We start from the raw sequence: 56523 nt of genomic DNA, 5'->3' as shown, positions 1-56523 counted from the left end.
GGTGCGGAGGGTTCGTCTGGCGGTGCAGCGCCGCGACGGACGCGGCGATGCGTTCGGCCTCGTTGTGGGCGGGGATCAGCGCCACGATGTGGGGCGGCACCGTCCCGGCGTCGTGGGCACGTCGTGCCCGGGTCCTGATGGCCGGCTTGCGCATGCGTGTGCTCCCGAGCAGGTTGGCCGTGCGGGGACTTGAGCGGACTTCAGAAGGCTTGAGGGGGCTTGAGAAGGCTTGAGGGGGCCTTGGGAAGCTTGAGAGGCTGCCGCCCGGCCCGGCCGGAGCGGGCCGGGCCGGGCGGCAGCCGGTCACTCGGCGTGGTCCGTGGACGTCAGGACCGGGGCTGTACGTCGATGGTGTTCTGCGCGGTGGCGAGGATGGGGTCGCCGAGCTGCATGCCGACCTGCGCCGGACCGGGCACCGCGGTGGAGTCGAGGACCATCGCCGGGTACACCGACACCCAGGCTTCGTTGCCGAGGCTGCTCGGTTCCAGGTCGAGGTCGACAGCCGGGCAGGTCAGGGTCCGGTGGTCGGCCGACCTGACGCCGGGAGTACTCACCTCGGTGTTCTCGTCGTACCACCGGGTGAACCTCACCAGGTCCTCGGCGAAGCGCATGCCTTCGGGCGCCGTGAAGACGATCTGCGCCGCGCCGATCTTGTGCTGGCCGGTGTTGCGCACGACGAACGGCGGGAAGAACTGCTCCGTCGTCTCTCCCACGACAGGGTTCTTGTGCACGGGCTTCGGCTGCACCGTGGCGCGCAGGCCGGGGTCGATGCTCCTCGGTGCCCGGTACCGGTAGTAGACGCTGCCGATCTGGAAGGCGTCCTCCGGCTTGGCGGGGTCCCAGCGCAGGCTGCTCGGCGAGCCGTCGGGGTTGGCGGACTGCGGCCAGACCAGGAAGCGGTAGTAGCCCGTCTTGTCGCCGAGCTGAGCCGGTGAGATCACCGCCCTCGTGTTCGCCGACGTGGAAGAGGACGCGCGGCCGCGCTCCAGCTGACCGCCGTTCCCCGTAGAGTCCGGCAAATAGGTGAGGCCCGCCGACCGGGTCGGCGGGCCTCAGCACGTCAACGTGCCGCGCCGTCCTACTTCTTCGCAAGCTCCCGCAAGGCGACGTTCAGCTTCAGGACGTTGACGCGCTCCTCGCCCATGAAGCCGAGGATGCGGCCGTCCACGTGGTCCTCCACGAGCTTTTCGACCTTGTCCGCCGGCAGGCCGTTGGCCTCGGCGACGCGCTTGGCCTGCAGCCGCGCGTACGCCGGCGAGATGTCCGGGTCGAGGCCCGAGGCGGAGGCGGTCAGCGCGTCCACCGGTACGGACGACGGCTCGACGTGGTTGAACGCGGCGACGTCCGCCCGCCGCTGCTTGACGGCGTCGAGCAGGATCTTGCTGTCCGCGGCCAGGTTCGAGGCGCCGGAGACGATCAGCTTGTACTGGGTGTTCTCGGCGTTCGGGCCGGCCGCCGAAGGGCGCGGCTGGAAGAACTTCGGGTCCGGCAGCGGGTTGCCGTCCTTGTCCTTCTTGTCGAGCGTGTAGCTCTGGCCGAGCCGCTCGGAGCCGACGGACCTGCCGTCCACCTTCACCTCGGAGCCGTTGGCCTTGCCGTGGAAGGCGGCCTGGGCGATGCCGGTGACGACCAGCGGGTAGATCACCCCGCAGACCACCGTGAGGACGAGCAGGGCGCGGAGCCCCGCGCCGACCAGGCGGGCCGTGCTGCGTACGGAGTTGTTCATGGTGACGTCACCCGATGCCAGGGATGAGGGAGATGAGCAGGTCGATGATCTTGATGCCGATGAACGGGGAGACCAGGCCGCCCAGTCCGTAGATCAAGAGGTTGCGGCGGAGCATGGCGTCCGCGCTCATCGGGCGGTAGCGCACGCCCTTGAGGGCGAGCGGCACCAGCGCGACGATGATCAGCGCGTTGAAGACGACCGCCGAGAGGATGGCCGACTCGGGCGAGTGCAGGCTCATGATGTTGAGCTTGTCCAGGCCGGGGTAGGCCACCGCGAACATCGCCGGGATGATGGCGAAGTACTTGGCGACGTCGTTGGCGATGGAGAAGGTCGTCAGGGCGCCGCGCGTGATGAGCAGCTGCTTGCCGATCTCGACGATCTCGATGAGCTTGGTGGGGTTGGAGTCCAGGTCCACCATGTTCCCGGCCTCCTTGGCGGCCGAGGTTCCGGTGTTCATGGCCACGCCCACGTCCGCCTGCGCGAGCGCCGGGGCGTCGTTCGTGCCGTCGCCCGTCATCGCCACGAGCTTGCCACCGGCCTGCTCGCGCTTGATGAGCGCCATCTTGTCCTCGGGCGTGGCCTCGGCGAGGAAGTCGTCGACGCCGGCCTCCTCCGCGATGGCCTTGGCCGTCAGCGGGTTGTCACCCGTGATCATGACGGTCTTGATGCCCATGGCGCGCAGCTCGTCGAACCGCTCGCGCATGCCCTCCTTGACGACGTCCTTGAGGTGGATGACACCCAGGACGCGGGCGCCCTCGGCGTCCTCCACGGCGACCAGCAGCGGGGTGCCGCCGGCCTGGGAGATGTCGTCGGTGAGCGTGCGGGCGTCCTCGGCTACGCGGCCGCCCTGCTCCTCGACCCAGGCGAGGACCGAACCGGTCGCGCCCTTGCGGACCTTGCGGCCGTCCACGTCGACGCCGGACATGCGCGTCTGGGCGGTGAAGGGGATCCACTCGGCGCCCACGAGCTCGCCCTCGTGGCGCTCGCGCAGGCCGTACTTCTCCTTGGCGAGGACGACGATCGAGCGGCCCTCAGGCGTCTCGTCGGCCAGGGAGGAGAGCTGGGCGGCGTCGGCGACCTCGGCGGCCGTGGTGCCCTTGACGGGCACGAACTCCGCGGCCTGGCGGTTGCCGTACGTGATGGTGCCGGTCTTGTCGAGCAGCAGCGTCGAGACGTCGCCCGCGGCCTCCACCGCGCGCCCGGACATCGCCAGGACATTGCGCTGCACCAGCCGGTCCATGCCCGCGATGCCGATCGCGGACAGCAGGGCGCCGATGGTGGTCGGGATGAGGCAGACCAGCAGCGCCGCCAGGATGATCATCGACTGCTCGGCGCCCGCGTAGATCGCGAACGGCTGGAGCGTGATGACGGCCAGCAGGAAGACGATCGTCAGCGAGGCGAGCAGGATGTTCAGCGCGATCTCGTTGGGCGTCTTCTGCCGGGCCGCGCCCTCGACCAGGTTGATCATGCGGTCGATGAAGGTCTCGCCGGGCTTCGTCGTGATCTTGATGACGATGCGGTCGGAGAGGACCTTGGTGCCGCCGGTGACCGCCGAACGGTCGCCGCCGGACTCGCGGATGACCGGGGCCGACTCGCCGGTGATGGCCGACTCGTCGACCGAGGCGACGCCCTCGACGACGTCGCCGTCGCCCGGGATGATGTCGCCGGCCTCGCAGACGACCAGGTCGCCCACGCGCAGGTCGGTGCCGGGCACCGACTCCTCGGTGCCGCCGGCAAGCCGCCGGGCCACCGTGTCGGTCTTGGCCTTGCGCAGGGTGTCGGCCTGGGCCTTGCCGCGGCCCTCGGCGACCGCCTCGGCCAGGTTGGCGAAGAGGACGGTCAGCCACAGCCACACCGTGATGGCCCAGCCGAACCAGGAGCCGGGGTCCTTCAGCGCCAGCACGGTGGTGACCACCGAGCCGATCAGGACCACGAACATCACCGGGGCCTTGACCATCACCCGCGGGTCGAGCTTGCGGAAGGCGTCCGGCAGCGACTTCAGCAGCTGCGCCGGGTCGAAGAGGCCGCCGGAGACCCGGCCGGGATCCGGGGAGCCCTGCGGGTGGGCCTCCTCCTCGGACGCGGTACGGACAGGGGTGGTCGTGCTCATGAGAGTCCCTCCGCCATCGGGCCAAGGGCCAGGGCCGGGAAGTAGGTCAAGCCGGTGATGATGAGGATCGCGCCGACGAGCAGGCCCGCGAAGAGTGGCTTCTCCGTGCGCAGGGTGCCGGCGGTCTCGGGGACGGGCGTCTGCTCGGCGAGCGAGCCGGCCAGCGCCAGGACGAAGACCATCGGCAGGAAGCGGCCGAGCAGCATGGCGAGGCCGATCGTGGTGTTGTACCAGGGCGTGTTGGCGTTCAGGCCCGCGAACGCCGAGCCGTTGTTGTTGGCGCCGGAGGTGAACGCGTAGAGGACCTCGGAGAAGCCGTGGGCGCCGCTGCCGTCCACCGAGTTGCCCTTGACGTTCAGGATCGACTCCGGCGGCCCGGACAGCGCCATGGACAGGGCGGTGAAGCCCAGCACCAGGGTCGGGGTGATGAGGATGTAGCACGCGGCGAGCTTGATCTCGCGGGTGCCGATCTTCTTGCCGAGGTACTCGGGCGTCCGGCCGACCATCAGGCCCGCGATGAAGACCGCGATGATCGCCATGACGAGCATGCCGTAGAGGCCGGAGCCGACGCCGCCGGGCGCGATCTCGCCCAGCATCATGCTCAGCAGCGTGATGCCGCCGCCGAGGCCGGTGAAGGAGGAGTGGAAGGAGTCCACCGCGCCGGTCGAGGTGAGCGTCGTGGTGGTGGCGAAGATGGCCGAGGCGCCGACGCCGAAGCGCTGCTCCTTGCCCTCCATCGCGCCGCCCGCCGCCTGGAGCGCGGGGCCGTGGTGCGCGTACTCGGTCCACATCATCAGGGCGGTGAAGCCGAGCCAGATGACGCCCATCGCGGCCAGGATCGCGTAGCCCTGCCTGACGTTGCCGACGAGCTTGCCGAAGGTCCGGGTCAGCGCGAAGGGGATGACGAGGATCAGGAAGATCTCGAAGAGGTTGGAGAAGGCGTTGGGGTTCTCGAACGGGTGGGCGGAGTTGGCGTTGAAGTAGCCGCCGCCGTTGGTGCCGAGCTCCTTGATGACCTCCTGCGAGGCCACGGCGCCGCCGTTGACCTGCTGCGTGCCCCCGGCGAGCCGGCCTATCTCGTGGATGCCGGAGAAGTTCTGGATGGCCCCGCAGGCGACCAGGATGACCGCGCCGGCCACCGAGAGCGGCAGCAGGATGCGGACGGTGCCGCGCACCAGGTCGGCCCAGAAGTTGCCGAGCTCGCCGGTGCGCGACCGCGCGAAGCCGCGGACCAGCGCGACGGCGACGGCGATGCCGACGGCCGCGGAGACGAAGTTCTGCACGGCGAGGCCGAGCGTCTGGACGGCGTGGCCCATGGCCTGCTCGCCCGAGTACGACTGCCAGTTGGTGTTGGCGACGAACGAGGCGGCGGTGTTGAACGCCTGGTCCGGGCTGATCGCGGTGAAGCCCAGCGACAGCGAGCCGGGCAGGATGCCCTGGATCCGCTGGAGCAGGTACAGGAACAGGACGCCGACGGCGGAGAACGCGAGGACGCCGCGCAGGTACGCGGGCCAGCGCATCCCGGCGTCCGGGTCGGCGCCGATGGTGCGGTAGATCAGCTTCTCGGCGCGCAGGTGCTTCCCGGAGCTGTAGACGCGGGCCATGTAGTCGCCGAGCGGGCGGTACGACAGCGCCAGCGCCGCGATGAGCGCGAGGAGCTGGAGGACTCCGGAGAGTACGGGGCTCATATCTGTGCTCAGAACCTCTCCGGGAAGACGAGGGCGAGGATCAGGTAGCCCAGCAGGGCGACGGCCACGACCAGGCCGACGATGTTCTCGGCAGTCACAGCTTCGTCACCCCCTTGGCGACGAGAGCCACCAGCGCGAAGACCGCGAGCGTGGTGACGACGAAGGCCACGTCGGCCATCGTGTGCTCCTAGAGAGGGTTCGGAGAGGAACGGACCCTCACAGGAAACCGTTCGCGGACCCTCCCGGGCGCTCCGTTGACGCCCTCTATACGGCCATTAGCGCCCCCTTGACGGAATCCATATGGATACGCTTTTGACCTGCAAAAACACCGCTGGGCCGCAACCCCGGTCAGGGGGTTGCGGCCCAGCGGAAGGCCGTAATCCAGCCGCCGGCGAGGGTGTTCGCCGGTGGCTGCGCGCGTCCGTCAGCGCACTTCGGTGATCTCCGGACCGCGCTCCAGGCGGTCCACGCCGCCCGCGAAGCGCGAGCGGTCGTCGTCCGGCTGCTGGAGGCCCTCGGCGACCATCTGGGCGTCCTCGGGCAGCTTCAGGACGATCGGGTCGCGGGGAGCCATCGGGGACTCGCCGCGGACGACGACGGTGTCCCGGAAGATCTGCTCCAGCAGGCCGGCGGTCTGCGGCTGCACCGCGCCCTGGCCGGAGATCACGCCGCGCAGGAACCAGCGCGGCCCGTCGCACCCGATGAAGCGGACCATCTGCACGCCCTGCGTGCCGTCCGGCAGCGCCACGGGCACCTGGGCCCGCAGCTCCCAGCCGAGCGGGCCCTGGACCTCGTCCACGACACCGCCCTGCTGGGTGATGCCGGAGGCGATCTCCTCGCGGACCTCGCCCCAGATGCCCTCGCGCTTGGGGGCGGCGAAGCCCTGCAGCTGCACGGCGCTGTCGCGGAGCACGACGGTGGCGGCGACGATCGCGTCACCGGCGACCTCCACGCGCAGCTCCATGCCCTCGACGCCCGGCACGAACAGGCCGCCCAGGTCGACCCGGCCCTCGGCGGGGTCGCGGACCTCGGAGAGGTCCCACGGCCCGTCGGGGCGCGGCTCCGGCTCCAGCCGGACCCGGCTCCCGGCCCCGGAGTCCGACGCGGCCGGCGACTCCTCAGCCAACTCCTCGGAGGTCACGTCGTCGGGACGGGAGTCCTCGACCACGTCCTCACTGCGCTTGCGGCGACGACCGAACACGTCACTGTCCTTCCCGGTCGATGGCGACCGAAGCGAATCCATACCCCACGGCAGCGTGGCCACCGGTGGACCCGAAGCCCCCTTCGGCCCGTGCCGAGCCCGGAAGCTCCGCGACCTCGTGGAAGCGGACCTTCTCTACTTGCTGGACGACCAACTGGGCGATGCGGTCGAACCTCTCGAACCGGACGGTCTCCCGCGGGTCCAGATTGACCACAATCACCTTGATCTCTCCACGGTACCCGGCATCGATGGTCCCCGGGGCATTCACCATGGAGACTCCGCACCGGGCGGCGAGGCCCGAACGCGGGTGCACGAAGGCCGCGTAGCCGTCCGGCAGCGCGATGGAGACGCCCGTCGGCAGCACCATCCGCTCCCCCGGGGCCAGCTCGGCGGCCTCGGTGGTCACGAGGTCGCAGCCGGCGTCACCGGGGTGACCGTAGGAGGGGAGGGGCACCTCGGGGTCCACTCGGCGGATGAGGACGTCCAAGGGTTGACGCGTCACGGGTTCACCTCGAAAGCTCGCGCGACCTTCACCTGGTCGGGGTTGGCCAGCGTGGCCTGGATCTCTGCGGGACGGCCGTGCTCGATGAAGTGGTCGACCTTGACCTCGACGAACATCGCCTCGGCGCGGAGTGCGAGCGGGCCCTCGGGCCCGCCGATCCGGCCGGTGGCCGCGGCGTAGATCTTACGGCCGTGCACGGCCGTCACCTCGGCGCGCAGGTGGAGCACGGTGTCCACGGGCACGGGCAGCAGGAAGTCGGTCTCCAGCCGGCCGGTCACCGCGATCACCCGCAGCATCCAGCCCAGCGAGCCCAGCGTCTCGTCCAGCGCCGTCGCCAGCACCCCGCCGTGGGCGAGGCCGGGGGCGCCCTGGTGCGCCTCCTTGACCCGGAACTCCGCGGAGACGCACACGCCGTCGCCGGCCCGCACCTCGACGTGCAGCCCGTGCGGGACGCCGGGGCCGCAGCCGAAGCAGTACTCGTAGTGCGACCCGATGGTCTCGCCGGGCGCGGGCGCGTCGGGGTGCCGCACGGGGGGCACGGCCCCGTCCGGCGGCGTCAGCGCTGTCGTTCGTCCACTCACAGGGGCTGACCTTACCCGCGCGGGCGGGGCCCGGTCCCGCTCGTGTCAAGCTTGGGCCCATGCAGGCTTACGAAGAACGTCTGACCGCGCCCCGTTCCTGGTGGTTCATCGCGGTTCTGACCGGGGTGGCGATGGCGCTGATCCTGCTTCCCCTGGGGACGGTGCCCATGCTCGGCGGCCTCGTGGGCGGCGGCGCCCTCGCGGCGACGGCGGTCAGTTCGTACGGCTCGGTGCGCATCCGCGTGGTGGGCGGCGCGCTGGTCGCGGGCGACGCCCGGATCCCGGTCGAGGCGCTGGGGACGCCGGAGGTGCTGGACGCGGAGGAGGCCCGCGCCTGGCGCACGTACAAGGCCGACACCCGGGCCTTCATGCTGCTGCGGGGCTACGTGCCCACGGCGCTGCGGATCGAGGTCACCGACCCGTCCGACCCGACGCCCTACGTCTACCTCTCCACGCGTTCCCCCGAGCGGCTGGCCGCCGCGCTGACGGCGGTACGGGCTTCCTGACGGGCCGTACGGGCTCCCTTGACGGGCGGTGGCGGTACGGGCTCGCTGAGGGCTTCCTGGCGGGTCCGGCGGCTCTTCCGGCGGTACGGGAAGGGGCCGGGCTTCGGGCCCGGCCCAGAGGCCGCTACTGGAGCGGAAGGGGGCCCTCAGGGCCCTCGGGGAGCGCCTCCCACGGCACCTGCCGGGCGCGCAGGTCCTTGCGGACCTTGGCCGCGAGCCTTCTGGTGTCGCGGCGGTTCATCACCGCACCCACGGTCGCGCCGATCATGAAGGGCGTGAGGCTGGGCAGATTGCGGAACGTGCGCTTGAGGATCTGCTGACGCAGCTCGCGCCTGAGCTGGCCGCCCAGGGCCGCGTTGAGGGTGGTGGGGGCCGTGACGTCGATCCCGCGCTCGTCGGCCCAGGCGGCCAGATAGGCCAGGGAGCGCTGCCGGAGGTTGCCGGGGGCCCGCAGGCCGTACACCTCGTGGAGCTCGGCGATCAGCTTGAACTCCACGGCGGCGACGCCGGCGATCTCGGCCGCCAGCTCGGCGGGCATCGCGGGCGGCACCGGCAGCATCGCCGCGGCGCCGACTCCGGCGCCCACCGTGGAGGTGCCGTTGGCCGCACCGGCCACCAGCTTGTCGGCGAGCTCCTCCGGGCCGAGGCCCGGGAACTGAGCCCGCAGCGTCGCGAGGTCCCGCACGGGGATGCGCGGGGCGTTCGCGATGATCCGGTCGGCAAGGGCGGAGAGTCCCGCCCGCGCTCCCCGGCCGCCCTTGGCGGCGCCACGGCCGACCGCGGCGGCGAGCGAGGCCGTGCGGCCCCGCTCGACGTGAGTGCCGGCCGTGTCACCAGGGGCCGATGCGTCCTGCCGTGCGGCGTCCCCGCCGGGCCCGGTGGTCAGCTCGGGCTGCCGGGAGCGCCGCTTCCGGAACGGGGTCGAGCCTGCCATCGCAGACCCGGTCCTCAGTCGCAGTCGCGGCAGATCGGCTGGCCGTTCTTCTCGCGCGCCAGCTGGCTGCGGTGGTGCACGAGGAAGCAGCTCATGCAGGTGAACTCGTCGGCCTGCTTGGGCAGGACCCGGACGGCCAGCTCCTCGTTGGAGAGGTCCGCGCCGGGCAGCTCCATGCCCTCCGCGGCCTCGAAGTCGTCCACGTCGACGGTCGACGCCGACTTGTCGTTCCGGCGGGCCTTGAGCTCTTCAAGGCTGTCCGAGTCGACGTCGTCGTCGGTCTTGCGTGGGGTGTCGTAGTCCGTTGCCATGTCGCTCTCCCCCTCTGGGTGTCTGCGGTGTCTCCAGCGCACGTAACGCGTGAGAGGCCGGACTTGTGCCCGACCCGAGGCGGAGATTTTGCCTCACATCAAGGTCTGTTACTCAATCGACACCCAACCGCACACCTGAAGAGGTGATGGGGTTGGATGGCGAACCGGACCGTACACGGTCCGGATGCCGCATGCGGATGCGCCATCACGTGTACTTCCCGTGATCACGACCAGCAGAAACCCCCATTTTTCCGGCGTTCCGGCGAGTCCATCGATCACGGAGAGTGGATGGCCGGAAGTTTGCGTGTGTGAGCGATTCCACACATCCACAGCAAGGGGCGGAACGTGAAAATTCCGCCCAAAGCGAACCTACGGCCGCCCCATTCTCGCAGAAATTTTCAGGTGGGCAGGACCACTCTCATGATCAACCCGCCTCCCTCGCGCGGCACCGCGGTGATCCGCCCGCCGTGCGCGCGGGCCACCGAGCGCACGATCGACAGCCCCAGGCCGACGCCCTTGTCGCTGCCCGTGCGCTCCGTACGGAGCCTGCGGAACGGCTCGAAGATGTTGTCCAGCTCGTACGCGGGAACCACCGGGCCGGTGTTCTCCACCACCAGCACCGCCTGGCCCGGCTGCGCCTCGGTGGTGACCTCGACCCAGCCGTCCGGGGTGTTGTAGCGCACGGCGTTCTGCACGAGGTTCAGCGCGATCCGCTCCAGCAGCACGCCGTTGCCCTGAACCACGGCGGGCTGGCGCGTCCCGCGCAGCTCCACGCCCTTGCCCTGGGCCTCCGAGCGCGTCTGGTCCAGCGCTCTGGAGGCCACCTCGGCGAGGTCCACGGGCTTGCGGTCGACGATCTCGTTGTCGCTGCGGGCGAGCAGCAGCAGGCCCTCCACCAGCTGCTCGCTGCGCTCGTTCGTGGCCAGCAGCGTCTTGCCGAGCTGCTGGAGCTCCGGCGGCGCCCCGGGGTCGGAGAGGGTGACCTCCAGCAGCGTGCGGTTGATCGCGAGTGGCGTGCGCAGCTCGTGCGAGGCGTTGGCCACGAACCGCTGCTGCGCGGTGAAGGCTCTCTCCAGCCGGTCCAGCATCTCGTCGAAGGTGTCGGAGAGCTCCTTCAACTCGTCCTCCGGCCCACCCAGTTCGATGCGCCGGGAGAGGTCGGTGGCGGCCACCCGGCGGGCGGTCCGCGTCATCTTGCCCAGCGGCGAGAGGACCCGGCCGGCCATGGCGTAGCCGAACGCGAAGGCGATCACGGCGAGGCCCAGGAGGGCCAGCAGGGAGCGCTTGAGGAGGCCGTCGAGGGCGACGGCCCGCTGGTGCTCCATGCACATCCGCAGGCCGTTCATGAAGGCGTCGCTGTTGGTCGCGGAGCCCTGGGGCAGGCTCCGGCAGCTGGCACTGGTCTCGACGTTGGCGTTGAGGATCCGGAACGGCAGCTGATTGCCCTGGGTGAGGGCGTCGGCCGCCAGCAGATAGATGATCGTCAGCAGCAGCACGCCCGCCATCAGGAACATCCCGCCGTACAGCAGGGTCAGCCGTATCCGGATGGTGGGGCGCAGCCAGGGGAAGGGGCGCACGACGGGCTGCCGCGGGTCCCAGGTGGGCTTGGGGGGCGCCGCGGGGGGTGCGGGCGCGGGGGAGGTGGACATCAGGGTCAGATCCGGTATCCGGAGCCCGGCACGGTGACGATCACCGGGGGCTCACCGAGCTTGCGGCGCAGGGTCATCACGGTGACCCGGACGACGTTGGTGAAGGGGTCGGTGTTCTCGTCCCAGGCCTTCTCCAGGAGCTGCTCGGCCGAGACGACCGCGCCCTCGCTGCGCATGAGGACCTCCAGGACGGCGAACTCCTTGGGGGCGAGCTGGACCTCCCGGCCGTCGCGGAAGACCTCGCGGCGGTTGGGGTCGAGCTTGATGCCGGCGCGCTCCAGGACGGGCGGGAGGGCCACGGTCGTGCGGCGGCCGAGGGCCCGCACGCGGGCGGTGAGCTCGCTGAAGGCGAAGGGCTTGGGCAGGTAGTCGTCGGCGCCGATCTCCAGGCCCTCCACGCGGTCGCTGACGTCGCCGGAGGCGGTGAGCATCAGGACGCGGGTGGGGATGCCGAGCTCGACGACCTTGCGGCACACGTCGTCGCCGTGGACGAGGGGCAGGTCGCGGTCGAGGACGATCACGTCGTAGTCGTTGACGGCGATGCGCTCCAGGGCGGCGGCACCGTCGTACACGACGTCGACCGCCATGGCCTCCCGGCGCAGTCCGGTGGCGACGGCATCGGCGAGCAGCTGCTCGTCCTCGACGACGAGTACGCGCACGGCGTTGATCCTTCCCTTTGGGCCCGGGCGGGCAGGCTGGAGATACCCCTGTGGGTTCCTCCATCCTGCCTCGAACCTCGGTAAACCGGCTGTAAGGGGCGCCGGGGCCGACTTGCCGGCCGGTCGTTCCGGATCGCCGCCGGGGTGCGGCTCCGAGCGGTTTCCGGTCCGCTCGTGGATTGGTTCCGGACGGGAGGTTTCCCCGCGGACGGGGCTGGGGAAGACGTCTGCACACCCGCGATCACGCCCAGTGGCGGCACGCCACTACGGCACGCCCGCCCGATCCAGGGGCAGGGGCGCGATCGATTCGCCGTCGGCACACCCCCGTGCCATCGACCCACGACGAGGGGGCGCAGCACCATGGACGCGTTCACCGCTGGCATTCTGCAGCGCATAGAGACCACCCGCAGCGACCGGGACCAGGCCCGCAGGCTGGGCGATGAGTACACGGCCGAGGTGGAGCAGTCCGCCCTGGACGATCTCCACCGCCTGGCCGCGGAGCACGGCGTCCAGGTCTCGGCCGCCTGATCCGGACCCGGCGGCGACGCCCCGGCACCCGCGCGGGTGCCGGGGCGTCGTCATGCCCGCGCGAAGGCCGCTGAGGGGCCCTGGGAGCGGCGCTCAGCCCTGCCAGGCCCCCAGCTCCTCCAGCCGGCCTTGCAGCCGCTCGAAGAGGGCGGGCGGGGCCGCCACCGTGAGCTCGGTGGAGGCGGGCTCGCCCGGGCGGCCGCCGGTCAGCGCCCCGGCCTCGCGGGCGATCAGCGCGCCCGCCGCGTAGTCCCAGGGGTTGAGGCCGCGCTCGTAGTAGCCGTCGAGCCGGCCGCAGGCCACGTCGCACAGGTCGATCGCGGCCGACCCGCCGCGCCGGATGTCGCGCACCTGCGGCAGCAGGGAGCGCAGGACCTCCGCCTGGGCGGCGCGGCGCGAGGTGAGATAGCCGAAGCCGGTGCCGATGAGGGCCTGGTCGAGGGCGGGCGCGGGCCGCACGGCCAGCTTCTTCTCGCCCAGGTGGGCGCCCTGGCCGAGCACGGCGTGGTAGGTCTCGCCGCGCATCGGGGCGGCCACGACGCCGACGGCGGCCTCGCCGTCGATCTCGGCGGCTATCGACACGCACCAGGACGGCAGGCCGTAGAGGTAGTTCACGGTGCCGTCGACGGGGTCGATGACCCACCGGACGCCGGTGCTGCCCTCGCTGCTGGCGCCCTCCTCGCCCAGCAGGCCGTCGCCGGGGCGGTGCTCGGCGAGGAAGCCGGTGATCAGCTTCTCGGCGGCGATGTCCATCTCGGTGACGACGTCGATCGGGCTGGTCTTCGTCGCGGCGACTCCCAGGTCCGCCGGGCGGCCGTCGCGGAGCAGCGCCCCGGCGCGGTCGGCGGCCTCGAGGGCCACGGCCAGGAGTTCTGCCTTCAGAGTGTCGCTCACGGTGCTGGTGCTCCTTGGACGGAAGGGTTCAGGCGTACGGGAGGGTCAGGCGTACGGGCTGTCGGCTCCGGCGGCGGCCGGGCGCGGGGCCCTGGCCGGGCAGCAGCCGACGGGGCAGAGGTCGTGCGAGGGGCCGAGGGCCCCCAGGGCGCACCGCGCGGGGTGCTCGCCGCGCTCGGTCGCGGCGCGCTCCAGGACGAGCTCGCGGACGGCGGCGGCGAAGCGGGGGTCGGCGCCGACGGTCGCCGCGCGGGCGACCGGCAGGCCGAGCTCCGCGGCCTTGGCGGCGGCCTCGGTGTCGAGGTCGTACTTGACCTCCATGTGGTCCGAGACGAAGCCGATGGGGACCATGACGACGGCGGGGACGCCGGCGGCGTGGGCGGCCTCCAGGTGGTCGCAGATGTCGGGTTCGAGCCAGGGGATGTGCGGGGCGCCGCTGCGGGACTGGTAGACGAGCTGCCAGGGGTGCTCCCGGCCGGTCTCCTCGCGGACCGCTTCCGCGATCGTGCGGGCCACGTCGAGGTGCTGGGCGACGTAGGCGCCGCCGTCGCCGTGCCCCTCCGCCGGGCCGGAGGAGTCCGCGGCGGCGGTGGGGATGGAGTGGGTGGTGAAGGCGAGGTGGGCGCCTTCACGGACGGCCTCGGGCAGCTCGGAGAGGGCCGCGAGGACGGCGTCGGCCATGGGGCGGACGAAGCCGGGGTGGTTGAAGTAGTGCCGCAGCTTGTCGACGCGGGGCGGGGTGACGCCCTCGGCCTCCAGGGCGGCGAGTGCGTCCGCCAGGTTCTCCCGGTACTGGCGGCAGCCCGAGTACGAGGCGTAGGCGCTGGTGGCGAGGGTGAGGACGCGGCGCCGGCCGTCGGCGGCGATCTCGCGCAGGGTGTCGGTCAGGTACGGCGACCAGTTGCGGTTGCCCCAGTAGACCGGGAGGTCGGTGCCGTGCTCGGCGAACTCCTTGCGCAGGGCGCCGAGCAGTGCCCTGTTCTGGTCGTTGATGGGGCTGACGCCGCCGAAGAGGAAGTAGTGCCGGCCGACCTCCTTGAGGCGCTCGCGGGGGATGCCGCGCCCGCGCGTGACGTTCTCCAGGAAGGGAACGACGTCGTCCGGTCCTTCGGGGCCGCCGAAGGAGAGCAACAGCAGGGCGTCGTAGGGGGCGTGCGCTGGCTGATCCGACATGGGTCCGATCCTGCCACTCGTCACTGACAGGCAGGAAATGGCGGTGCGCCGTGCAAACGTACCCCCGTAAGCTGTATCAGCCACCTACATCCCTTACGGCACCCTCGATCCGTCCCGCCTCCGAACTCCCTGGGAGCCGTCGTTGTCCAGCCCGTACCGCGCGATCTTCGCCGCCCCCGGCAGCAAGGGCTTCTCGGCCGCCGGCCTGATGGGCCGGATGCCGCTGTCCATGTTCGGCATCGGCGTGGTCACGATGGTCTCCCAGATCACCGGCCGCTACGGCCTGGCGGGCGCCCTCTCGGCGACCCTGGCGATCTCGGCGGCCGTGGTCGGGCCGCAGATATCCCGGCTCGTCGACCGGCACGGACAGCGCCGGGTGCTGCGCCCGGCGACGCTGGTGGCCCTGGCCGCCGCCGCGGGGCTGCTGCTGAGCGCGCAGCAGCGCTGGCCGGACTGGACGCTGTTCCTCTTCTCGGCGTGCTGCGGGTGCGTGCCGAACGTGGGCTCCATGGTGCGGGCCCGCTGGGCGGCCCTCTACGGGGGCAGCCCGCAGCTCCACACGGCCTACGCCTTCGAGTCCGTCGTCGACGAGGTGTGCTTCATCGTCGGCCCGATCCTGTCGATCGGGCTCTGCACGCAGTGGTTCCCCGAGGCGGGCCCCCTGCTGGCCACCTGCTTTCTCGCGGTCGGGGTGTTCTGGCTGACCGCGCAGCGCGGCACCGAGCCCGAGCCGCACCCGCAGGCACAGGGGGCGGGCGGCGGGGCGCTGCGCTCGCGCGGCCTCCAGGTCCTGGTGGCGACGTTCACCGCGACGGGCATGATCTTCGGCACCTGCGACGTGGTGACCGTCGCCTTCGCCGACGAGCAGGGGCACAAGAGCATGGCGAGCCTGGTGCTCGCGACGTACGCGCTGGGCTCCTGCGCGGCGGGGGTGGTTTTCGGACTCCTGCCGCTGAAGGGGGAGATGGCCCGCCGCTGGCTCGTGGGCGTGTGTGCGATGGCCGTGAGTATGATCCCCCTCCTACTGGTCGGGAGCCTGCCGTTCCTGGCCGTGGCGCTCTTCGTCTCGGGGCTGTCGATCGCGCCGACCATGGTGACGACGATGGCCCTGGTCGAACGGCACGTACCGCGCGCGCAGCTGACCGAGGGCATGACCTGGACGAGCACGGGGCTCGCGGTCGGCGTGGCGCTGGGGTCGTCGGCCGCCGGCTGGGTGGTGGACGCCCGCGGCGCGGCCGCGGGGTACGCGGTGTCCGCGGTGGCGGGAGCGCTCGCGGCGGCGGTGGCGCTCCTGGGGTACCGCCGGCTCCGTACGCCGGCGCCGGAGCGGCCGGGGGCACCTGTGCCGCAGGCAAGGGGAGGGTCTGACGCGCATGACGGAGACGACCGGAACGACGGCCGGCACGAAGACCGGGACGGGCGCAGCAAGGGCGTCGTCGCCTAGGGCGGCCGGCTCGCCCCCCTGGCGCAACTGGGCGGGGAACGTCACCGCCCGCCCCGCGCGCACGGTGGCCCCGTCGACGGCCGGGGAGGTCGCCGCGGCGGTCGCCCGGGCCGCCTCGGACGGCCTGAAGGTGAAGGCGGCCGGCGCCGGCCACTCGTTCACCGCCGCGGCCGCCACCGACGGCCTGCTGCTGCGCCCCGAGCGCCTCGCGGGCCTGCGCGCGGTCGACCGCGCGGCGGGCACCGTGACGGCGGGCGCCGGCACCACGCTGCGGCAGCTGAACCGGACGCTGTCCGCGCACGGCCTGTCGCTGGCCAACATGGGCGACATCATGGAGCAGACCGTCTCCGGCGCGGTCAGCACCGGCACCCACGGCACCGGCCGCGCCTCGGCCTCACTCTCGGCGCAGGTCCGCGGCCTGGAGCTGGTCACCGCGGACGGTTCGGTGCTCGCCTGCTCCGCGGACGAGCACCCGGAGGTCTTCGCGGCCGCCCGGCTGGGGCTCGGCGCCCTCGGCGTGATCACCGCGCTGACCTTCGCCGTGGAGCCGGAGTTCCTGCTCCGGGCCCGCGAGGAGCCGATGCCGCTCGACCGGGTCACGGCCGAGTTCGACCAGCTGGTCGCCGAGAACGAGCACTTCGAGTTCTACTGGTTCCCGCACACCACCAGCTGTGTCACCAAGCGCAACAACCGCAGCGCGGGCCCCGCCGCCCCGCCCGGCCGAATCGGCGCCTTCGTCGAGGACGAGCTGCTGTCGAACGGGCTCTTCGGCGCCCTGTGCGCCGTGGGCCGCGCCGTCCCCGCCGCCGTGCCGGGCATCGCCCGCGTCGCCGGCCGCGCCCTCTCCGCCCGTACGTACACGGACGTCCCGTACAAGGTCTTCACCAGCCCGCGCCGGGTCCGCTTCCTTGAAATGGAGTACGCGCTGCCGCGAGAGGCCGCCCTGCCGGCGCTGCGCGAGCTGCGGGCGGCGATCGAGCGCTCGCGGCTGCGCGTGGCCTTCCCCGTGGAGGTCCGCACGGCCCCGGCGGACGACATCCCCCTGTCCACGGCCTCCGGCCGGGAGACCGCCTACATAGCCGTGCACATGTACCGGGGCACGCCCTATCAGGCGTACTTCCGGGCCGCCGAGCAGATCATGACGGCGCACGGCGGCCGGCCGCACTGGGGCAAGCTGCACAGCCGCGACGCGGGGCACCTGGCGGCGGCCTACCCGCGCTTCGAGGAGTTCACGGCGGTACGGGACCGGCTGGACCCGCAGCGCGTCTTCGGCAACGACTACTTGCGGCGCGTACTGGGCGAGTGAGGGGGCGGGGGCGCGGCGCCTCTCTCAGGCTCTCCACCGCTGTGCACCGCGCCCCGTAAGGGGCGCGGGGAACTGCGCGATCAGCCACGTACGGCCCGCAGCCGAGGGAGATCCCTCGACTCCGGGCCGTACAAGCCGTGCTTACGAAACGGGAACGGTGCCCGCCGCGCCCGCCGCCGCGTTCTGCCCGCCGGCCGGCGGCGTGGGCGTCCCCTGACCCCCGGTCGTACCGCCGCTGCCGCCCTTGCCGTCCCCGCCCGTGCTGCCGCCGGGCGACGTGGACGGGTTCGGCGAGGGGTCCGGCTTGGTGCTGGGCGTGGAGCCGCCGGAGGACGGGGGCGCCGACGGGTCGGGCGACTGCTTGCCCGTGTCGCCGCCGCCCTGCCGGGACGCGCCCGGGTCCGGGGTGGAGCCGGTGTCCCCGCCGGGGCGGTGCTGCTCGCCGCCGTCGTGGGAGCGGCCGGGGTCGTCCGCGGGCCGCTCGGGCGCCGGGTCCTGCTTCTTCTGCGCGTTCCCGCCGCCGATGATCTGGCCGACCGTGGTCCCGCCGCCACCGTCCGCGCTCGAACCCTTGACCGCCTCGACCGCGGTGAGCGTGCCCATCGCGAGGACGAAGACCGCGCCGGCCGCAAGCGCCGGGCGCTTCCAGCCGCGCATCCGGGTGCCGTGGGTCGTGGCGGGCGTGTAGATGTCGGTGTACGGGTCCGGGTGCGCGTCCGTGCGCGCGTCGCCGTATGCAGAGGAGTGTTCGCCAGCGCGCGCCCCGGAATGCGCGCCCGCGTATGCGCCGCCGGGCCCCGGCGCCTGTCGCACCGTGTGCACCAGCCGTGTCGCCGCGTCGCCGTCCGCCGCGGGCAGCATCTGCGTCGCGTCGGCCTGCGGGAGCGCGCGGGTCGCGTCGTCGTGCGCGGCGCCCCGGCCGGCGGGCCCGGCGCCCCGTGCGGCCGCGGCCGCACGGCTGACCGCACGGCGCGCGTCCTGGACGGGCACCTGGCGCATGGTCGGCTTCGCCGACTGCGCGGTCGCCTCGCGGAGCTGTTCCCCGGTCCGCTTGAACAAGTGCTGGAAGACCGTGCCGCCCGAGGTGGCCACGACGCTCACGACACCGGCGCCGATGACCGTGCCGTACACCCCGAGCTTGCCCGCGAGCAGTGCGGCGATCACCGCCGCGAGGGCGCTGCCGGCGACCTGCGCGAGGCTCAGGTCCAGACGCTTGTTCTTTGCTTTTGCCTCACTTTCGCCTTTGTCGTCCATCTCCTGCCTCTGTGTAGCCCTTGGGTCCGTCTTGCAGGTAGAAGAGACATTCGAGCGTAACGAACAGTTCCGAATCTGGCGATTGTGTGAACCTCGACACCCGTGCAACCGGCTCCGCACTCGATAGGTACGATCAACTCCCTTCTCCCGCGTGAACTTCGATGGCGCGCCATTCCACCCCCAGTGGCCCGAATGGAGTACTGTGGCGAGCCCTGGCCCCGGTGTCCCGTCCGGCTGCCCGGACCCAACGGGCGGGGCCCCAGCGGCTCTCACCCCCGTCAACTCGGCAATGTTGTGGCAGGCTGCACCCGGGCAGGCCACACTCGACTAGCGGAAGCAGCGACGCACGTGACGTCGGCAGGCACCACCCGGGAGGTCCCCATGCCCGAACTGCGTGTCGTGGCCGTCTCCAACGACGGCACACGGCTGGTGCTCAAGGCTGCGGACAGCACGGAGTACACCCTTCCCATCGACGAGCGGCTGCGCGCCGCCGTGCGCAACGACCGTGCTCGCCTGGGGCAGATCGAGATCGAGGTGGAGAGCCATCTCCGCCCCCGCGACATCCAGGCACGGATACGTGCGGGAGCCTCCGCGGAGGAAGTCGCGCAGCTCGCCGGCATCCCCGTGGAGCGGGTGCGGCGGTTCGAGGGCCCGGTCCTGGCCGAGCGCGCGTTCATGGCCGAGCGCGCCCGCAAGACGGCCGTGCGCCGGCCCGGAGAGAACACCGGCCCGCTCCTCGGCGAGGCCGTGGCCGAGCGGCTCATGCTGCGCGGGGCCGAGAAGGACACCGCGCAGTGGGACTCCTGGCGCCGGGACGACGGCACGTGGGAGGTCCTGCTCGTCTACCGGGCGGCAGGTGAGCCCCATGCGGCCAGCTGGTCGTACGACCCGCCGAGGCGGATCGTTCAAGCGATGGACGACGAGGCCCGCGCGCTCATCGGCGAGACCGACGACACGCCCGAGCCGAGCTTCCCGTTCGTGCCCCGGATCGCCCGGCTGCCCCGGGACCGGCCCCTCGACCGGTCGCTGGACCGCCAGCAGGCGTCGTCCGGCCCTCCGGCCCCGCCGGAGCCGGAGGCCGAGTCCGCGGAGGAGCCCGGTAAAGAGCGGGATTCGCTGACGAGCCTGCTCGAAGCGGTGCCCAGTTTCCGCGGTGACATGATCGTGCCCGAAACGGCTTCGGCCGCGGCCGCGCAGGCCGCTGACGAGTCGTCCGAGGTGCCGGAGGCCGTCGAGCCGCCGGCACCGGCCGCGAGTGCGGGGGCCGCGTACGCGGACGTCCTCATGCCGCGGTCCGTGGCCGGTCACCGCGACCGGCTGACCGGCACGACGGACCGTCAGGCCGAGGCGGACGGGGTCCGGCCGGGCCGGCGCGCGGCGGTCCCCAGCTGGGACGAGATCGTCTTCGGCACCCGCCGCAAGAAACAGGAGTAACCCCGACGACAGTGACCCCCCGTCAAGCCCCCGGTCACGCCCGGGGGCGAAGACGGCAGCGCACCTGCACCGCCATGACGCCCCTCCCCGACGGCGGCTCCGGCCCCGCCGGACCGCGCCGCGGGGGTTTCTCGCCGCCGCGGCGGAAGGGACGGAAGGGAAGGCCCGGCACCCCTCCCCCGCCGCAACGGCGCTCAGCGACAACACCGATGCCCGGCAGCGCCGAACTGCGCTACGGGGGATTCTCGCCGCCGCGGCGGAAGAGAAGGCCCGTCACTCTTCCTCCGCCGCCACGGCGCTCAGCCACAACGCTCGTGCCCGGCGGTGCCGTCGTACCTGGCCTGCTCGGCACCGCCGGGCTACGCCGCGGGGTCTTCTCGCCGCCGCGGCGGAAGGAAGAGTCCGGCGCCCCTCCCCCGCCGCAGCGGCGCCCAGCCACCACGCTCCTTTTCGGCGGTGCCTGCCGGCCCCGGACTGGCGGCACCGAACAGGGGCCGGGCTCAGCCCGGGTGGGGGCCCGTAGCGACCGGGCGGGACGGGTCGGAGGACCACTCGCTCCAGGAGCCAGCGTACAGCGCCGCCGGAATCCCCGCCACGGCCAGCGCCAGCACCTCGTGCGCCGCGGAGACCCCCGAGCCGCAGTAGACGCCCACCTCGGTGCCGTCCACGGCCCCCAGCGCCGCGAAACGGGCCGCCAGTTCGGCGGCGGGGCGCAGCCGCCCGTCCTCGGCCACGTTCTCCGTGGTCGGCGCGGAGACCGCGCCCGGGACGTGGCCCGCGACGGCGTCGATCGGCTCGACCTCGCCCCGGTACCGCTCCCCCGCCCGTGCGTCCAGCAGCAGCCCGCGGCGGGCCAGCGCCGCCGCGCCGTCCGCGTCGAGCAGCGGCAGCGCCCCCGGCCGCGGAACGAAGTCGCCCTCGCGCACGGCCGCCGGCTCGTCCGTGACCGGCCCGCCCTGCGCCCGCCAGGCGGCGAGCCCGCCGTCGAGGACCCGTACGGACGGGTGCCCGGCCCACCGCAGCATCCACCACGCCCGCGCGGCCGCCCAGCCCAGGCCCCCGTCGTAGACGACGACGTCGCCGGAGGAGCCGACGCCCGCCCGGCGCATCGCCGCGCCGAAGACGGCGAGGTCCGGCAGCGGGTGCCGGCCGTCCTTGCCCGCGGGCCCGGCGAGCTCGGCCTCAAGGTCGACGTAGACCGCGCCGGGAATGTGCCCCGCCTCGTACTCGGGCCGCCCGGGCGGACCCCCGAGCTGGTAGCGGACGTCCAGCAGGACCGGCGGCTGCCCGCTCGCCGACGCGTTCATGAGTTCGGCTGCGGTGATGATGGCATTCATGGCCCCCATCCTGACGTAGTCCCTGGCGTAGTCGGACGTGCGGTCAACGGGCCTCTGGCGGGGCCGCGCACACCTGATCGATACTGGGCGCCCCCGCCCTCCGCGGCCCGCGCGAGCGCCGGAACGGTACTGCCCCGCGATTGCGGGCATTCTCCTGCGGGAACCCGGGAATCCCGGCGCGGCCGGGGGCGCGTGACGGCCGGTGGTGCAACCATCTGGTCGTGCCCCGTCCCGTACCACCCCCGCGCGCCGCGGCCCGGCGCGGGACGCGCGGCCACCACGATGGTCCGAGGAGAGAGTGACATGACCGAGGTTTGGGGCTCCCCCCGGCCAGGAGCACGTGAGGACCGGCGCGCGCCGGGCACCCCGTGCTGGACGAGTCTCCTGGCGCACGACCTGGAGTCGATCCAGGACTTCTACGGCGGTCTGTTCGGCTGGGCGTTCTACAGCCCCGGGCCGCGCCGGCTGGGGCCCTACGTCCGCGCCACGGTCGACGGCCGCGACGTGGCCGGCCTCGGGGAGCTCGCGCCGGGCGTGCGGTTGCCGACCGCGTGGGCCACGTACCTCGCCAGTGACGACGCGGACGAGGCCGCGGAGTGGATCCGCTGCCTCGGCGGCACGGTCGGGGTGGGGCCGCTGTCCGCGGAGGACGCGGGGCGGCTGGTGCTCGCCAGTGACCCGGCGGGCGCGCCGTTCGGCATCTGGCAGGGCCGGAAGCTGACGGGCACGCAGCTGACGGGCGTTCCGGGCACGCCCGCGTGGCACGAGCTGGTGACCCCCCGGGCGTCCGCCGTCGTCGGCTTCTACCGGGCCCTGTTCGGCTACGACGTCAAGCCGGCGGACGCGGAGACCAGTGACTACCTGACGCTGCAGCTCGGCGACAAGCCCGTCGCGGCGATCCGCGGGGCCGGGGCGGCGCTGCGGAGCCCGCACTGGATGACGTACTTCGAGGTCGCGGACACCGACGCCGCGGCGCTGCGGGTGGCGGAGCTGGGAGGCCGGGTGCTGCGGCCGCCGCACGAGGGGCCGGCCGGCCGGGTGGCCACGGTCGCCGACCGGGAAGGGGCCGTCTTCACTCTGCTGCGGACAGTCCGCTGACCGGGTCGCCGGCGGAGTCGGGGTCCACGGGCAGCACGTCGGGCGAGAGCGCCGCGGCGCGGGCCGCGGCGGCCGTCAGCCTGCGGCGGTGGTGGCGCCGGCACAGCACTTCGTAACCGACCACGGTCTCGGGCTGGTTGACGTCGCCGACGACGACCTGCGCGCCCTCGACGACCATCTGCCCGCCCACCGTGCGGGCGTTGTGCGTGGCACGCGCGCCGCACCAGCACAGCGCCTCGACCTGGAGCACCTCGATGCGGTCGGCGAGTTCGACCAGGCGCCGGGAGCCGGGGAAGAGCTTGGTGCGGAAGTCGGTGGTGATGCCGAAGGCGAAGACGTCGAGTTCGAGGTCGTCGACGATCCGGGCGAGCTGGTCGACCTGGTCGGGGTCGAGGAACTGCGCCTCGTCGGCTATGACGTAGTCGGCGCGGCGGCCCGCGGAGAGGTGGGCGACGATGTGCGCGTAGAAGTCGAACCCCTCCCCCGCCTCGACGGAGTCGGTGACCAGGCCGAGCCGGGAGGAGAGCTTGCCCGCGCCGGCGCGGTCGTTGCGGGTGTAGATCATCCCTTGCAGGCCGCGGGCCGAGCGGTTGTGCTCGATCTGCAGAGCGAGGGTGCTCTTTCCGCAGTCCATCGTTCCGGAGAAGAACACCAGCTCGGGCATGGGGAAGCCAATGCCTTTCATAGATCGGGGCGTTGTGGGGGGCGGCGGGGACGTTGTGTGAGCGTACGTACGGGTCAGGGTCGCACTTCGAGGAGCGGAACGAGCTGCTCCACGGGCGTCATGGAGCCGTGCAGCCCCACCATCGCGGATTCGTTCGGCTCGGTCTCGGTGGCGACGATCGCGATGTCGTCGCGGGCGGCGGCGACCACGTCGCCGATCCGGCCGTACACGCGGTCGTCGACGCCCTCGCCGGGCCGGCCGAACCAGCCCGCCTCGATGGCCTCGTCGCGGCTCGCGATCCACATCTGCTCGCCCAGCACCTCCCGCCACACGGCGAGGACGTCGGCGGCGGCGCCGGGGACCGCGTAGACGTGGCGGGCGCGCGCCTCGCCGCCGAGCAGGGCGACGCCCGCGCGGAGCTCCCAGTCCTCGTCGAAGTCGATGCGCGACTCCGGGTCGAACGGGATGTCGATCATGCCGTGGTCGGCGGTGACGTACAGGGCGGAGCGGGGCGGCAGCTGCTCGGCGAGGCGCTGGGCGAGGCGGTCGACGTACATCAACTGGCCGCGCCACTCGTCGGAGTCGACGCCGAAGCGGTGCCCCTTGCCGTCGACGTCGCTGTAGTACGTGTAGACGAGCGAGCGGTCCGCGGCGGCGAGCCGGTCGGCGGCGAAGTCCATCCGCTCCTCGCCGGAGAGCCGGCCGTGGAACGTGCCGCCGCTCAGCGCGATCTTCGTCAGCGGGGTGTGCTGGAAGTCCGGCGCGGAGACCTGGCAGGTGTGCACGCCGGCCGCGTCCGCCAGCTGGAAGACCGTCGGGTACGGCTGCCAGGCGTGCGGGTCGGTCCAGGGGCGCCAGCGCAGCTGGTTCATCAGCTGCCCCGTGGCCGGGTCGGCCACCGTGTAGCCGGGCAGGCCGTGGGCGCCCGGCGGCAGGCCCGTGCCGACGGAGGCGAGGGAGGTCGCCGTGGTGGACGGGAAGCCCGCGGTCAGCGGCGCGGAACCGGTCGTCAGCGAGTGCAGGAACGGCGCCTCGGCGGGATGGGCGCGCAGCAGCTCCCAGCCGAGGCCGTCGATCAGGAACACGCACACGCGGTCGGCCGGGGGGAGCTCCAGGCCCGTGGAGAACCCCGGGACCCCCATGCCCGCCGCGACGGCGGGCAGCAGGTCGGCCAGCGAGCCCGTGCCGTAGCGGGGCAGCGGGGCCGAGCGGGGGTCGAGAGGGGCGGGCTCGTGCCAGGCGGAGCCCGCGGTCATCGCGTAGGACATCAGCGGTTGGCCGGCGCCGTCGCCGCCGTGGCTTCGGAGAGCGCCTGGGCGAAGGCCAGGGTCTGGCGGACGGTGTCCGGGCCGTCGCCGGCCTCGCTGACGCGCAGGCTCAGGTCGTCGGCCGTGGAGGAGCCGGTGTAGCCGTGGTCGGCGTCGCAGTTGGGGTCGCCGCAGGCCGCGGGCTCCAGGTCGATCCGGGACACCGCGCCCCAGCCGATGTTCAGCACGACCTCGCGGGGCAGGGTGCCCGGCGTGTACGACTCGGGGTTGGCGACGACGCGGCTCAGCACGACCGAGGAGATCCGCTCCAGCTTCACGGACTCCGTGGAGGTGGTGGCGTACGGGGACGGGGACGTGCCGTCGGCGGCCTGCTCGTCGGTGTGGCTGACGATGAAGCGGGTGCCGGTGAGGACGAGGACCGTGACGTGGCGGCGGACCTCGTTGGAGTCGAACGTCGTCTCCTGGTGCACCAGGTACGACACGACCGGCTCCCCGCCCACTGCGGCCTCCACCGCCTCGGCCACGAGGGCCGGGTAGTAGCCGCTGCGCTCGATCGCCGCGCGCAGCCCTTGGGTCGTCGTACCGGTCTTCGCCATAAGCCCATCCTAAGGGGCCCACGGGCCCCAGCCGCCCGATGCGTCCGCGCCACCCCCGCCCGGCCGGCCCCGATGGGACAGGCATCACACGGAGCCCCTCCTTCCGCCCGCGCCCTCCGCCTCCGGCGACGCCGAAGCGACCACCCAGAGGCGGGACGGCACCGCCGGAAGGCACGATCGTGGCTGAGCGCCGCTGCGGCGGGCATGGGTTGCCCGGCAGGGAATCGACAGCCCGCGCCGCACGCCGCCCGGGCACTCTGCCCCCCCCACGACGCAGACCGGCCTGGCAGCGGCGGGACGGCACCGCCGAACAGCACCATCGAGGCTGAGCGCCGCTGCGGCGGGCATGGGTTGCCCGGCAGGACAGCGACAGCCCGCGCCGACTTGCACTCCGCCGCCGCCCAGGCACCCCCGCGACGGCAAGCAACCCACGCCGGCGTGATCGGCATCGTGGCCAGGCACCGCCGCGGCGGACAAGGCTTGCCCGGCAGGGCAGCGGCAGCCCGCGTCGCACGCACACACCGCCGCCGCCGGGCACTCTCGCCCCGCCGCCGCGGCGAGCAACCCGCTCCGGCGTGGTCGGCGGTGCCCGGCGCGGCCCAGGCCGCGCGGCCGGGTGCAACCCGGTGGGCTGTTGCTGTCAGACCACCGGCAGGCTGCGGGGGCCCAGGTCCGTGCGGGCCGGGGCCGGGGAGAGGCGGATCGTGGCGCCGAGGACGTGGACGCCCCGGGGCGCGACGATCACCGGTTCCAGGTCGGCGCCGACGACCTCCGGGTGGTCGTCGACGAGCCGGGAGACCCGTAGCAGCAGCTCCTCCAGCGCCCGCGTGTCCACCGGCGCCGCACCGCGCCAGCCGAAGAGCAGCGGCGCGGTGCGGATCGAGCGGATCTGCTCGGCGGCGTCCCGGTCGGTCACGGGGACGAGCCGGTGCGCGGTGTCGCCGAGCAGCAGCGACGGCGCCCCGGCCAGCCCGAAGGACAGGACCGCGCCCGCCGCCGGATCGATCGCCGCCCGCACCACCGTGTCGACCCCGCGCGGCGCCATGGACTGGACGACGAGCCGGGTCTCCTCGGGCTTGCCGAGGAGCTCGGTCAATTCGGCGTACGCGCGGCGCAGTTCCGCCTCGCCGCCGAGGTCGAGCCGGACGCCCCCGAGGTCGGCGCGGTGGCGCAGGTGCGGGGCCGTGGGCTTGAGGGTGACGGGGAAGCCGAGCCGCCCGGCCGCCCGCACGGCGCTGTCGGGGTCGGGCGCCGGCAGGGCGGGCAGCACGGCGATCCCGTACCGGGCGAGGAGCCGCTGCGTGTCGGGCGCGGAGAGGGTGACCGCGCGGGGCCCCTCGGGCGGCGGCGCGAGGACGGCGCCGTGGGCCTCCAGGAGCACTTCGATGTCCGCGGCGGCGCCCGCCTCGTCGATGTCGTCGTACTCCGGCACCCGCCCCGGCTCGGCCGCGAGCCGCCGCCAGCGTGCGTAGCGCGCGGCCTCGGCGAGGGCCCGTACGGCCCGCTCGGCGGCGGGGTAGGCGGGGATCCGTACGGCCGCGCCCCCGTCGCCCGCGGCGGCCGGCTCCGGCGGCTCGGCGAGGGCTTCCGCGAGCCCGGGGATCTCCAGGTGCACGACGGTGACCGGCTTCGCGGCGGGCGAGGCCGCGACCGCCTCCCGCAGCGCCCCGGCGAGGTCGGCCGCGGAGGCGTCCCCGACCCAGGGGATGGCGGTGACGACGACGGCGTCGCACTCCTCGTCCGCCAGGGCCCCGGCCAGCGCGCGGCGGAAGTCGGCGGGCCGGGCGCCGGTGGTCAGGTCGTACGGCGGCTGAGGCCGCAGCCCGTCCGTGAGGCAGGCGTCGTAGGTGAGCAGGGCGAGGGACTCGGAGTTGCCGAGGATGGCGACGCGCGGGCCGGCGGGCAGCGGCTGGGAGGCGAGGAGGAGCCCGGTGTCGGCGAGCTCGGTGACCGTGTCGACGCGGATGACGCCGGCCTGCCGGAGCAGGTCGGAGACGGTGGCGTCGGGGATCCGGGTGGTGGGCACGGCGTGCCCGGTGGGCGCGGCGCCGCCGTGCCGGGCGCCCTTGACGACGACGACCGGCTTGCGGGCGGCGGTGCGCCGGGCGAGCCGCGTGAACTTGCGGGGGTTGCCGATGGACTCCAGGTACATGAGCACGAGGTCGGTGTCGGGGTCGTCGTGCCAGTACTGCAAGAAGTCGTTGCCGGAGACGTCCGCGCGGTTGCCGGCGGAGACGAAGGTGGAGATGCCGACGAGCCCGGCGGCTCGCCGGTGCAGCCCGGACAGCAGGGCGATGCCGATGGCCCCGGACTGGCTGAAGAGCCCTATGCGCCCGGCGGCGGGCAGCTCGGGCGACAGGGAGGCGTTCAGGCGGACGCCGGCGGCGGTGTTGATGAGCCCGAACGCGTTGGGCCCGATGATGCGCATCCCGTACGAGCGGGCCTGGCGCACCAGCTCGCGCTGCCGGTGGCGCCCGTCGGCGCCGCTCTCGCCGTACCCGGCGGAGAGGACGACGAGCCCCTGGACGCCGTGCTCGCCGCACTCGGCGACGACGGAGGGCACCTGCTCGGCCGGAACGGCGACGACGGCGAGGTCGACGGGCCCGTCGATGCCGAGGACGGAGCGGTGGGCGGGCACGCCCTCCGGTTCGAGCCGGGTGAGGTCCTCGGGGAAGGCGTGGTTGACGGCGTGCACCCGGCCGGTGAAGCCGCCGGCGAGCAGATTGCGCAGGACGGTGCGCCCCATGCCGCCGGGCGCGCGGCCGGTGCCGATGACGGCGACGGAGCCGGGCGCGATCAGCCGCTGGACCGAGCGGGCCTCGGCGCGCTGCTCGCGGGCCCGCTGGACGGCCAGCGAGCGGTCGGTGGGCTCCAGGTCCAGTTGGAGGCGGACGACGCCGTCCTCGAAGCTGCGCTTCTGGGTGTAGCCCGCGTCCGTGAACACCTTGATCATCTTGGTGTTGGCGGGCAGCACCTCCGCGGTGAAGCGCCGGATTCCGCGCTCCCGGGCGACGGCCGCGATGTGCTCCAGGAGGGCGGAGGCGACGCCGCGGCCCTGGTGGGCGTCCTGGACGAGGAAGGCGACCTCGGCCTCGTCGGCCGGTCCGGACGCCGGCATGCCGCGGCCGTCGATGCGGTCGTAGCGGACGGTGGCGATGAACTCGCCGCCGACGGTGGCGGCGAGGCCGACCCGGTCCACGTAGTCGTGATGGGTGAAGCGGTGCACGTCCCGGTCGGAGAGGCGGGGGTAGGGGGCGAAGAAGCGGTAGTACTTCGACTCGTCCGAGACCTGCTCGTAGAAGCTCACGAGCCGCTGCGCGTCGTCCGGCGCGATGGGGCGCAGATGGGCGGTGCCGCCGTCGCGCAGCACGACGTCGGCTTCCCAGTGGGCGGGGTAGGCGTGCTCGTGCCCGGACTGCGCCGGCGTCGTCTGCATGGGGCCAGCGTAAGGCCGGGCGCTGACAGCCGGAGCGCTGCCGCGGAGCACTCCGGGCACCGTGAGACACTGGTCTAGACAACCCCTACGACTTGAAGGGCAACACCATGGCTGAGCGCCGCGTCAACGTCGGCTGGGCCGAGGGCCTGCACGCCCGTCCCGCGTCGATCTTCGTCCGTGCGGCGACCGCCGCCGGCGTCCCCATGACGATCGCCAAGGCCGACGGCACCCCCGTCAACGCCGGCTCGATGCTGGCCGTGCTGGGCCTGGGCGCCCAGGGTGGCGAGGAGATCGTCCTGGCGAGCGACGCCGAGGGTGCCGAGGCTGCTCTGGACCGCCTGGCGAAGCTGGTCGCCGAGGGCCTTGAGGAGCTTCCGGAGACCGTCTGATCCGACGGAATCGCACGCGGCGGGGCCGCGGCGGCCGAGGGAGGCCGCCGCGGCCCCGTTGTCGTTCCTGAGCGCCGTTCCCGAGCGTTCCGAGCGTTGCCCCAAGAGAAATCCATGGCATTCACGCCGCGACAGCAGCGCATTCCATAGGTGCGAGTTCAGCCGGAGAACATTTCCTTCGGTAACTCGCGGGCACTAATGCGCGCTTCAAGAACCGGCGATCACCGTTCTCACACCGGGCGCCGCATTCCCCTTCCGTGCCGCCGGCACTGCGCGCCGCAGCCGGAATTCCCCCGGCACCCGGTCCGCGCGGGCCGCGGCGATCGCCCGGGCCCGCTCGGCGTCGCCGCGGGCGACGGCGTCCACGAGGGCGCCGAGCAGCTCCCACGTGTCGACGGGCCGCACCGGCGGCTCCGCCGCGTACACCCAGGCGATCTTGAGCCGCAGCTGGGTGAGCAGCCCCGCGATGCTGGGGCTTCCGGACGCCTGGGCGAGCGTCTCGTCGAACCAGTCGCCCAGCGGCCGCAGCTCGCCCGTACGGCCGCCCCGGGCCCGCTCCTGGCCCAGCCTGACCAGCCCGCGCAACACCTTCAGGTGCGCCTCCGTGCGGCGCTGCGCGGCGCGCGCGGCGCCCAGCGGCTCCAGCAGGGCGCGCACCTCCAGCAGATCCGCGGCCTCCTGCTCGGTGGGCTCGGCGACGCACGCGCCGGCGTGCCGCCGGGTGGTCACGAACCCTTCCGAGGCGAGGGTGCGCAGCGCCTCGCGCACGGGCACGCGGGAGACGCCGTAGCGGCGCGCGAGGACTTCCTCGGTGAGCCGGCTGCCGGGCGGAAACGTGCCGGAAACAATGTCGTCACGAATCGCCGTGCACACGGCATGCGCGGAAATCCGACGGCTCTCTTGAGCCGCTGTCCCCTCACCGTTCACGTACGGCCCCGCATGGGTGGACCTCCGGATAACCCCCGCGAAACGCGGCCGATTGACGTTTGTTCAGCGACTCTATTGCAGAGGCCCGCGATTTCCGACGGCGCACGGGAAGTCATCGATATGTTTTGGCCAACACGGGGGCGGGCAGCGGGCCGGCGGACGGACTCGGGCCGGGCACGGCGAAGGCCCCGGCCGGTGGGCCGGGGCCTTCGTCAGGCGATGGGGCGCGCGGGGCGCCGCCGGGCGCGGTGCGTCAGAGGGAGACGCCGTGCTCGGCGAGGTACGCGACGGGGTCGATGTCGGTGCCGTAGACGGCGCCCGTGCGGGCCTCGAAGTGCAGGTGCGGGCCGGTGACGTTGCCCGTGGCGCCGGAGAGGCCGATCTGCTGGCCGGCGGTGACGCTCTGGCCGACGGAGACGCCGATGGACGACAGGTGGCCGTACTGCGTGTACGTGCCGTCGTTGTGCTTGATGACGACGTTGTTGCCGTACGCGCCGCCCCAGCCCGCCTCGACGACGGTGCCGGCGCCCACAGCCTGGACCGAGGTGCCGGTCTCGGCGTGGAAGTCGACGCCGGTGTGGCTGCCGGAGGACCACAGGCCGCTGGAGGCCTTGTAGGACGTGGAGACGTACGAGCCGGCGATCGGCGAGACGAAGGTGTTGAGGCGCTTGCGCTCCTGCTCGCGGGCGATGCGCTCCTGCTCCTTGCGCTCGGCCTCGGCCTTGCGCTTGGCCTCGTCGTCGGCCTTCTTGACGTCGGCGGCCTGCTGCTTGGCGGCGGCCTCGGCGTCGTGGGCGGCCGCGGACTCGGCGGCGGCGCTGCTCTGGACCTGAGCCTGCTCGCCGATGCGGCCGGCGGTGTCCTCGCCGATGACGACGGCCTGGGTCAGGCCGGTGTCCTCGGTGGTGCGGTGGACGTCGTCGGGGGAAGCGGCCAGCGCCGGGGCGGCGAAGCCCGCGACGACACCGGTGGCGGCGAGGGTGGCTATGCCCGCCGCGTTCGCGCTGACGCGAACGGCGCGGCTCGGCTTGCGGTGTTTCCCGGTGGCACGAGTGAACGCCATGGGTGAGGCTGGTCCTTTCCTTCCCTCTCGCCTACCGGGTTAGCTGACGGGTTCGGAGCAGGAAGGTCTCCTACGGATCCCTCCGGAAAGGGGCCCGATTCACCCCAGGGACACTTGGGTCCCCGGCTCCCCTGGCTCGCGCCGTACGGGGACTCGGCGATGTCTGCCCGGGCCGCGGATGCGACGCACATCTGACGGACAGACGCTTTGACGCTAGACGCCGTCACTTTCGATCGGCAAACAGAAGCCCCATTTTGTGGCCCACGCCACAGTGCAGACGTGCAACCACTCCGCTAAACCGGACATTTGGCAGGCACGCGCGCCTGCCGGGCGCGCGTGCCTGCCGGTTGACGGCAGGTCGGCGGGGCCGGCCCGCCGCCGGGGTTCAGCCCGTGATCACGGTCACGTCGCCGATGCCGAGGGCCCGGACGGGCTCCTCGATCTGCGCGGCGTCACCGACGAGCACCGTCACCAGCCGGTCGACCGGGAAGGCGTTGACGACGGCGGCCGTGGCCTCCACCGTGCCCGTCGCGGCGAGGCGCTCGTACAGCCGCGCCTGGAAGTCGTCCGGGAGGTGCTGCTCGACCTGGTCGGCCAGCGTCCCGGCGACGGCCGCGGCCGTCTCGTACTTGAGCGGGGCGACGCCGACGAGGTTCTGCACGGCGGAGTCGCGCTCCTCGTCCGTCAGGCCGCCTTCGGCGAGGGTGCGCAGCACCGTCCACAGGTCCCCCAGGGCGGGGCCGGTGGAGGCGGTGTCCACCGAGCCGCTGATGGCCAGCATGGCCGCGCCGGTGCCCTCCGGGGAGGACAGCAGCACCTGGCCGAAGGCCCGGACGCCGTAGGTGTAGCCCTTCTCCTCGCGCAGGACGCGGTCCAGGCGGGAGGTGAGGGTGCCGCCGAGGCAGTACGTGCCTACGGACTGGGCGGGCCACACCGCGTCGTGCCGGTCGGCGCCGACGCGGCCGATGAGGAGCTGCGTCTGGACCGCGCCGGGGCGGTCCACGATGACGACACGGCCGGTGTCGTCGGCGGTGACCGGCGGCAGCGGGTGCGGCTCGGCCGGGGAGCCCGTCCAGGCGCCGAGCGAGTCGGCGAGGGCCCCGTCGAGGTCGATGCCGGTGAAGTCGCCGACGACCACGGCGGTCGTGGTGGCGGGCCGGACGTGGGCCTCGTAGAAGGCGCGCACGGAGGCGGCGTCGATGCGGGCGACGGTCTCCTCGGTGCCCTGGCGGGGGCGGGACATCCGCGACCCGGCCGGGAAGAGCTCCTTGGAGAGCGCCATGGCGGCCCGGCGGGAGGGGTTGGCCAGCTCGTGCGGGATCTCGTCCAGACGGTTGCCCACCAGGCGCTCGATCTCGTGGTCCGGGAAGGCCGGGGCGCGCAGGGCGTCGGCGACGAGGCCGAGGGCCTTGGCGAGGCGGGAGGCCGGCACCTCCAGGGAGAGGCGCACGCCGGGGTGGTCGGCGTGGGCGTCGAGGGTGGCGCCGCAGCGCTCCAGCTCGGCGGTGAACTCCTCGGCGGTGTGCTTGTCGGTGCCCTCGGACAGGGCGCGCGCCATGATGGTGGCGACGCCGTCGAGGTCCTCGGGCTCGGCGTCCAGGGGAGCCACCACGTTGATGTCCACGGCGACGACCTGCTGGCCGGGGCGGTGGCAGCGCAGCACCGTCAGGCCGTTGGGGAGCGTGCCGCGCTCGGGCGCGGGGAAGGCCCAGGGGGCCGCGGGCCCGGCCTGGGGCCGCGGGTGGAAGTCCATGGAGGGGTGTGCGGGGTCAGCGGCTACGGCGTCGCTCACTTGGCCGTCTCCTCTTCTGCGTCGGCGGTCTCGTCGGCGGCGGGGGTGGTGGGCTCGTACACCAGCACGGCGCGGTTGTCGGGGCGCAGGCGGGCCTGGGCGACCTGCTGCACCTCCTGGGGGGTGATGTCCAGGACGCGCTGCACGGCGGTGAGGGCGAGCTGGGGGTCGCCGAACAGCACCGCGAAGCGGCACAGTTCGTCGGCGCGGCCGCTGACGGTCGCGAGGCGGTCCAGCCACTCGCGCTCCAGCTGGGCCTGCGCGCGCTCCATCTCCTCGGGCGTCGGGCCCTCGGCGGCGAAGCGGGCCAGCTCCTCGTCGACGGCGGATTCGATGTCGGCGACCTCGGCGCCGCCGGAGGCCTTGACGTCCAGCCAGCCCAGCGAGGGGGCGCCCGCGAGGCGCAGCAGGCCGAAGCCGGCGGCGACGGCCGTGCGGTCGTGGCGGACGAGGCGGTTGTGGAGCCGGGAGGACTCGCCGCCGCCGAGGACGGTGACGGCCAGGTCGGCGGCGTCGGCCTCGCGGGAGCCGTCCTGCGGGAGGCGGTAGGCGGCCATCATGGCGCGCGCCGGGACCTCTTCGCGGACGACCTGGCGCAGCTCCTCGCCGATGGTGACGGGGAGGCTGCCGTCGCGCGGGGGCTGCTTCCCGTCGTGCGCGGGGATGGAGCCGAAGTACTTCTCGATCCAGGCGAGCGTCTGCTCGGGGTCGATGTCGCCGACGACCGACAGGACGGCGTTGCCCGGCGCGTAGTACGTGCGGAAGAAGGCGCGGGCGTCCTCCAGGGAGGCCGCGTCCAGGTCGGCCATGGAGCCGATCGGAGTGTGGTGGTACGGGTGGCCGTCGGGGAAGACCATGGCGGTCAGCCGCTCGAAGGCGGTGCCGTAGGGGACGTTGTCGTAGCGCTGGCGGCGCTCGTTCTTGACGACGTCGCGCTGGTTCTCCATCGACTCGTCGTCGAGGGCGGTGAGCAGGGAGCCCATCCGGTCGGCTTCGAGCCACAGGGCCAGCTCCAGCTGGTGGGCCGGCATGGTCTCGAAGTAGTTGGTGCGCTCGAAGCTGGTGGTGCCGTTGAGGGAGCCGCCGGCGCCCTGCACCAGCTCGAAATGGCCGTTCCCCTTGACCTGGGCGGAGCCCTGGAACATAAGGTGCTCGAAGAGGTGGGCGAGGCCTGTGCGGCCCTTGACCTCGTGCCGCGAGCCGACGTCGTACCAGAGGCAGACGGCGGCGACCGGGGTCAGGTGGTCTTCGGAGAGCACCACCCGCAGGCCGTTGGCCAGGCGGTGCTCGGTCGCTGTCAGGCCGCCGGTACCGGCCTGTTGCGTGGCCGTGTGACCCATGGGCATGTACGTCCCTTCGATCGCTTGAAATCTCGCGCCCGTGCGCGACGACTCGTGCGCGATGGCTCGCGTGATGAACAGTGCTGTCACTGTATGCAAGCGCGCTGACATCCGGCGAAGTTCCCGGCGCGGTGCCCCCTTACGGACGGGTCGTGTCCGGTGTTGTCAGTGGCGCGGTCCACAATGGTCCGCGTCAGCACCCTGCCTCGGCAATCGATCGAAGGAGCCGCAGCCGCGATGGCCCGCCGCAGCACGAAGACCCCGCCGCCGGAGAACTTCGAGGAGCGCATCCTCGACATCGACGTCGTCGACGAGATGCAGGGTTCCTTCCTCGAGTACGCCTACTCCGTCATCTACTCCCGGGCCCTGCCCGACGCGCGCGACGGCCTCAAGCCGGTCCACCGCCGCATCCTCTACCAGATGAACGAGATGGGCCTGCGCCCCGACCGCGGCTACGTGAAGTGTGCCCGCGTCGTCGGCGAGGTGATGGGAAAGCTGCACCCGCACGGTGACGCCTCCATCTACGACGCCCTGGTGCGCATGGCGCAGCCGTTCTCCATGCGCGTGCCGCTGGTCGACGGCCACGGCAACTTCGGCTCGCTCGGCAACGACGACCCGCCCGCGGCCATGCGCTACACCGAGGCCCGTATGGCGTCGGCCACGTCCTTGATGACGGAGTCCATCGAAGAGGACACGGTCGATTTCACGCCGAACTACGACGGCAGCGAGCAGGAGCCCGTCGCCCTGCCCGCCGCCTATCCGAACCTGCTGGTGAACGGCTCGTCCGGGATCGCGGTCGGCATGGCGACGAACATGCCGCCGCACAACCTCGGCGAGGTCGTCGCCGCCGCCCGGCACCTGATCAAGCACCCGGGCGCCGACCTCGACACGCTGATGAAGTTCATCCCCGGCCCGGACCTGCCCACGGGTGGCCGGATCGTCGGCCTGAGCGGCGTCCGCGATGCGTACGAGACCGGCCGCGGCACCTTCAAGATCCGTGCCACGGTCGCCGTGGAGAACGTGACGGCCCGCCGCAAGGGCCTGGTGGTCACCGAGCTGCCCTTCGCGGTCGGCCCCGAGAAGGTCATCTCCAAGATCAAGGACCTGGTCGGCTCGAAGAAGCTCCAGGGCATCGCCGACGTCAAGGACCTCACCGACCGCGCCCACGGCCTGCGCCTGGTCATCGAGATCAAGAACGGCTTCAACCCCGAGGCCGTCCTGGAGCAGCTCTACAAGCTCACGCCGATGGAGGAGTCCTTCGGCATCAACAACGTGGCGCTGGTCGACGGCCAGCCGCTGACCCTGGGGCTCAAGGAGCTCCTGGAGGTCTACGTCGACCACCGCTTCGAGGTGGTGCGGCGGCGCAGCGAGTTCCGGCGCGGCAAGCGGCGCGACCGGCTGCACCTGGTCGAGGGCCTGCTGGTGGCGCTGCTCGACATCGACGAGGTCATCAGGATCATTCGATCGAGTGAGAACGCGGCGCAGGCCAAGGAGGCCCTGATCGCCCGCTTCTCCCTCTCCGAGGTGCAGACGCAGTACATCCTCGACACCCCGCTGCGCCGGCTGACGAAGTTCGACCGCATCGAGCTGGAGGCCGAGCGCGACCGGCTGACCGAGGAGATCGAGAAGCTGACGCGGATCCTGGAGTCCGACACGGAGCTGCGCAAGCTGGTCTCGAACGAACTGGGCGACGTGGCGAAGAAGTTCGGCACCGACCGCCGTACGGTCCTGCTGGAGTCGGCGGGCGCCCCGGCGTCGGCGGTGCCGCTCCAGGTCGCCGACGACCCGTGCCGCGTCCTGATGTCCTCCACCGGCCTGCTGGCCCGTACGGCCACGGGCGAGCCGTTCCCGCCGGCCGCGGGCGACGCCAAGCGCGTCAAGCACGACGTGATCGTCTCGGCGGTGCCGGCGACGGCCCTGGGCGAGGTGGGGGCGGTGACGTCGGCCGGGCGGCTGCTGCGGGTGCGGGTGATCGACCTCCCGCAGCTGCCGGAGACGGCGGCGGCACCCAGCCTGTCGGGCGGGGCGCCGGTGCCGGAGTTCCTGACCCTGGAGGACGGTGAGACGGTCGTCTGCCTCACGACGCTGGACGAGTCCTCGCCGGGGCTCGCGATCGGCACGGAGCAGGGCGTCGTCAAGCGCGTGGTCCCGGACTATCCGGCCAACAAGGACGAGCTGGAGGTCATCTCCCTCAAGGAGGGCGACCGGATCGTGGGCGCGGCCGAGCTGCGGACGGGCGAGGAGGACCTGGTCTTCGTCACGGACGACGCCCAGCTGCTGCGCTACCAGGCCTCGCAGGTGCGTCCGCAGGGCCGCCCGGCGGGCGGCATGGCGGGCGTCAAGCTGTCCGCGGGCGCGAAGGTGATCTCTTTCACGGCCATCGACCCGGCGGCCGACGCGGTGGTCTTCACCCGGGCCGGGGCGCGGGGCGGCATGGGCGGTGCCACGGAGGGCACGGCGAAGCTGACGCCGTTCGACCAGTACCCGCGCAAGGGGCGGGCGACGGGCGGGGTGCGCTGCCAGCGCTTCCTCAAGGGCGAGGACTGCCTGGTGATGGCCTGGGCGGGGCCGGCTCCGGCGCGCGCCGCGGACGCCAAGGGCGTCCCGGTGGAGCTGCCGGAGACCGACCCGCGCCGTGACGGCTCGGGCACGCCCCTGGCGAAGCCGGTGAGCGCGCTCGCGGGCCCGGTGTAAGCAGCGGTCGGGGGGCGCCCGCGGAGGGCGCCCCCCGTCAGGCATGTGCGTTCAGGCCTACGCGTTCAGGCCTGTGCGTAGCGCAGGACTCCCCACATGGTGTGCTCCTCGGCGAGGGGCTCCCCCGGGGAGACGCGGCAGCGCTCCAGGCCGGCCCGCAGCGCCCCTGCGTCGACCCCCTTCCCGATCAGTACGAGCTGGGTGAGCCGTTCCTCGGCGCGGGCCCAGGACGAGGGGTAGAAGCGCAGGAAGTCGCCCACGGCGTGCACGGCGAACTTGTGCTTGTGCCCGGCTATGCCGAAGTACACGAAGCCCTTGATGCGGTAGAGGCCCTCCGGCCGGCTGTCGAGGAACTCCATCAGCCGCCGCGGGTCCACGGGCTCCGCGGAGACGAACTCGATGCTCTCGTAGGCGGCGTGCAGGTGCCCGCTGTGGTCGCAGCCGTCGTGGCAATCGTGCTCGTGGCAGTCGTCCTCGTCGTCGGCGTGCAGGTCCTCGAAGGACAGCTGCCGCACCACGGCCGTGTCCTCCTCGCGCGGCTTGCGGTCGAAGAGCAGCTCCGGGTCGACGCGCCCGTAGGACGCCGGTACGACGGGCGTGCCGGGGCTGAGCTCCGCCAGTTCGGCGAGGAGGTCCTGGCGGGCCTCGTCGCCGATCCTGTCGGCCTTGTTGAGGACGACGAGGTCGGCGATCGCCACGTGCCGGTCGAGCTCGGGGTGGCGGGCGCGGGTGGCGGCGAACTCCGCCGCGTCGACGACCTCGACGAGCCCTCCGTAGACGATGTCCTTGTTGTCGCTGGCGAGGATCATCCGGATGAGCTCCTGCGGCTCCGCGAGCCCGCTGGCCTCGATGACGATGACGTCGATGCGGGCCGCCGGGCGCGACAGCTTGTCGAGGAAGCCGTCGAGCTCGCTGGTGTCCACGGCGCAGCACAGGCAGCCGTTGCCGAGCGAGACCATCGAGTCGACCTGCCCGGCGACGCTCATGGCGTCGATCTCGATGCTGCCGAAGTCGTTGACGACCGCCCCGATGCGGGTGCCCCCGCTTCTCCCCAGGAGGTGGTTGAGGAGGGTGGTCTTGCCCGATCCCAGGAATCCTGCGAGCACGATGACCGGGATCTGTCGCTTGGCCACGGGGGCGCCTCCATCGTCAGTCGAGCGCGGCGGGGACCGGCTGGGGCGGGGTCGGGCCCGTGTACCGGGCCGCCGGGCGGATGATCTTCGAGTCCTCCGCCTGCTCCAGGATATTGGCGCTCCAGCCGACGACGCGGGCCGCGCAGAAGGTGGGGGTGAACATCTCGCGCGGCAGCCCGCACAGCTCCATGACGACGCCGGCGTAGAACTCGACGTTGGTGTGGAGCTCCCGGCCGGGCTTGAGCCGGGCGAGGATCTCCACCACGCGTGCCTCGACCTCGACGGCGAAGTCCACGAGGCTGCCGCCGAACTCCTGGGCGATGCCGCGGAGCATCCGGGAGCGGGGGTCCTCGGTGCGGTAGACGGGGTGCCCGAAGCCCATGATCCGTTCTCCGGCGAGGACGCGGTCGCGGATCCAGTCGTCGATGCGGTCCGGCGTGCCGATGGCGTCGAGGGTGTCCAGGGCCCGGCTCGGGGCGCCGCCGTGCAGGGGCCCGGACAGTGCGCCGACCGCGCCGCACAGGCAGGCGGCGAGGTCCGCGCCGGTGGAGGCGATGACGCGGGCGGTGAACGTCGAGGCGTTGAAGCCGTGGTCGATGGTGGAGACGAGGTACTGCTCGACGGCGCGGGCCCGCCGGGGGTCCGGCTCGGTCCCGGTGAGCATGTAGAGGTAGTTGGCGGCGTGGGGCAGGTCGTCGCGCGGCTCGACGGGCTCCAGGCCCCGTCCGAGCCGGTGCAGGGCCGTGAGCAGGGTGGGCACGGCGGCGCAGGCGGCGAGCGCGTCGGCCTCGCGGCGGTCGGCGGCGGTGTCGTAGAGGGGCCGGAGGCCGGCGGAGGCGCCGAGCAGGGAAAGCGCGGTGCGGAGGCCGGCGAGCGGGCCCGCCCCGGCGCCGGCGCGGGCGATGCCCGGCAGGGCTTCACGCACGTCCTGCGGCAGGTGACGCAGGGCGGCGGTCTCGGCGGCGAAGCGGGCGCGCTGCTGCGCGTCCGGCAGGGACCCGCGGAACATCAGGTGCCAGACGTCCTCGAAGGAGCGCGTCTGCGCGAGTTCGACGGCCGAGTACTGGCGGTAGTGGTAGAAGCCCTCCTGGCCGCGGACGTCTCCGAGCGCGGTGTCGGTGACGACGACGCCGGCGAGTCCGCGGGGCACGTCGGTGATCGGCATGGCTGCCTCCTCAGCAGGTGATCGATCAAAACTTGATGCGACTGTCCATGCTTGACTCAATACTTGTCAATGTTGATTCCAATCAACGTATGGAGGAGTGGATAGCGTGTCCCCCATGGCGGATCACAGAACCGACGGCGGCGAAGCGCACGCCGGAGCGGAAGACCGGCGGCTGACCACGCGCGAGGTCGCCGAGCGGCTCGGCGTGAAGCCGGAGACGGTCTACGCGTACGTAAGCCGCGGCCAGCTCAGCAGCAGCCGCGGGGCCGGCGGGCGCGGCAGCACCTTCGACGCGCGCGAGGTCGACGCCCTCCTGCGGCGCAACAGGCGCGAGACGGCGTTCGGCGGCGAGACGGCGATCCGCACGAGCGTCACCCTCATCGACAAGGACCGGTACTACTACCGCGGGGTGGACGCCACCGCCCTGGCCGAGCGGTACACGTACGAGGAAGTCGCGGACTGGCTGTGGACGGGCCGGCTGCGGCGCGGCACGCGGTTCGCCGCCCCGCACGACGCGCTGATCGCGGCGCTCCGCGCCGTGGGGTCCCTGCCCGCGCACAGCGGGCCCGCCGACCGGCTGCGGGTGGCCGCGATCGCGGCGGCGGCGGCCGACCCGATGCGCTTCGACCTCTCGCCGCAGGCCGTGCTCGGCACCGCGCGCGGCCTGATCCCCACGCTGGTCGACGCCCTGCCGGCCGCCGGGCCGCTGCCCCGGGAGGACGGCGGCGGGCCGCTCCCCCGCCGGCTGTGGTCGCGGCTGACCGCGCAGGCGCCCGACGCGGCGTCACTGCGCGTCCTGGAAGCGGCCCTCGTGCTGCTCATCGACCACGACCTGGCCGTGTCCACGCTCGCGGTGCGGGTGGCCGCCTCCGCCCGCTCCCACCCCTACGCGGTCGTCACGGCCGGCCTCGGTGTTGTGGAGAGCCCGCTGCACGGCGCCGCGAGCGGGCCGGCACACCGGATGCTGACGGAGGTGCTGGAGCGGGGCAGTGCGGGCGCGGTCGTGGCCGACCACCTGCGCGGCGGGCGCCGCGTGCCCGGCCTCGGCCACCGGCTCTACAAGGGGCCCGACCCGCGCGCCACGGCCCTCTTCGCCCGGCTGGAGGCCGTGCCGGCCGCCGCGGACGCCCTCGCGGCCGCCCGGGAGGTCGAGGCGACGACGGCCAGGCACGTGCCCCTGCACGCCAACGTGGACCTCGCCCTGGCCGTGTTGTCCGTCTCCGCGCAGATGCCGCCCGAGGCCGGGGAGACCGTCTTCGCGGTGGCCCGTACGGCCGGCTGGATCGCGCACGCCCTGGAGGAGTACGGGGAGCGCCCCCTGCGGATGCGGCCCTCGGGCGCGTACTCCGGCCCCACGCCGCCCCAGCCCCTGCCCTGACGCCCGCCTGAACACTGCCCGAGGAACGCTTTCAGGCCACCCCGCGGACTTCAGCCGTCCGGCCGGCCCGTCACACGAACCCCGGCAACTCAGGTTAGGCTTGCCTTCGTGAGTACGTGCGCGACCGCCTCCCGCCAGCTCGCCGAGCCCCTGGCCGGCACCGCCGCCCCCGCGCGGACGTGGCTGCTCATCGAGCAGCCCGGGCCCTGGGGCGCGGACGCGCTGACCACGAGTCACCTCGACCCCGCCGTCGGCCGGGCGCTCGACGCGGCCGCGGAGGGCACAGGCGTCCGCATCGCGCTGATCCGCCGCCCCGGCCGCCACGCCGACTGCCACCAGCCCGGCACCCACCGCGTGTTCGCCGCCCACACCGCCCCGGGCCGCTCCTGGATCCGCACCACCGCGGTCGCCGACCCCGCCGAGCTGACCCGCCTGGACCTCTCCGCACTCGGCGCGGGCGAGCACGGCGGCCTGTGGGAGGCCTACGAGGGCGACCCGCTGGTGTTCGTGTGCACCAACGGCAAGCGCGACCGCTGCTGCGCCCTGCTGGGCCGCCCCCTCGCCGCCGAACTGGCCGCGTCCGGGGCGGAGGCGTGGGAGGTCACCCACATCGGCGGCCACCGCTTCTCCCCGACGCTCTTCGTCCTCCCGTACGGCTACGCGTACGGCCGGGTCACCGCCCACGGCGTCAAGGACGTCCTGGAGGCGGTGCGCGACCGCCGGATCGTCACCGGTGACTGCCGGGGCCGCTCGGCCTGGGAGCGCCCGGCCCAGGCGGCCGAGCTGGCGGTGCGCGAGCTCACCGGCGAGGAGGACGCGGACGCCTTCGACGTGACGCGCACGGAGGGCGCGGCTCCGCACTGGTCGGTCACCGTCGCCCACACCGACGGCCGGGCCTGGCGGGTGGCCGTCGAACAGGGCGCTGCGGAGCCCGCCCGGCCGGAGAGCTGCGGGCGTGCGCCGGCCCTGCCCGCACGGATGGACGTCATATCCGTCACTCCTCTCCGTACGGACGTCCCCGCAGCGGCGCTCGCCGGCCCGCGCCCTTCAGGCCCGGACGCCGTCAGCCCGCTTTCTTGACGAACTCCGTGGTGTAGGTCTTCTGGAGGTCCACCTTGGCTCCCTTGAGTTCGGGGTTGAAGGACTTCAGCACCTCGTGGACCGTCCTGGGCCCGTCCTCCGGCATCACACCGTCCTTGGTGAACATCGGCAGGGTGTTCTTGATCGCCTGGGTGTAGAGCTCCCTGCCGCCCTTGGCGTAGTCGTCGGGCATCTTGGCCGCGATCTCCTCCGCGGTGTGCTCGGACATCCACGTGAGGGTCTTCACGAAGGCGTTGGCGAGCTTCTGCACCACGTCCTTGTGGTCGTCGACCCATCCGGTGTTCATGTAGAGGCTGGACGCCGGGTAGAGGCCGCCGAGCGCCGCCCGCGCCCCCTCGGGGGTGCGCATGTCGACGAGCACCTTGCCGGCGTCCTTGGCGAGGATCTGCGCGACCGTCGGGTCGGTGGTCATCCCGGCGTCGATGGAGCCCTGCTGGAGCGCGGAGATGAAGGTCTGCCCCGCGCCGACGGCCACCGGCGTGATGTCGCTGACCTTCACCCCGTTCTTCACCGCCAGGTACTTCGTCAGGAAGTCGGTGGAGGAACCGAGCCCGGTGACGCCGAGCTTCTTCCCCTTGAAGTCCTTGGGCGAGGCCAGCTCGCCCGCGGCCTTCTTCGAGACGACCTCGACCTCCCCCGGCGTCTGGGCGAGCTGGACCACGGACTCCACCTGCTTGCCCTTCACCTGGAGGTCGAGCGTGTGGTCGTAGAAGCCGACGACGCCCTGGACCTCGCCGGAGACGAGGGCAGTGGTGGCCTGGACGCCCGCGGGCTCGGTGAGCAGGTCGACGGTGACGCCCTCCTCCTGGAAGTAGCCGAGCCGCTGGGTGAGGACCGCCGGCAGGTAGATGACCTTGTCCAGGCCGCCGACCATGACCTTGACGATGTCACCCTTCGCCGCCTCGAGCGCCGGGTTCGGCTTGTTCGTGGACGCCTCGTCGGCACACCCGGCCAGGGTCAGGCACATCGCGGCCGCGACGGCGCCCGCGCGGGCTCCGGCGGTCTTGCTGAACGTACGCATCGCTGTTCCTTACGGTCAGTGGTTCACAGAGGACGAACAGGACGTGCGGGACGTGCGGGGGGTGTGGGAGCGCGGTGGGGGTGCGGTGGAGCGGGGGCGGTGGAGCAGAGGCCGGCAGCGTGCCGTCAGTCACCCGCCCCGGAGCCGCCCGGCTTCCAGCGGAAGAGCCGCTTCTCGGCGAAGGTCAGCACCCCCTCGGCGAGCAGCGCGACGACGGCGAGGATGACCATGGCGGCGTACACGCCCGCCGTGTTGAAGGTGCCCTGAGAAGCGGAGATCAACAGTCCGATCCCCTTCGACGCACCGAGGTACTCGCCGACGATCGCGCCGATGAGCGCGAAGCCGAAGCTGATGTGCAGGCTGGTGAAGATCCAGGAGGTGGCTGAGGGGATGACGACCTGGAGCGTCACCCGGCGGTTGCTCGCGCCCAGGATGCGGGCGTTGGCCACCAGGTTGCGGTCGACCTCGCGGGCGCCCTGGAAGGCGTTGAAGAAGACGGGGAAGAAGACCAGCACGACCGCCGAGGCGACCTTGGAGGCGGGCCCCAGCCCGAACAGGATCAGGAAGATCGGCACGAGGGCGATCCTCGGCAGCGCGTTGAGCACCTTGATGTACGGGCTGAAGACGTCGGCCAGGAAGCGCACCCGGCCGAGCGCGATCCCGAGCACCACGCCGCCCGCCACGCCGAACACCCAGCCGAGCAGGGCCTCGTAGAGCGTGTACCAGATCTGCTCCCCGAGCGAGCCCTGCGCGGTGCCGTGGAGGGTCCACTGGACGATCTGGTCCCAGATCCTCGACGGCATCGAGAAGTTGAACGGATCAATGACGCCGTTGCGGGCCGTCAACTCCCACCCCGCCAGGACGACGGCGAGCACCAGCACCCGCGCCGCGTACACGGTGAGCCTGCGCCGCCGCACGGCCTTCGCGCGAGTCAGGGACCGGTTCATGGTCAGGGCGGCAGGGACCGCGACGGACGCGGCCGACTCAAGTGGCAGGTATGCCCCTCCGAGATCATTGGAGCCGGTGGAATCGAGGGAACCCACGGAATCGACGGACTCATGCGACACGGGAGGCACCCCTCTCACGGGTAATGCGGACCTCTTCGCCGAGGGAGGACCAGATCTCGCGGTAGATCTCCACGAACTCCGCCTCCAGCCGCACGGCTTCGACCTTGCGCGGCCTCGGCAGCCGTACGGGGAAGACCTGCTTGACGGTCGCCGGCCCGGCGGTCATCACGACGACCTTGTCGGCGAGGGCGATCGCCTCTTCCAGGTCGTGGGTGACGAAGACGACGGAAGCGGCCCGTCCGCCGTGGGAGCCGCCCCACAGCTCCAGCAGCTCGTCCGACATCAGGGCCCGTGTCTGTACGTCGAGCGCCGAGAAGGGCTCGTCCATCAGGAGGATCGCCGGGTCGCACACGAAGGTCTGGGCGAGCGCGACGCGCTTGCGCTGGCCGCCGGAGAGCTGGTGCGGATAGCGGTCGGCGAAGGCCGCGAGCCCCACCCGGCCGAGCCAGTCGCGCGCCCGCTCCCGCGCCTCGGCCCGGGGCACGCCGCGGAAGCGCGGCCCGGCCATCACGTTGGACAGCACCGTCCGCCAGGGGAAGACGGCGTCCTGCTGGAAGACGAAGCCGACTTCCGGCCGGATTCCCGTGACCTGCTCGCCGCCGACCAGCACCTCGCCGTCGGTGGGCTCCTCCAGGCCGCTGACCAGCGTGAGCGTGGTGGACTTCCCGCAGCCGGTCGGGCCGACGACCGCCACGAACTCGCCCTGCTCCACGGTCAGGTCGAGATCCCGTACGGCGGTGTGCGAGGCGCCCGACGGCGTACGGAACACCTTGCTCGCGCCGCGCAGCTCGATCGCCGGAGCGTGGCCCGGCGGGGTGCCACTGATCATGCTTGCCGCCTCCTCCTGTGCTGGTTTCCGGCCAAGGGGGTGGCCGGTGCTGGAGGCTAGATGTGGCGTGTGGCGCCCAGACAGCCTTGTGAGCGCTGTGCGGCTTGAGTGCACGAACCCTGTTCTGCTCGTTTTGCGCGCGGTAGAACAACAAAGAGCGACGAAGGCGCCACGGAAGATGACGCCGGCGGCGCGCACGAGGACCGCACACGAGGACGACGACCGGCAGGAGGGGGACCCGCATGCGCCCCCGCTGGCCCCGCCGGGTCTTCGCCCAGGTGCTGCTCGTCCAGTTGCTGATCATCACCGGGGTGGCCGGGCTCGCGGCCGGGTTCTTCCTCGCGCCCCTGGCCGCCCAGCTCGACGACCAGGCCGAGTACCGGGCCCTGGCCATCGCCCGGGCCACCGCGGCCCAGCCCGGCATCGCGCACAGCCTGCTGGCCGGGCCGCCCTCTCCCGACGGGCCCGTGCAGGCCGACGCCGAGCGCATCCGGCTGGCCACGGGCGCGAGTTACGTCGTGGTCGTCGACACCCGCGGCATCCGCTACTCCCACACCGTCCCGGAACGGATCGGGGAGCACGTCAGCACCGACCCCGGCAGCGTCCTCGGCGGCCGGGAGTGGACGGGCATCGCGCGCGGCACCCTCGGCCGCTCCGCGCGCGGCAAGGTGCCCCTGCGCGACGGCGAGGGCGCCGTCGTCGGCGCCGTCTCCGTCGGCATCGCCTACGACGACGTGCACGCCCTGCTGCTGCGGGCCGTGCCCGGCATCCTCATGTACGCCGGAGCGGCCCTCGGCGTGGGCGCGATCGCCGCGGTCGCCGTGTCCCGCCGGCTGCGCAAGCGCACCCGCGGCATCGAACTCACCGAGATCTCCGCCCTCCTGGACGAGCGCGAGGCCATGCTGCACGGCATCCGCGAGGGCGTGGTCGCCCTCGACCGGACCGGCCGCGTCCGGCTCGTCAACGACGCGGCCGCGCGGCTGCTGGGCATCGACCGGGACGCCATCGGTCACCCCCTGGACGGCGTGCTGCCGCCCGGCCGCACCACGGACGTGCTGGCCGGCCGGGTGACGGGCACCGACCTGCTGACCGTCCGCGACGGGCGGGTGCTGGTCGTCAACCGCAGGGACACGGCCGGTGGCGGCACCGTGGCGACGCTGCGCGACCGCACCGAGCTGGAGCAGCTCCGCCGCGAACTCGACGGCACCCGCGGCCTGACGGACGCCCTGCGCGCCCAGGACCACGAGCACGCCAACCGCCTGCACACCATCGCCGGGCTCCTGGAGCTCGGCCTGCACGAGGAGGCCGCCGACTTCGTCGCCGAGGTCACGGGCGCGCACCGGGCGACGGCCGAGGAGGTCACCGAGCGGGTCCGCGACCCGCTGGTGAGCGCCCTGCTGGTCGGCAAGAGCGCGGTCGCGGCGGAGCGCGGCGTGGCCCTGCGGGTGAGCCCGGCGACCCGGCTGCCCGACCGGGTCGTGGACCCGCGCGACCTCGTCACCGTGCTCGGCAACCTCGTGGACAACGCTCTGGACGCGGCGGGATCCCACCACGCGGCCGGGCCGCCGTTCGTGGAGGTGGAGCTGCGGGCCGTCGGGGAGACGCTCGTGGTCCGCGTGGCGGACAACGGCCCCGGGGTGCCGGCCGGGGTCCGCGACCTGGTCTTCACCGACGGCTGGTCCACCAAGGAGGCGGCCCCGCCCCGTCGCCGCGGGCTCGGCCTCTCGCTCGTACGGCGGCTGGCCGAGCGGTACGGAGGCTCCGTGCGGGTGGGTGAACGGGAAGGCGGCGGCGCGGTGTTCACCGTGGAGCTGCCCGAAGCGCTGCGCTCACCGCAGCCCAAACAGCTCACTCGAAGGGGTGAACGATGATCGATGTCCTGGTCGTGGACGACGACTTCCGCGTCGCCGAGATCAACGCCGCGTACGTGGCGCGGGTCCCCGGCTTCCGCGTCGCCGCCAAGGCCCACAACGCGGCACAGGCCATGGCCGTGCTGGAGAAGGGCGGCATCGACCTGGTGCTGCTGGACCACTTCCTGCCGGACGAGACCGGCCTGTGGCTCGTCCGCCGCCTGCGGCAGCTCGGCGACCTCACCGACGTCATCATGGTGACGGCGTCGCGCGACGTCGCGACCGTCCAAGCGGCCATGCGCTACGGAGCTCTGCAATACCTGGTCAAGCCGTTTTCCTTCCCCGGGCTGCGGGTGAAGCTGGAGGCGTACGCGCAGTTACGCCGCACCCTTGACGACGCGCAGGAGGCGGGGCAGGACCAGGTCGACCGGATCTTCGGCACGCTGCGTACGGCCGCCACCAGCACGCCGCTGCCGAAGGGCCACTCGGCGCCCACGGCCGAGCTGATACGGCAGGTGCTCTCCGACGCCGCTTCTCCGCTGTCCGCGCACGAGGTCGCCGCCCGGTCGGGGCTGAGCCGCTCCACGGCGCAGCGCTACCTCAAGCGGCTGGAGGAGTCCGGGCGGCTGAGCCTGACCCTCAAGTACGGAGAGACGGGCCGCCCGGAGCACCGGTACGCGTGGATGGGACGGTAGCTCCGCCGCACGGCGGACCGCGGTCAGGTGAGGGTTGAGCCGGGCGGCCGGGCGATGCCGTACTGGAAGGCGTAGCGCATGGCCTGGGCCCGGTCGCGCACGCCCGTCTTGGCGAAGAGGTTGTTGATGTGTGTCTTCACCGTCGCCGTGCTGACGTGCAGGCGCCGGGCGATCTCGGCGTTGGACAGGCCGTCGGCGACCAGCGACAGCACCTCCGCCTCCCGCGTGGTGAGCCCGTCGGGGAGCTCCCGGCGGACCGGGGAGGCGGCGGCCGGGAACGGAGCCCGTGCCGTGCCGGAGCCCGCACCAGGGACAGCACCGGAGCCCGTGCCGGCGGGCGCGGCACCGCCGGCCCCGGCGGGGTCCGAGAGCCGCTCCAGGAGCCGCCGCTGCACGTTCGGCGACAGCCCGGCCTCCCCCGACATCACGTGCTGCACGGCCCGGACGATCTCCTCGCCGCCGGCGTCCTTGGTGAGATAGCCGCGCGCCCCCGCCCGGAGCGCCGGGAACAGCGAATCGTCGTCCGCGTAGGTGGTGAGGACGACGACGTGCGTGGCCGGGTGCTCGGCACGGATGCGCCGCGTGGCCTCCACACCGTCGCAGCGGGGCATGCGCAGGTCCATCAGCACCACGTCCGGGGCGTGCTCGGCGACGAGCCGCACCGCCTCCTCCCCGTCGGCCGCCGCGCCGACGACCTCAATGCCGGGCAGCAGCCCCAGCAGCATCACGATGCCCTCGCGCACCACGGTCTGGTCGTCCGCGACGACCACCCTCGCGACCTCGCCGGCACCGCCCCCGCCACCCGTCATGCGGGCACCCGCAGATGCACCACGAACCCCTCCTCCCCGGACCCTGCCGGCCCGGCCTCCAGCGTGCCGCCCAGCAGTTCGGCCCGCTCCCTCATCCCCAGCAGACCGTACCCGGCACCGGCGGCCCCCAGCTCTCCCGACGCTCCGCGCGCCCCCCGGTCGCGGACCCACAGCTCGACCCACCCCTCCAGATAGGTGAACCGCATCTCCACCGGCGCACCCGGGGCGTGCTTGCGCACATTGGTCAGCGCCTCCTGCGCGACCCTGCGCACCGCCAGCCCGGCCTCGGCCGGCAGGCCGCGCGGCTCCCCCGTCACTTCCAGCCGCGCCCCCTCCCCCGCCGCGGACTCCCGCAGGAACTCCTCCACGGGGGTCATCTCCCCGCGCAGCGCGGACAGGGCTTGCCGGGTCTCGGCCAGGCCCTCGCGCGCCATGCCCCGGGCCGCCACCACCCGCTCCAGCACCCGCTGCGGGTCCTCACCGCGCTCGATCAGCAGCCGGGCCGCCTCCAGGTGCACCATCTGCGCGGACAGGCTGTGCGCGAGCACGTCATGGATCTCCCGGGCGATCCGGGCCCGCTCGGCCAGCGCCGCCGACTCCGCCTCCGCACGCCGCGCCGCCCGCTCCTGGGCCAGCAGCCGGAACCCGGCCCCCCGCGCCTCCTCGTCCAGCCGGAGCGCGTAGCCGATGAAGGGCAGCGCCACCACCGTTCCCCCGAGCACCAGCGGCTGCTCGGTGCTCGCCAGGGCATAGGCCCCCATGGCGACGGCCGAGACGCCCAGGGCGTGGAGGAGCGGCAGCCGCTCCACGGCGATCACGACGCTGCCACCCCAGAGCACCGCGGCCGGTGTGTGCTGCCCCGCCAGCTGGGCGGCCACGCCCACGCCCAGCAGCACCCCGACGAGCGCCAGGGACGGCCGCAGCCTGCGCGCCAGCGTGGTGAGGTAGTAGCCCCGCACCGCGGCGGCGCAGGCCAGGAAGCCCGCGGCGAAGGCCGCGTACCCCCAGCCGTGGAAGGAGCCGTTGCGCAGGGCTCCCCAGAGGACCAGGGCGGCCAGGACTCCCCTGACCCCCCACGTCATCACCTGCCGGCGCCTCGGCACCCCGACCCCGGAGAGGGCCTCGCGGGCGGGCCAGGCCGTCCAGTTCTCCATCGGCACGCGCGATCCTTCCACCCTGCAGCCGCTGTCAGCCGCCGGCCGTGACACGGTACGCCGGGCGTATGCCGTGGACGCGGTGGAGGACCACGGCGGTACGGGCCAGGAGCACGGCGGCGACGGTCACCATCGTCGCGGAGCTGCCCTGGTGGACGCCCGCCAGCGCGCCCAGGCCGTGCAGCCCCAGCCTCAGGGCGGCCCCGCCGAGCCATATCGCGGCCGTCGCCTTACTGCCCTGGGCCCAGGTCCCGCCCGACTCGTCCGCCCAGACGCGGCTGCTCCACGCCCAGGCGGCCCCGGTCGCGAGCCCGGCCAGGACCCCGCCCGCCAGCAGTCCGGCCGACACGGCCGGGTGCGCGGGATCGATGAGCCCGGGCTCGCGCACGGCCAGGAAGACCAGCACGGCCGGCAGGACCCACCAGCCCTTGACGTCCTTGCTCACCCGCTGCGGCCGGACCTGCCGGACCAGCGTGAGCACGAGGACGGCGGCGATCACCAGACCATTGGCCGTACCGGACATGAGGAGCCTCCGCGGATCCCGGAAAAGCGCTGACGACGAACGCTTCCGAAACTACGGACCGGGCTCCGGGCGCGGATCGGAGCACGGGTGGGTCCCGGGTGGAGATGCACGACGGTGCTCTCTCCACCCAGGGGTGGAGAGAGCACCGGGAAAGCACCGGAAGACACCGGGAAGGCGCCGAGAAGGCACCCGGGAGAACAGCCCGGGAAGGTGGGTCAGGCGTCGATGCGCGAGCGGTCGAGGGTCGCCGCGGAGTTGGTGATGAACTCCTTGCGCGGCGCCACCTCGTTGCCCATCAGCAGGTCGAAGGCGCGCTCCGCGGCCTCCAGGTCGCTGATGTTGATCCGGCGCAGGGTGCGGTGGCGCGGGTCCATCGTGGTCTCCGCGAGCTGGTCGGCGTCCATCTCACCGAGGCCCTTGTAGCGCTGGATGGAGTCCTTGTAGCGCACGTTCTTGCGCTCCAGCTCCAGCAGCGTCTGGCGCAGCTCGGCGTCCGAGTACGTGTAGATGTACTTGTCCTGGCCCTTCTTGGGCTGGATGAGCTCCACCCGGTGCAGCGGGGGCACCGCGGAGAAGACCCGGCCCTCCTCGACCATCGGGCGCATGTACCGCTGGAAGAGGGTCAGGAGCAGGCAGCGGATGTGCGCGCCGTCGACATCGGCGTCGGCGAGGAAGATGACCTTGCCGTAGCGCGCCGCGTCGATGTCGAAGGTCCGGCCGGACCCGGCTCCTATCACCTGGATGATCGCGCCGCACTCGGCGTTCTTGAGCATGTCCGAGACCGACGACTTCTGGACGTTGAGGATCTTGCCGCGGATCGGCAGCAGCGCCTGGAACTCGGAGTTCCGCGCGAGCTTCGCCGTGCCGAGCGCCGAGTCGCCCTCCACGATGAACAACTCGCTGCGCTCGACGTCGTCGCTGCGGCAGTCGGCGAGCTTGGCCGGCAGGGAGGAGGACTCCAGGGCCGTCTTCCGGCGCTGGGCCTCCTTGTGCTGCCGGGCCGCGATGCGGGTGCGGGCAGCGGCGACGATCTTCTCCAGCACGGCCCTGGCCTGCTGCTTGGCGTCGCGCTTGGTGGAGGTCAGGAACGTCTTGAGCTCCTTGGCGACCACGTTGGCCACGATCCGGTTCGCGGCGGAGGTGCCCAGCACCTCCTTGGTCTGCCCCTCGAACTGCGGCTCGGCGAGACGCACCGTCACGACGGCCGTGAGGCCCTCCATGGCGTCGTCCTTGACGACGTCGTCCTCGGCGACCCGCAGGAGCTTGGAGGAGCGCAGCACCTCGTTGACGGTCTTGGCGATCGAGCGCTCGAAGCCCGTCACGTGCGTGCCGCCCTTGGGGGTGGCGATGATGTTGACGAACGACTTGACCGTGCTGTCGTAGCCCGTGCCCCAGCGCAGGGCGATGTCCACGCCCAGCTCGCGGGTGACCTCGGTGGGCGTCATGTGGCCGCGGTCGTCGAGGACGGGCACGGTCTCCTTGAAGGTGCCCTGCCCGCTCAGCCGCAGCACGTCGCAGACGGCCTTGTCCTGCGCCAGGTACTCGCAGAACTCGCTGATGCCCCCGTCGTAGCGGAAGACCTCCTCGGTGCTGCCCGCGCCGTCGAGGCCGCGCTCGTCACGGACGACGATCGTCAGGCCGGGCACCAGGAAGGCCGTCTGCCGGGCGCGCCCGTAGAGGGTCTCCAGGGAGAGCTTGGCGTCCTTGAGGAAGATCTGGCGGTCCGCCCAGTAGCGGACGCGGGTGCCGGTGCGCGCCTTGGGGATCTTCTTCCCCTTGAGCAGGCCGTTGGCCGGGTCGAAGGGGGCCTCCGGCCCCGACTCGGTGAAGATGCCCGGGACGCCGCGGCGGAAGCTGATGGCGTGGGTCCGGCTGTTGCGGTCGACCTCGACGTCCAGGCGGGCGGAGAGCGCGTTGACCACGGACGCGCCGACGCCGTGCAGACCGCCGGACGCCGCGTAGGAGCCGCCGCCGAACTTGCCGCCCGCGTGGAGCTTGGTCATGACGACCTCGACGCCGGACAGCCCGGTCTTGGGCTCGACGTCCACGGGGATGCCGCGGCCGTTGTCGCGCACCTCCACGGAGCCGTCCTCGTGGAGGATCACCTCGATGTGGTCGCAGTAGCCGCCGAGGGCCTCGTCGACGGAATTGTCGATGATCTCCCAGAGGCAGTGCATCAGGCCACGGCTGTCCGTCGAGCCGATATACATACCGGGCCGCTTGCGGACGGCTTCCAGGCCTTCGAGGACGAGCAGGTGCCGCGCGGTGTAGTTGGACCCGTCCCGGTCTGCCCCGGTGAGCAGCGCAGTGGACGGCACGGACGTTTCGGCGGTCACGCGGGTTCGCTCCTCGCTGAATTTCTTTTCGGCCCCGGTCGGGCGGACCGGCGGCCCGGTTGCCGTTCAGAGGGTACCGATGCCTGGTAGAGCCTTTGTGCAGCCACCCGTGGGAACGACCATGCTAGTCCAGGTGTCGATCACACGTTCGATGACACGATGGAGTGACGTGCACATCACGTTCCCTAGGAGGCATGAACCATTTAGGCTCCGGGCACGTCCTCAAGAACACCGGCAAGCCGGCCGGGAGGACGAAAGCCCCCAGCGATGTGAAACCGTAGGCCTACGCAATACGGCTCATTCGCCGCCAACCGTCAAGATCTGTCCGACTCGGAAGCGACTCGGAAGGAACTTTCGAGGAAAAGCCGCGAGCGGGAACGTTTTCGGCCTGGTTGGATGTTGACCCTGGTACGACAGCTCGTCGAGCTAGAGAAGAGGCGACGTGACTACTGTTCTGACCCCCGCGAGCCCGCTGACGGCCGCTGACCGCTGCGACCGGTGCGGCGCTCAGGCCTACCTGCGCGTCGTTCTCATGAGCGGCGGTGAACTGCTCTTCTGCGCCCACCATGGACGCAAGTTCGAGCCAGAACTCAAGAAGATCGCCGCGGAAATACAGGACGAGACGGAGCGGCTCACCGCCCCCCCGGCGTCTGCGCCCGACGAGGACCGCTGAGTCCGTAGCGGAACGCTGACACATCGCATCCGACGACGAGCGAGGTCCGGCCACTCTGCGCCGGGCAGCCGCGGGCGGCTCCCCCCACTCCGGGGGAAGCCGCCCGCTCTCGTACCCTGGGCCCGCTCCTGGGCCCCTTGCGGGCGTGCTGCGTGTGCGGCTGCGCCGCGGGCGGCTGGCCGGGCGTCGTAGCGGGCTGAGCCGCCGGCTGCTGGGCCTGCGCCCCGGGCAGTGCCCCATCGGGGCTGTGTGCCGCCACGAGGGCCGTGTAAGCCGAGATCCGGGTGTACACCCCCGGATACAGGGGCTGGCCGCAGCCGGCCCCCCAGGACACCACGCCCACGACCTTGCCCTTGGCCACCAGCGGCCCGCCGCTGTCGCCCTGGCAGGCGTCCCGTCCGCCCAGCGGCACGCCGCCGCACAGCATGGACGCCCGGCGGTAGACGCCGTCCGCGCTGCCCGGATAGGCCCGCTCGCACGCCGCGTCCTGAAGGACCCGCACCCGCGCCCCGCGCAGGATGTCCGAGTAGGTGCCGTTGCCCACGACGTCGCCCCAGCCGTAGACGACGGCTTGTCCGCCCACCTGATAGGCCGGATCGCCCTGCGGCGCCATCGGGATCACATAGTTCTCCGGCACCGCGTTCCGCAGGGTGAGCACGGCGATGTCTCCGGCGTTCGACCCCGGGTCGAAGCCCGGGTTGACCCAGGTCTCCCGCGGCTCCACCTCCGCACCGGCGACGCCCCGCAGATCGTCGCGGCCGATGATGACGCGCAGGTCGTTCGCCTCGGCCACGTCGACGCCCAGCACCTCGTGGCTCAGGCAGTGCGCCGCCGTGACGACCGTTCTGCGGCCCACGATGACGCCGCCGCAGAACTGTCCGGCCCTGGCGGCCCCGAACCGCTGCCGGCTGCCCAGGGCGACCACCCAGGGCGCCTCTGAGCTCCTGACGGCCTGTCCTCCGACGACCGCACGGTCCGCCACCGCCGGAGCGGGGACCGCGGCCAGCAGCGCGATCGTCCCGGCCAGCAGGCAGCTCAGCGAACGCATACAGTCTCCTGACTCTACGGGGTCTCTCGTACACCAAGAGTCAACCCGCAGGGCCCGCGGCGCATCCGGAACCTGGACGGCATGCCTCCGGATCCGTCGCACTGTCACCCGAACAGCCCGCAGGGCCCGGTACCTCGGAAGAGGTACCGGGCCCTGCGGGGACTGCTTGCGTTCCGCTCCGGGGTCTAGTCCAGGTAGTCGCGGAGGACCTGGGAACGGGACGGGTGGCGCAGCTTGGACATCGTCTTCGACTCGATCTGGCGGATGCGCTCGCGCGTCACCCCGTAGACCTTGCCGATCTCGTCGAGGGTCTTCGGCTGGCCGTCGGTGAGGCCGAAGCGCATGGAGACCACGCCCGCCTCACGCTCGCTGAGCGTGTCCAGGACGGAGTGCAGCTGCTCCTGGAGCAGGGTGAAGCTGACGGCGTCGGCCGGCACGACCGCTTCGGAGTCCTCGATGAGGTCACCGAACTCGCTGTCGCCGTCCTCACCCAGGGGGGTGTGGAGGGAGATCGGCTCGCGGCCGTACTTCTGGACCTCGATGACCTTCTCCGGGGTCATGTCGAGCTCCTTGGCCAGCTCCTCCGGGGTGGGCTCGCGGCCCAGGTCCTGGAGCATCTGGCGCTGGACGCGCGCGAGCTTGTTGATGACCTCGACCATGTGCACCGGGATACGGATGGTGCGGGCCTGGTCGGCCATCGCGCGCGTGATGGCCTGGCGGATCCACCAGGTCGCGTAGGTGGAGAACTTGTAGCCCTTGGTGTAGTCGAACTTCTCGACCGCACGGATCAGACCGAGGTTGCCCTCCTGGATCAGGTCCAGGAAGAGCATGCCGCGGCCGGTGTAGCGCTTGGCCAGCGAGACCACCAGGCGGAGGTTGGCCTCCAGGAGGTGGTTCTTGGCGCGGCGCCCGTCCTCGGCGATGATCTCCAGCTCGCGCTTGAGCTTCGGGGCGAGCTTGTCGGAGTTCGCCAGCTTGTCCTCGGCGAACAGGCCCGCCTCGATGCGCTTGGCGAGCTCCACCTCCTGCTCGGCGTTGAGGAGGGGGACCTTGCCGATCTGCTTCAGGTAGTCCTTGACCGGGTCGGCGGTGGCACCGGCGACGGCGACCTGCTGCGCGGGAGCGTCGTCCTCGTCGTCGTCGGAGAGGACGAAGCCCTTGTTCTCGCCGGTCTCGTCCTCCTCCTCGCCCTTGCCCGGGGTCGGGGTCTCCTCCACGAGGTCCTCGTCGAGGAGCTCGTCGGCGTCCTTCTTCGCGGCGGTCTTCTTGGCCGCCGTCTTCTTGACGGCGGTCTTCTTGGCCACCGTCTTCTTCGCCGCCGCCTTCTTGGCAACGGCCTTCTTGGCGGGCGCGTCCGCGCTCTCGTCGTCGCCGTACGCCGCGGAGGCGGACGTGGCGGACGCCGAGGACGCGGTCTGCCGTGCCGTGACCGTCTTGGAGGCGACGGCCTTGGTGGCGGTGCGCTTCGCCGGGCTCTTCGCTGCGACGCTCTTGCGGGTGCGCTTGGGCGCCTCGGCGGCACTGACCATCAGCGTCACACCCTCCTCGTCGAGGACCTGGTTGAGGCTGCGCAGAACGTTCTTCCACTGGGTTGGCGGAATCTGGTCAGCCTCGAAGGCCCGACGCACGTCGTCGCCGGCGATCTGCCCCTCGGCCTTTCCCTGCTCGATGAGCGCCATCAGAGACTCGGATTCGGCGATCTCCGGCGGGAGCGTACGGGATGTGCTGGCCGACACGAACAACCTCTCGGAACGATGGAAACGGCTTCCGGCCCCGGCTCGCCCTGATCGGGGAACCGGTTCCGACGACCGCCGGCAAGGATGAACCGACGGCGCGCGGGTGATGGGATGCAGACGGACACAGCGCCCCGGACGAGGCCGGTATTCCCTCCGCGTCCACCACCTCTTTAGTCATCGCACTGCCTCAAGGAGCGTTACGCCCAATCCTCGTGGCCCGAGTCACACCCCAAAACAGAATGAATGCCTGTTCAACTGGACAAAACACTCTACTTCCTGGCGTCCCGGTCCGAGTTCCGGGAGGGGCGCAGGGGCCGGCGGACGGCTCACGCGTGCGGCCGCGCATCCGGCCGCACGCGTGGACCCCGTGCCGGCCCTGCGCGTGCGGCCCTTCTGTACGACCCCACTCGTACCGTCCCGCTCCTCTTGGCGGTCAGTGCTCGCGCGGCGCGGGCACCACGCGCTCGACGTCCGGGTGGGCGACGAGCAGCTGCCGCATGGCAGCCTCGGCCCCGGCCCCGTCGCCCGCGCCGACGGCGTCGACGATGCGGAGGTGGTGCCCCACGCCGGCTTCGGTGGGGCGGTCGCAGCCGCCGGCGGGCGCGCCCGAGACGTGCAGGGCGGAGGAGACGATGCCGGCGAGGTGCTCCAGCATGCGGTTGCCGGCGACCTGGAGGAGCAGGGAGTGGAACTCGGCGTCGGCGCGGGTGAAGGTCAGCGAGTCGCCCTGGGCCAGGGCGTGGCCCATGATCTCGGCCATGTCGGCCAGGCGCTGCTGGACGTCCTCGCGGCCGTGTCCGGCGGCGAGGCGGGCGGCCAGCGGCTCGATGGTCCAGCGCAGCTCGCACAGCTCGCGGCGCTGGTCGTCCCGCTGCGGGCCGAAGGCCCGCCACTCGATGATGTCGGGGTCGAGGAGGTTCCAGTCGCTGACGGGGCGGACGCGGGTGCCGACGTTGGGGCGCGCGCTGACGAGGCCCTTCGCCTCCAGGACGCGCAGGGACTCGCGGACGACGGTCCTGGAGACCTCGAAGCGCTGCCCGATCTCTTCGGGGACGAGCGGGCGGTCCGCGCCCAGGTCGCCCGAGACGATCATCTGGCCGAGCTGCTGCACGAGCTGGCCGTGCAGGCCCCGGCCCCGGCTGCCGGCGGCCCTGCGGCCGGCGCGGCTGAGCTCCGCCTCGCCGTCCCAGGCGGGCGGTGCTCCGCGGTCGGCCCCCGGGGCCTCCGCGTAGGAGTAGCGGTCAAGCTCGCCCGGGCCTGCGAGGCCGGAGTCGGCGGGGCGAGCCGCGGTCATCATGGTGTGCGCAAGGGTACTCACGCCTCCTTTGTCGGCGACACCTCGAGGTCCCTTGAGGTCTTTGGTGAAAAGCACACGAAAGGGTGATCGCCCATTACCTCACAATTGACGGCCAAACGGACAGAATCGGGCACTCTCCGAGATGGCTCATATGCGGAGCGTGACCGTCGCGGCCTGCGAACTCCGCACGTGAGAGGGGCCTCC

General features: G+C 72.7%; 50 protein-coding genes and 1 riboswitch (1 of these 51 cut by a window edge). Of the genes, 13 read left to right on the top strand and 37 right to left on the bottom strand.

Features of this window, described 5'->3' with window-relative positions:
- From PS271_RS22695 to PS271_RS22655, 9 genes are all read right to left on the bottom strand, one after another.
- On the bottom strand, positions 1-154 hold the 5' end (the start) of the coding sequence (locus tag PS271_RS22695) for a glycosyltransferase family 2 protein (RefSeq protein ID WP_398384153.1). The gene continues 953 nt to the left of window position 1, outside the view; the window shows 154 of its 1107 coding nt (coding positions 1-154); the start codon lies at positions 152-154; its stop codon lies off the left edge, out of view.
- A 172-nt stretch (positions 155-326) separates the two neighbouring features.
- A complete protein-coding gene (locus PS271_RS22690; protein ID WP_398384152.1) occupies positions 327-941 on the bottom strand; it encodes a hypothetical protein in 615 nt (204 codons plus the stop codon).
- Between the two features lie 137 nt (positions 942-1078).
- The gene (gene kdpC / locus PS271_RS22685) at positions 1079-1726 is read right to left on the bottom strand and encodes a potassium-transporting ATPase subunit KdpC (protein WP_398384151.1); all 648 of its coding nucleotides are present in this window, start codon (positions 1724-1726) and stop codon (positions 1079-1081) included.
- Between the two features lie 7 nt (positions 1727-1733).
- The gene (kdpB, locus tag PS271_RS22680) at positions 1734-3836 is read right to left on the bottom strand and encodes a potassium-transporting ATPase subunit KdpB (protein WP_398384150.1); all 2103 of its coding nucleotides are present in this window, start codon (positions 3834-3836) and stop codon (positions 1734-1736) included.
- The gene (kdpA, locus tag PS271_RS22675) at positions 3833-5524 is read right to left on the bottom strand and encodes a potassium-transporting ATPase subunit KdpA (protein WP_398384148.1); all 1692 of its coding nucleotides are present in this window, start codon (positions 5522-5524) and stop codon (positions 3833-3835) included. Before kdpA ends, kdpB begins: the two co-directional genes overlap by 4 nt.
- An 8-nt stretch (positions 5525-5532) precedes the next feature.
- Positions 5533-5622, bottom strand: coding sequence for a K(+)-transporting ATPase subunit F (gene kdpF / locus PS271_RS22670; RefSeq protein WP_043188605.1), 90 nt, complete (start codon positions 5620-5622; stop codon positions 5533-5535).
- A gap of 326 nt (positions 5623-5948) precedes the next feature.
- Positions 5949-6725 (bottom strand): DUF3710 domain-containing protein, encoded by a 777-nt coding sequence (locus tag PS271_RS22665; protein WP_398384145.1) that lies wholly within the window; start codon positions 6723-6725, stop codon positions 5949-5951.
- A 1-nt stretch (position 6726) separates the two neighbouring features.
- Positions 6727-7227 carry a dUTP diphosphatase gene (gene dut, locus PS271_RS22660; RefSeq protein WP_398384144.1) on the bottom strand — a complete coding sequence of 167 codons (501 nt, stop codon included), beginning with the start codon at positions 7225-7227 and terminating at the stop codon, positions 6727-6729.
- Entirely contained in the window at positions 7224-7808 is a 585-nt protein-coding gene (locus PS271_RS22655) for a PaaI family thioesterase (RefSeq protein WP_398384142.1), read from the bottom strand. Before PS271_RS22655 ends, dut begins: the two co-directional genes overlap by 4 nt.
- A 59-nt stretch (positions 7809-7867) precedes the next feature.
- On the opposite strand from PS271_RS22655, the gene PS271_RS22650 reads away from it, so the two are divergent.
- Positions 7868-8314, top strand: a complete 447-nt coding sequence (locus PS271_RS22650; protein ID WP_398384140.1) for a DUF3093 domain-containing protein — start codon at positions 7868-7870, stop codon at positions 8312-8314.
- Positions 8315-8438: 124 nt separating this feature from the next.
- Here PS271_RS22650 and PS271_RS22645 read toward each other — a convergent pair whose 3' ends face one another.
- From PS271_RS22645 to PS271_RS22630, 4 genes are all read right to left on the bottom strand, one after another.
- Positions 8439-9248, bottom strand: coding sequence for a hypothetical protein (locus PS271_RS22645; protein WP_398384138.1), 810 nt, complete (start codon positions 9246-9248; stop codon positions 8439-8441).
- A 14-nt stretch (positions 9249-9262) separates the two neighbouring features.
- A complete protein-coding gene (locus PS271_RS22640; protein WP_030366107.1) occupies positions 9263-9559 on the bottom strand; it encodes a DUF4193 domain-containing protein in 297 nt (98 codons plus the stop codon).
- 398 nt (positions 9560-9957) lie between these two features.
- Positions 9958-11208, bottom strand: coding sequence for a sensor histidine kinase (locus PS271_RS22635; protein ID WP_398384135.1), 1251 nt, complete (start codon positions 11206-11208; stop codon positions 9958-9960).
- A gap of 5 nt (positions 11209-11213) precedes the next feature.
- Positions 11214-11867 (bottom strand): response regulator transcription factor, encoded by a 654-nt coding sequence (locus PS271_RS22630; RefSeq protein WP_030368611.1) that lies wholly within the window; start codon positions 11865-11867, stop codon positions 11214-11216.
- A gap of 360 nt (positions 11868-12227) precedes the next feature.
- On the opposite strand from PS271_RS22630, the gene PS271_RS22625 reads away from it, so the two are divergent.
- The gene (locus PS271_RS22625) at positions 12228-12395 is read left to right on the top strand and encodes a hypothetical protein (protein ID WP_398384133.1); all 168 of its coding nucleotides are present in this window, start codon (positions 12228-12230) and stop codon (positions 12393-12395) included.
- Between the two features lie 93 nt (positions 12396-12488).
- On the opposite strand, the gene PS271_RS22620 is transcribed toward PS271_RS22625, so the two are convergent.
- Entirely contained in the window at positions 12489-13289 is an 801-nt protein-coding gene (locus tag PS271_RS22620) for an inositol monophosphatase family protein (protein ID WP_398384132.1), read from the bottom strand.
- A 45-nt stretch (positions 13290-13334) separates the two neighbouring features.
- Positions 13335-14462, bottom strand: coding sequence for a ferrochelatase (locus PS271_RS22615; protein ID WP_398384130.1), 1128 nt, complete (start codon positions 14460-14462; stop codon positions 13335-13337).
- A 142-nt stretch (positions 14463-14604) separates the two neighbouring features.
- On the opposite strand from PS271_RS22615, the gene PS271_RS22610 reads away from it, so the two are divergent.
- Both PS271_RS22610 and PS271_RS22605 read left to right on the top strand, forming a co-directional pair.
- Positions 14605-15906: an MFS transporter gene (locus PS271_RS22610; protein ID WP_398384128.1), complete on the top strand. Its 1302-nt coding sequence runs from the start codon at positions 14605-14607 to the stop codon at positions 15904-15906.
- Positions 15836-17212: a D-arabinono-1,4-lactone oxidase gene (locus tag PS271_RS22605; RefSeq protein WP_398384127.1), complete on the top strand. Its 1377-nt coding sequence runs from the start codon at positions 15836-15838 to the stop codon at positions 17210-17212. Before PS271_RS22610 ends, PS271_RS22605 begins: the two co-directional genes overlap by 71 nt.
- Positions 17213-17353: 141 nt before the next feature.
- Here the strand turns inward: PS271_RS22605 and PS271_RS22600 are convergent, their stop codons facing one another.
- Positions 17354-18466: a hypothetical protein gene (locus PS271_RS22600; RefSeq protein WP_398384125.1), complete on the bottom strand. Its 1113-nt coding sequence runs from the start codon at positions 18464-18466 to the stop codon at positions 17354-17356.
- A 381-nt stretch (positions 18467-18847) separates the two neighbouring features.
- Between PS271_RS22600 and sepH the strand changes: the two genes are divergently transcribed.
- On the top strand, positions 18848-19900 hold the full coding sequence (gene sepH, locus PS271_RS22595) for a septation protein SepH (RefSeq protein WP_398384124.1): 1053 nt from the start codon (positions 18848-18850) through the stop codon (positions 19898-19900).
- 500 nt (positions 19901-20400) lie between these two features.
- Here the strand turns inward: sepH and PS271_RS22590 are convergent, their stop codons facing one another.
- On the bottom strand, positions 20401-21237 hold the full coding sequence (locus PS271_RS22590) for a sulfurtransferase (RefSeq protein ID WP_398384123.1): 837 nt from the start codon (positions 21235-21237) through the stop codon (positions 20401-20403).
- A 303-nt stretch (positions 21238-21540) separates the two neighbouring features.
- Here PS271_RS22590 and PS271_RS22585 point away from each other — a divergent pair, with 303 nt between their 5' ends.
- Positions 21541-22335, top strand: a complete 795-nt coding sequence (locus tag PS271_RS22585) for a VOC family protein (RefSeq protein WP_398384121.1) — start codon at positions 21541-21543, stop codon at positions 22333-22335.
- Here the strand turns inward: PS271_RS22585 and PS271_RS22580 are convergent.
- The 4 genes from PS271_RS22580 to PS271_RS22565 form a co-directional block, all read right to left on the bottom strand.
- Complete coding sequence (locus PS271_RS22580) at positions 22310-22999, bottom strand: thymidine kinase (RefSeq protein WP_398384120.1); 690 nt, start codon at positions 22997-22999, stop codon at positions 22310-22312. The two genes, PS271_RS22585 and PS271_RS22580, sit on opposite strands and share 26 nt — an antisense overlap.
- 74 nt (positions 23000-23073) lie before the next feature.
- Positions 23074-24267 carry an alkaline phosphatase family protein gene (locus tag PS271_RS22575; protein ID WP_398384118.1) on the bottom strand — a complete coding sequence of 398 codons (1194 nt, stop codon included), beginning with the start codon at positions 24265-24267 and terminating at the stop codon, positions 23074-23076.
- Positions 24267-24863: a DUF5998 family protein gene (locus PS271_RS22570; protein WP_398384116.1), complete on the bottom strand. Its 597-nt coding sequence runs from the start codon at positions 24861-24863 to the stop codon at positions 24267-24269. Before PS271_RS22570 ends, PS271_RS22575 begins: the two co-directional genes overlap by 1 nt.
- Before the next feature lie 640 nt (positions 24864-25503).
- Entirely contained in the window at positions 25504-28299 is a 2796-nt protein-coding gene (locus PS271_RS22565; protein WP_398384114.1) for a bifunctional acetate--CoA ligase family protein/GNAT family N-acetyltransferase, read from the bottom strand.
- A 107-nt stretch (positions 28300-28406) separates the two neighbouring features.
- Between PS271_RS22565 and PS271_RS22560 the strand changes: the two genes are divergently transcribed.
- Positions 28407-28688: an HPr family phosphocarrier protein gene (locus PS271_RS22560; protein WP_398384112.1), complete on the top strand. Its 282-nt coding sequence runs from the start codon at positions 28407-28409 to the stop codon at positions 28686-28688.
- A gap of 207 nt (positions 28689-28895) precedes the next feature.
- On the opposite strand, the gene PS271_RS22555 is transcribed toward PS271_RS22560, so the two are convergent.
- The 4 genes from PS271_RS22555 to PS271_RS22540 all read right to left on the bottom strand — a co-directional run bounded on the left by PS271_RS22555 (position 28896) and on the right by PS271_RS22540 (position 33810).
- Positions 28896-29561 carry a GntR family transcriptional regulator gene (locus PS271_RS22555; RefSeq protein ID WP_391474697.1) on the bottom strand — a complete coding sequence of 222 codons (666 nt, stop codon included), beginning with the start codon at positions 29559-29561 and terminating at the stop codon, positions 28896-28898.
- A 307-nt stretch (positions 29562-29868) separates the two neighbouring features.
- The gene (locus PS271_RS22550) at positions 29869-30678 is read right to left on the bottom strand and encodes a M23 family metallopeptidase (RefSeq protein WP_398384110.1); all 810 of its coding nucleotides are present in this window, start codon (positions 30676-30678) and stop codon (positions 29869-29871) included.
- Positions 30679-30691: 13 nt separating this feature from the next.
- A riboswitch (cyclic di-AMP (ydaO/yuaA leader) is annotated at positions 30692-30847 on the bottom strand.
- 216 nt (positions 30848-31063) lie between these two features.
- Positions 31064-32431: a M16 family metallopeptidase gene (locus PS271_RS22545; RefSeq protein ID WP_398386994.1), complete on the bottom strand. Its 1368-nt coding sequence runs from the start codon at positions 32429-32431 to the stop codon at positions 31064-31066.
- A gap of 35 nt (positions 32432-32466) precedes the next feature.
- Positions 32467-33810: a M16 family metallopeptidase gene (locus PS271_RS22540; RefSeq protein WP_398386992.1), complete on the bottom strand. Its 1344-nt coding sequence runs from the start codon at positions 33808-33810 to the stop codon at positions 32467-32469.
- Between the two features lie 237 nt (positions 33811-34047).
- Between PS271_RS22540 and PS271_RS22535 the strand changes: the two genes are divergently transcribed.
- Positions 34048-36504 carry a DNA gyrase/topoisomerase IV subunit A gene (locus PS271_RS22535; protein WP_398384108.1) on the top strand — a complete coding sequence of 819 codons (2457 nt, stop codon included), beginning with the start codon at positions 34048-34050 and terminating at the stop codon, positions 36502-36504.
- A 65-nt stretch (positions 36505-36569) separates the two neighbouring features.
- On the opposite strand, the gene PS271_RS22530 is transcribed toward PS271_RS22535, so the two are convergent.
- Positions 36570-37637, bottom strand: coding sequence for a CobW family GTP-binding protein (locus PS271_RS22530; protein WP_398384106.1), 1068 nt, complete (start codon positions 37635-37637; stop codon positions 36570-36572).
- A 16-nt stretch (positions 37638-37653) separates the two neighbouring features.
- On the bottom strand, positions 37654-38802 hold the full coding sequence (locus tag PS271_RS22525) for a citrate synthase/methylcitrate synthase (protein WP_398384104.1): 1149 nt from the start codon (positions 38800-38802) through the stop codon (positions 37654-37656).
- A 115-nt stretch (positions 38803-38917) separates the two neighbouring features.
- On the opposite strand from PS271_RS22525, the gene PS271_RS22520 reads away from it, so the two are divergent.
- Together PS271_RS22520 and PS271_RS22515 are read left to right on the top strand one after the other, a co-directional pair.
- Positions 38918-40180 carry a citrate/2-methylcitrate synthase gene (locus PS271_RS22520; protein WP_398384102.1) on the top strand — a complete coding sequence of 421 codons (1263 nt, stop codon included), beginning with the start codon at positions 38918-38920 and terminating at the stop codon, positions 40178-40180.
- A 108-nt stretch (positions 40181-40288) separates the two neighbouring features.
- Positions 40289-41260, top strand: coding sequence for a ferredoxin family protein (locus PS271_RS22515; RefSeq protein WP_398384100.1), 972 nt, complete (start codon positions 40289-40291; stop codon positions 41258-41260).
- Here PS271_RS22515 and PS271_RS22510 read toward each other — a convergent pair.
- From PS271_RS22510 to PS271_RS22500, 3 genes are all read right to left on the bottom strand, one after another.
- Complete coding sequence (locus PS271_RS22510; RefSeq protein WP_398384099.1) at positions 41244-42302, bottom strand: ABC transporter substrate-binding protein; 1059 nt, start codon at positions 42300-42302, stop codon at positions 41244-41246. The genes PS271_RS22515 and PS271_RS22510 overlap by 17 nt on opposite strands.
- A gap of 125 nt (positions 42303-42427) precedes the next feature.
- Positions 42428-43249, bottom strand: a complete 822-nt coding sequence (locus tag PS271_RS22505; RefSeq protein ID WP_398384098.1) for an ABC transporter permease — start codon at positions 43247-43249, stop codon at positions 42428-42430.
- A gap of 109 nt (positions 43250-43358) precedes the next feature.
- The gene (locus PS271_RS22500) at positions 43359-44198 is read right to left on the bottom strand and encodes an ABC transporter ATP-binding protein (RefSeq protein WP_398384096.1); all 840 of its coding nucleotides are present in this window, start codon (positions 44196-44198) and stop codon (positions 43359-43361) included.
- A gap of 242 nt (positions 44199-44440) precedes the next feature.
- Between PS271_RS22500 and PS271_RS22495 the strand changes: the two genes are divergently transcribed.
- Positions 44441-46069 carry a sensor histidine kinase gene (locus tag PS271_RS22495; protein ID WP_398384094.1) on the top strand — a complete coding sequence of 543 codons (1629 nt, stop codon included), beginning with the start codon at positions 44441-44443 and terminating at the stop codon, positions 46067-46069.
- Complete coding sequence (locus PS271_RS22490) at positions 46066-46743, top strand: response regulator (RefSeq protein ID WP_398384093.1); 678 nt, start codon at positions 46066-46068, stop codon at positions 46741-46743. The genes PS271_RS22495 and PS271_RS22490 overlap by 4 nt, the downstream gene beginning before the upstream one ends.
- Before the next feature lie 23 nt (positions 46744-46766).
- On the opposite strand, the gene PS271_RS22485 is transcribed toward PS271_RS22490, so the two are convergent.
- The 4 genes from PS271_RS22485 to PS271_RS22470 form a co-directional block, all read right to left on the bottom strand.
- Positions 46767-47552 carry a response regulator gene (locus PS271_RS22485; RefSeq protein ID WP_398384092.1) on the bottom strand — a complete coding sequence of 262 codons (786 nt, stop codon included), beginning with the start codon at positions 47550-47552 and terminating at the stop codon, positions 46767-46769.
- The gene (locus tag PS271_RS22480; RefSeq protein WP_398386990.1) at positions 47549-48706 is read right to left on the bottom strand and encodes a sensor histidine kinase; all 1158 of its coding nucleotides are present in this window, start codon (positions 48704-48706) and stop codon (positions 47549-47551) included. Before PS271_RS22480 ends, PS271_RS22485 begins: the two co-directional genes overlap by 4 nt.
- Before the next feature lie 34 nt (positions 48707-48740).
- A complete protein-coding gene (locus tag PS271_RS22475) occupies positions 48741-49229 on the bottom strand; it encodes a DUF1453 domain-containing protein (RefSeq protein WP_398384091.1) in 489 nt (162 codons plus the stop codon).
- Between the two features lie 215 nt (positions 49230-49444).
- On the bottom strand, positions 49445-51565 hold the full coding sequence (locus PS271_RS22470) for a DNA gyrase/topoisomerase IV subunit B (RefSeq protein ID WP_398384090.1): 2121 nt from the start codon (positions 51563-51565) through the stop codon (positions 49445-49447).
- A 442-nt stretch (positions 51566-52007) separates the two neighbouring features.
- On the opposite strand from PS271_RS22470, the gene PS271_RS22465 reads away from it, so the two are divergent.
- A complete protein-coding gene (locus PS271_RS22465; protein WP_030368645.1) occupies positions 52008-52238 on the top strand; it encodes a DUF7455 domain-containing protein in 231 nt (76 codons plus the stop codon).
- On the opposite strand, the gene PS271_RS22460 is transcribed toward PS271_RS22465, so the two are convergent.
- The 3 genes from PS271_RS22460 to PS271_RS22450 form a co-directional block, all read right to left on the bottom strand.
- Entirely contained in the window at positions 52198-53286 is a 1089-nt protein-coding gene (locus PS271_RS22460) for a trypsin-like serine protease (protein WP_398384088.1), read from the bottom strand. The two genes, PS271_RS22465 and PS271_RS22460, sit on opposite strands and share 41 nt — an antisense overlap.
- Positions 53287-53471: 185 nt before the next feature.
- Positions 53472-55022 carry an RNA polymerase sigma factor gene (locus PS271_RS22455; protein ID WP_398384086.1) on the bottom strand — a complete coding sequence of 517 codons (1551 nt, stop codon included), beginning with the start codon at positions 55020-55022 and terminating at the stop codon, positions 53472-53474.
- 433 nt (positions 55023-55455) lie between these two features.
- Complete coding sequence (locus PS271_RS22450) at positions 55456-56394, bottom strand: FadR/GntR family transcriptional regulator (RefSeq protein WP_398384085.1); 939 nt, start codon at positions 56392-56394, stop codon at positions 55456-55458.
- Positions 56395-56523: the final 129 nt, after the last annotated feature.

The organism is Streptomyces sp. SCA2-17 (assembly GCF_044336695.1).
Note: the sequence above shows the minus strand (reverse complement) of the source record. Positions and strands in the feature narration are given on the sequence as shown.

Bases quoted from the DNA above. Each gene is read 5' to 3' on its own strand.
- PS271_RS22615 (WP_398384130.1), bottom strand. From the start codon at position 14,462: ATGTCGGATCAGCCAGCGCACGCCCCCTACGACGCCCTGCTGTTGCTC.
- PS271_RS22570 (WP_398384116.1), bottom strand. From the start codon at position 24,863: ATGGCGAAGACCGGTACGACGACCCAAGGGCTGCGCGCGGCGATCGAG.
- PS271_RS22580 (WP_398384120.1), bottom strand. From the start codon at position 22,999: ATGCCCGAGCTGGTGTTCTTCTCCGGAACGATGGACTGCGGAAAGAGC.
- PS271_RS22635 (WP_398384135.1), bottom strand. From the start codon at position 11,208: ATGTCCACCTCCCCCGCGCCCGCACCCCCCGCGGCGCCCCCCAAGCCC.
- kdpB (WP_398384150.1), bottom strand. From the start codon at position 3,836: ATGAGCACGACCACCCCTGTCCGTACCGCGTCCGAGGAGGAGGCCCAC.
- PS271_RS22550 (WP_398384110.1), bottom strand. From the start codon at position 30,678: ATGGCGTTCACTCGTGCCACCGGGAAACACCGCAAGCCGAGCCGCGCC.
- PS271_RS22525 (WP_398384104.1), bottom strand. From the start codon at position 38,802: ATGCCGATCACCGACGTGCCCCGCGGACTCGCCGGCGTCGTCGTCACC.
- PS271_RS22640 (WP_030366107.1), bottom strand. From the start codon at position 9,559: ATGGCAACGGACTACGACACCCCACGCAAGACCGACGACGACGTCGAC.
- kdpA (WP_398384148.1), bottom strand. From the start codon at position 5,524: ATGAGCCCCGTACTCTCCGGAGTCCTCCAGCTCCTCGCGCTCATCGCG.
- PS271_RS22480 (WP_398386990.1), bottom strand. From the start codon at position 48,706: ATGGAGAACTGGACGGCCTGGCCCGCCCGCGAGGCCCTCTCCGGGGTC.
- kdpC (WP_398384151.1), bottom strand. From the start codon at position 1,726: ATGAACAACTCCGTACGCAGCACGGCCCGCCTGGTCGGCGCGGGGCTC.
- PS271_RS22650 (WP_398384140.1), top strand. From the start codon at position 7,868: ATGCAGGCTTACGAAGAACGTCTGACCGCGCCCCGTTCCTGGTGGTTC.
- PS271_RS22475 (WP_398384091.1), bottom strand. From the start codon at position 49,229: ATGTCCGGTACGGCCAATGGTCTGGTGATCGCCGCCGTCCTCGTGCTC.
- PS271_RS22520 (WP_398384102.1), top strand. From the start codon at position 38,918: ATGGCGGATCACAGAACCGACGGCGGCGAAGCGCACGCCGGAGCGGAA.
- PS271_RS22460 (WP_398384088.1), bottom strand. From the start codon at position 53,286: ATGCGTTCGCTGAGCTGCCTGCTGGCCGGGACGATCGCGCTGCTGGCC.
- PS271_RS22510 (WP_398384099.1), bottom strand. From the start codon at position 42,302: ATGCGTACGTTCAGCAAGACCGCCGGAGCCCGCGCGGGCGCCGTCGCG.
- PS271_RS22545 (WP_398386994.1), bottom strand. From the start codon at position 32,431: ATGGACTTCCACCCGCGGCCCCAGGCCGGGCCCGCGGCCCCCTGGGCC.
- PS271_RS22600 (WP_398384125.1), bottom strand. From the start codon at position 18,466: ATGGACGACAAAGGCGAAAGTGAGGCAAAAGCAAAGAACAAGCGTCTG.
- PS271_RS22535 (WP_398384108.1), top strand. From the start codon at position 34,048: ATGGCCCGCCGCAGCACGAAGACCCCGCCGCCGGAGAACTTCGAGGAG.
- PS271_RS22590 (WP_398384123.1), bottom strand. From the start codon at position 21,237: ATGAATGCCATCATCACCGCAGCCGAACTCATGAACGCGTCGGCGAGC.
- PS271_RS22490 (WP_398384093.1), top strand. From the start codon at position 46,066: ATGATCGATGTCCTGGTCGTGGACGACGACTTCCGCGTCGCCGAGATC.
- sepH (WP_398384124.1), top strand. From the start codon at position 18,848: ATGCCCGAACTGCGTGTCGTGGCCGTCTCCAACGACGGCACACGGCTG.
- PS271_RS22575 (WP_398384118.1), bottom strand. From the start codon at position 24,267: ATGTCCTACGCGATGACCGCGGGCTCCGCCTGGCACGAGCCCGCCCCT.
- PS271_RS22585 (WP_398384121.1), top strand. From the start codon at position 21,541: ATGACCGAGGTTTGGGGCTCCCCCCGGCCAGGAGCACGTGAGGACCGG.
- PS271_RS22540 (WP_398386992.1), bottom strand. From the start codon at position 33,810: ATGGGTCACACGGCCACGCAACAGGCCGGTACCGGCGGCCTGACAGCG.
- PS271_RS22500 (WP_398384096.1), bottom strand. From the start codon at position 44,198: ATGATCAGTGGCACCCCGCCGGGCCACGCTCCGGCGATCGAGCTGCGC.
- PS271_RS22645 (WP_398384138.1), bottom strand. From the start codon at position 9,248: ATGGCAGGCTCGACCCCGTTCCGGAAGCGGCGCTCCCGGCAGCCCGAG.
- PS271_RS22605 (WP_398384127.1), top strand. From the start codon at position 15,836: ATGACGGAGACGACCGGAACGACGGCCGGCACGAAGACCGGGACGGGC.
- PS271_RS22505 (WP_398384098.1), bottom strand. From the start codon at position 43,249: ATGAACCGGTCCCTGACTCGCGCGAAGGCCGTGCGGCGGCGCAGGCTC.
- PS271_RS22565 (WP_398384114.1), bottom strand. From the start codon at position 28,299: ATGCAGACGACGCCGGCGCAGTCCGGGCACGAGCACGCCTACCCCGCC.
- PS271_RS22625 (WP_398384133.1), top strand. From the start codon at position 12,228: ATGGACGCGTTCACCGCTGGCATTCTGCAGCGCATAGAGACCACCCGC.
- PS271_RS22485 (WP_398384092.1), bottom strand. From the start codon at position 47,552: ATGACGGGTGGCGGGGGCGGTGCCGGCGAGGTCGCGAGGGTGGTCGTC.
- PS271_RS22495 (WP_398384094.1), top strand. From the start codon at position 44,441: ATGCGCCCCCGCTGGCCCCGCCGGGTCTTCGCCCAGGTGCTGCTCGTC.
- PS271_RS22560 (WP_398384112.1), top strand. From the start codon at position 28,407: ATGGCTGAGCGCCGCGTCAACGTCGGCTGGGCCGAGGGCCTGCACGCC.